This window comes from Nonomuraea harbinensis (assembly GCF_019396385.1).
Classification (GTDB): Bacteria; Actinomycetota; Actinomycetes; order Streptosporangiales; family Streptosporangiaceae; genus Nonomuraea; species Nonomuraea ferruginea.
This window is the reverse complement of sequence record NZ_JAHKRN010000036.1, coordinates 55,992-96,910: the sequence shown is the minus strand read 5'-3', so window position 1 is coordinate 96,910 and position 40,919 is coordinate 55,992. Positions and strand designations below refer to the sequence as shown.

The 40,919-nt window shown below is 72.4% G+C and carries 40 protein-coding genes, 2 tRNA genes and 2 pseudogenes (1 of these 44 only partly in view); 22 read left to right on the top strand and 22 right to left on the bottom strand.

Annotation, left to right across the window (positions count from 1 at the left end):
- Positions 1-289: 289 nt before the first annotated feature.
- Positions 290-2,302 (bottom strand): FtsX-like permease family protein, encoded by a 2,013-nt coding sequence (locus KME79_RS30725; RefSeq protein WP_219548036.1) that lies wholly within the window; start codon positions 2,300-2,302, stop codon positions 290-292.
- Entirely contained in the window at positions 2,299-2,976 is a 678-nt protein-coding gene (locus KME79_RS30720) for an ABC transporter ATP-binding protein (protein ID WP_219548034.1), read from the bottom strand. Before KME79_RS30720 ends, KME79_RS30725 begins: the two co-directional genes overlap by 4 nt.
- Before the next feature lie 89 nt (positions 2,977-3,065).
- On the opposite strand from KME79_RS30720, the gene KME79_RS30715 reads away from it, so the two are divergent.
- Entirely contained in the window at positions 3,066-3,713 is a 648-nt protein-coding gene (locus tag KME79_RS30715) for a response regulator (RefSeq protein ID WP_148029865.1), read from the top strand.
- A gap of 65 nt (positions 3,714-3,778) precedes the next feature.
- Entirely contained in the window at positions 3,779-4,585 is an 807-nt protein-coding gene (locus KME79_RS30710; RefSeq protein WP_219548032.1) for a DUF4328 domain-containing protein, read from the top strand.
- Here the strand turns inward: KME79_RS30710 and KME79_RS30705 are convergent.
- From KME79_RS30705 to KME79_RS30695, 3 genes are all read right to left on the bottom strand, one after another.
- A complete protein-coding gene (locus KME79_RS30705; protein ID WP_219548047.1) occupies positions 4,498-8,142 on the bottom strand; it encodes a DNA polymerase III subunit alpha in 3,645 nt (1,214 codons plus the stop codon). The genes KME79_RS30710 and KME79_RS30705 overlap by 88 nt on opposite strands.
- The gene (locus KME79_RS30700; RefSeq protein ID WP_148029863.1) at positions 8,142-8,408 is read right to left on the bottom strand and encodes a DUF6504 family protein; all 267 of its coding nucleotides are present in this window, start codon (positions 8,406-8,408) and stop codon (positions 8,142-8,144) included. Before KME79_RS30700 ends, KME79_RS30705 begins: the two co-directional genes overlap by 1 nt.
- A 78-nt stretch (positions 8,409-8,486) precedes the next feature.
- Positions 8,487-9,233 carry a GntR family transcriptional regulator gene (locus tag KME79_RS30695; protein WP_219548030.1) on the bottom strand — a complete coding sequence of 249 codons (747 nt, stop codon included), beginning with the start codon at positions 9,231-9,233 and terminating at the stop codon, positions 8,487-8,489.
- A 109-nt stretch (positions 9,234-9,342) separates the two neighbouring features.
- Here KME79_RS30695 and KME79_RS30690 point away from each other — a divergent pair, with 109 nt between their 5' ends.
- Genes KME79_RS30690 through KME79_RS30670 form a run of 5 tightly spaced genes read left to right on the top strand, consistent with a single transcriptional unit; the run spans position 9,343 to position 13,834 of the window.
- Positions 9,343-10,494 (top strand): ABC transporter substrate-binding protein, encoded by a 1,152-nt coding sequence (locus KME79_RS30690; protein ID WP_219548028.1) that lies wholly within the window; start codon positions 9,343-9,345, stop codon positions 10,492-10,494.
- On the top strand, positions 10,491-11,312 hold the full coding sequence (locus tag KME79_RS30685; protein ID WP_219548026.1) for an ABC transporter permease: 822 nt from the start codon (positions 10,491-10,493) through the stop codon (positions 11,310-11,312). The genes KME79_RS30690 and KME79_RS30685 overlap by 4 nt, the downstream gene beginning before the upstream one ends.
- The gene (locus KME79_RS30680; protein WP_219548024.1) at positions 11,300-12,151 is read left to right on the top strand and encodes an ABC transporter permease; all 852 of its coding nucleotides are present in this window, start codon (positions 11,300-11,302) and stop codon (positions 12,149-12,151) included. Before KME79_RS30685 ends, KME79_RS30680 begins: the two co-directional genes overlap by 13 nt.
- Complete coding sequence (locus tag KME79_RS30675) at positions 12,148-13,230, top strand: ABC transporter ATP-binding protein (RefSeq protein WP_219548022.1); 1,083 nt, start codon at positions 12,148-12,150, stop codon at positions 13,228-13,230. Before KME79_RS30680 ends, KME79_RS30675 begins: the two co-directional genes overlap by 4 nt.
- Positions 13,220-13,834 (top strand): HAD family hydrolase, encoded by a 615-nt coding sequence (locus KME79_RS30670; RefSeq protein ID WP_219548020.1) that lies wholly within the window; start codon positions 13,220-13,222, stop codon positions 13,832-13,834. Before KME79_RS30675 ends, KME79_RS30670 begins: the two co-directional genes overlap by 11 nt.
- Positions 13,835-13,837: 3 nt before the next feature.
- On the opposite strand, the gene KME79_RS30665 is transcribed toward KME79_RS30670, so the two are convergent.
- The 3 genes from KME79_RS30665 to KME79_RS47690 are packed head-to-tail and all read right to left on the bottom strand — an operon-like array spanning position 13,838 to position 15,646.
- Positions 13,838-14,455: a LysE family translocator gene (locus KME79_RS30665; RefSeq protein WP_148029857.1), complete on the bottom strand. Its 618-nt coding sequence runs from the start codon at positions 14,453-14,455 to the stop codon at positions 13,838-13,840.
- A gap of 17 nt (positions 14,456-14,472) precedes the next feature.
- Positions 14,473-15,420: a quinone oxidoreductase family protein gene (locus KME79_RS30660; protein ID WP_148029856.1), complete on the bottom strand. Its 948-nt coding sequence runs from the start codon at positions 15,418-15,420 to the stop codon at positions 14,473-14,475.
- Positions 15,421-15,424: 4 nt separating this feature from the next.
- Complete coding sequence (locus KME79_RS47690) at positions 15,425-15,646, bottom strand: virginiamycin B lyase family protein (protein WP_443684586.1); 222 nt, start codon at positions 15,644-15,646, stop codon at positions 15,425-15,427.
- Between the two features lie 3 nt (positions 15,647-15,649).
- On the opposite strand from KME79_RS47690, the gene KME79_RS45500 reads away from it, so the two are divergent.
- Positions 15,650-16,027, top strand: a complete 378-nt coding sequence (locus KME79_RS45500; RefSeq protein WP_308249111.1) for a TetR-like C-terminal domain-containing protein — start codon at positions 15,650-15,652, stop codon at positions 16,025-16,027.
- Between the two features lie 11 nt (positions 16,028-16,038).
- Here the strand turns inward: KME79_RS45500 and KME79_RS30650 are convergent, their stop codons facing one another.
- A complete protein-coding gene (locus KME79_RS30650) occupies positions 16,039-16,725 on the bottom strand; it encodes an NAD(P)H-binding protein (protein WP_308249110.1) in 687 nt (228 codons plus the stop codon).
- A 71-nt stretch (positions 16,726-16,796) separates the two neighbouring features.
- On the opposite strand from KME79_RS30650, the gene KME79_RS30645 reads away from it, so the two are divergent.
- Both KME79_RS30645 and KME79_RS47155 read left to right on the top strand, forming a co-directional pair.
- Positions 16,797-17,012 carry a hypothetical protein gene (locus KME79_RS30645; protein WP_219548016.1) on the top strand — a complete coding sequence of 72 codons (216 nt, stop codon included), beginning with the start codon at positions 16,797-16,799 and terminating at the stop codon, positions 17,010-17,012.
- Positions 17,013-17,088: 76 nt separating this feature from the next.
- Positions 17,089-19,179 carry a tetratricopeptide repeat protein gene (locus tag KME79_RS47155; RefSeq protein ID WP_219548015.1) on the top strand — a complete coding sequence of 697 codons (2,091 nt, stop codon included), beginning with the start codon at positions 17,089-17,091 and terminating at the stop codon, positions 19,177-19,179.
- Between the two features lie 4 nt (positions 19,180-19,183).
- On the opposite strand, the gene KME79_RS30635 is transcribed toward KME79_RS47155, so the two are convergent.
- Positions 19,184-20,575 carry an MFS transporter gene (locus KME79_RS30635; RefSeq protein ID WP_219548013.1) on the bottom strand — a complete coding sequence of 464 codons (1,392 nt, stop codon included), beginning with the start codon at positions 20,573-20,575 and terminating at the stop codon, positions 19,184-19,186.
- Positions 20,576-20,655: 80 nt separating this feature from the next.
- On the opposite strand from KME79_RS30635, the gene KME79_RS30630 reads away from it, so the two are divergent.
- Entirely contained in the window at positions 20,656-21,537 is an 882-nt protein-coding gene (locus KME79_RS30630; RefSeq protein WP_219548011.1) for a helix-turn-helix domain-containing protein, read from the top strand.
- Positions 21,538-21,554: 17 nt separating this feature from the next.
- Here KME79_RS30630 and KME79_RS30625 read toward each other — a convergent pair whose 3' ends face one another.
- The 4 genes from KME79_RS30625 to KME79_RS30610 are packed head-to-tail and all read right to left on the bottom strand — an operon-like array spanning position 21,555 to position 25,946.
- Complete coding sequence (locus KME79_RS30625) at positions 21,555-23,180, bottom strand: serine/threonine-protein kinase (protein WP_308249109.1); 1,626 nt, start codon at positions 23,178-23,180, stop codon at positions 21,555-21,557.
- A 39-nt stretch (positions 23,181-23,219) separates the two neighbouring features.
- Positions 23,220-24,266 carry a PucR family transcriptional regulator gene (locus KME79_RS30620; RefSeq protein ID WP_219548009.1) on the bottom strand — a complete coding sequence of 349 codons (1,047 nt, stop codon included), beginning with the start codon at positions 24,264-24,266 and terminating at the stop codon, positions 23,220-23,222.
- Positions 24,266-25,057 carry an efflux permease Rv1217c-related protein gene (locus tag KME79_RS30615; protein ID WP_219548007.1) on the bottom strand — a complete coding sequence of 264 codons (792 nt, stop codon included), beginning with the start codon at positions 25,055-25,057 and terminating at the stop codon, positions 24,266-24,268. The genes KME79_RS30620 and KME79_RS30615 overlap by 1 nt, the downstream gene beginning before the upstream one ends.
- Entirely contained in the window at positions 25,035-25,946 is a 912-nt protein-coding gene (locus KME79_RS30610; RefSeq protein ID WP_219548005.1) for an ABC transporter ATP-binding protein, read from the bottom strand. The genes KME79_RS30615 and KME79_RS30610 overlap by 23 nt, the downstream gene beginning before the upstream one ends.
- A 129-nt stretch (positions 25,947-26,075) precedes the next feature.
- Here KME79_RS30610 and KME79_RS47150 point away from each other — a divergent pair, with 129 nt between their 5' ends.
- Positions 26,076-26,537, top strand: a complete 462-nt coding sequence (locus tag KME79_RS47150) for an ArsR/SmtB family transcription factor (protein ID WP_219548003.1) — start codon at positions 26,076-26,078, stop codon at positions 26,535-26,537.
- 2 nt (positions 26,538-26,539) lie between these two features.
- On the opposite strand, the gene KME79_RS30600 is transcribed toward KME79_RS47150, so the two are convergent.
- The gene (locus KME79_RS30600; RefSeq protein ID WP_219548001.1) at positions 26,540-28,057 is read right to left on the bottom strand and encodes a cobyric acid synthase; all 1,518 of its coding nucleotides are present in this window, start codon (positions 28,055-28,057) and stop codon (positions 26,540-26,542) included.
- Positions 28,058-28,127: 70 nt separating this feature from the next.
- On the opposite strand from KME79_RS30600, the gene KME79_RS30595 reads away from it, so the two are divergent.
- The 5 genes and pseudogenes from KME79_RS30595 to KME79_RS30580 all read left to right on the top strand — a co-directional run bounded on the left by KME79_RS30595 (position 28,128) and on the right by KME79_RS30580 (position 30,582).
- Positions 28,128-29,522: an MFS transporter gene (locus KME79_RS30595; protein ID WP_219547999.1), complete on the top strand. Its 1,395-nt coding sequence runs from the start codon at positions 28,128-28,130 to the stop codon at positions 29,520-29,522.
- A pseudogene (locus KME79_RS47535) lies at positions 29,519-29,683 on the top strand (winged helix-turn-helix domain-containing protein); the annotation flags it as partial. The gene KME79_RS30595 and the pseudogene KME79_RS47535, both read left to right, overlap by 4 nt.
- On the top strand, positions 29,684-30,085 hold the full coding sequence (locus tag KME79_RS30590; RefSeq protein WP_246640687.1) for a hypothetical protein: 402 nt from the start codon (positions 29,684-29,686) through the stop codon (positions 30,083-30,085).
- A 17-nt stretch (positions 30,086-30,102) separates the two neighbouring features.
- Positions 30,103-30,285 carry a hypothetical protein gene (locus KME79_RS30585; RefSeq protein WP_148029842.1) on the top strand — a complete coding sequence of 61 codons (183 nt, stop codon included), beginning with the start codon at positions 30,103-30,105 and terminating at the stop codon, positions 30,283-30,285.
- A 63-nt stretch (positions 30,286-30,348) separates the two neighbouring features.
- Entirely contained in the window at positions 30,349-30,582 is a 234-nt protein-coding gene (locus tag KME79_RS30580; RefSeq protein WP_219547997.1) for a hypothetical protein, read from the top strand.
- Here the strand turns inward: KME79_RS30580 and KME79_RS30575 are convergent.
- Together KME79_RS30575 and KME79_RS30570 are read right to left on the bottom strand one after the other, a co-directional pair.
- The gene (locus KME79_RS30575) at positions 30,566-31,504 is read right to left on the bottom strand and encodes a cobalamin biosynthesis protein (protein ID WP_372452496.1); all 939 of its coding nucleotides are present in this window, start codon (positions 31,502-31,504) and stop codon (positions 30,566-30,568) included. The genes KME79_RS30580 and KME79_RS30575 overlap by 17 nt on opposite strands.
- Before the next feature lie 106 nt (positions 31,505-31,610).
- Positions 31,611-32,393: a phosphotransferase gene (locus tag KME79_RS30570; RefSeq protein WP_219547993.1), complete on the bottom strand. Its 783-nt coding sequence runs from the start codon at positions 32,391-32,393 to the stop codon at positions 31,611-31,613.
- A 186-nt stretch (positions 32,394-32,579) separates the two neighbouring features.
- Here KME79_RS30570 and KME79_RS30565 point away from each other — a divergent pair.
- Positions 32,580-32,653 (top strand) — tRNA-Arg (locus KME79_RS30565).
- Positions 32,654-32,725: 72 nt separating this feature from the next.
- On the opposite strand, the gene KME79_RS30560 is transcribed toward KME79_RS30565, so the two are convergent.
- Together KME79_RS30560 and KME79_RS30555 are read right to left on the bottom strand one after the other, a co-directional pair.
- Positions 32,726-33,145: a tyrosine-type recombinase/integrase gene (locus tag KME79_RS30560; protein WP_219547991.1), complete on the bottom strand. Its 420-nt coding sequence runs from the start codon at positions 33,143-33,145 to the stop codon at positions 32,726-32,728.
- 94 nt (positions 33,146-33,239) lie between these two features.
- Positions 33,240-33,803: a hypothetical protein gene (locus tag KME79_RS30555; RefSeq protein ID WP_219547989.1), complete on the bottom strand. Its 564-nt coding sequence runs from the start codon at positions 33,801-33,803 to the stop codon at positions 33,240-33,242.
- A gap of 174 nt (positions 33,804-33,977) precedes the next feature.
- Between KME79_RS30555 and KME79_RS45485 the strand changes: the two are divergent.
- From KME79_RS45485 to KME79_RS30545, 3 genes and pseudogenes are all read left to right on the top strand, one after another.
- Positions 33,978-34,348 (top strand): annotated as a pseudogene (locus KME79_RS45485) (IS256 family transposase); the annotation flags it as partial.
- A 23-nt stretch (positions 34,349-34,371) separates the two neighbouring features.
- Complete coding sequence (locus tag KME79_RS30550) at positions 34,372-35,847, top strand: hypothetical protein (RefSeq protein WP_219547987.1); 1,476 nt, start codon at positions 34,372-34,374, stop codon at positions 35,845-35,847.
- 60 nt (positions 35,848-35,907) lie between these two features.
- Positions 35,908-35,997 (top strand) — tRNA-OTHER (locus tag KME79_RS30545).
- Between the two features lie 208 nt (positions 35,998-36,205).
- Here the strand turns inward: KME79_RS30545 and KME79_RS30540 are convergent.
- A complete protein-coding gene (locus KME79_RS30540) occupies positions 36,206-36,688 on the bottom strand; it encodes a protein-tyrosine phosphatase family protein (RefSeq protein ID WP_219547985.1) in 483 nt (160 codons plus the stop codon).
- Between the two features lie 19 nt (positions 36,689-36,707).
- The gene (locus tag KME79_RS30535) at positions 36,708-37,298 is read right to left on the bottom strand and encodes a CGNR zinc finger domain-containing protein (protein ID WP_219547983.1); all 591 of its coding nucleotides are present in this window, start codon (positions 37,296-37,298) and stop codon (positions 36,708-36,710) included.
- A gap of 137 nt (positions 37,299-37,435) precedes the next feature.
- Here KME79_RS30535 and KME79_RS30530 point away from each other — a divergent pair, with 137 nt between their 5' ends.
- Positions 37,436-39,763 (top strand): M28 family peptidase, encoded by a 2,328-nt coding sequence (locus tag KME79_RS30530; RefSeq protein WP_246640685.1) that lies wholly within the window; start codon positions 37,436-37,438, stop codon positions 39,761-39,763.
- 112 nt (positions 39,764-39,875) lie between these two features.
- Here the strand turns inward: KME79_RS30530 and KME79_RS30525 are convergent, their stop codons facing one another.
- A protein-coding gene (locus KME79_RS30525) for an alpha/beta hydrolase family protein (RefSeq protein WP_219547979.1) crosses the window boundary here: on the bottom strand, positions 39,876-40,919 show its 3' portion. Its footprint extends 132 nt past the window's final position; only the last 1,044 of its 1,176 coding nucleotides appear in the window; the start codon falls outside the window, past its right edge; its stop codon occupies positions 39,876-39,878.

Below are 40,919 nucleotides of genomic sequence, written 5' to 3'. Positions count from 1 at the left end.
ATCTGGACCGGCTCAGCCTCACCACCGGCGTCCTGGTGATCTTCGACCGGCGCCCCGAGGCCCCGCCGTGGAAGGACCGAGGCGCCTTCGAGGAGGCGACCACCCCGTCCGGCCGCCAGGTCACCGTGCTGCGGGCCTAGCGACGTGCTCCGCGATCACATCGCCGAGCCGGAGCGGCGCGTCGCCCGCGCACAGGCGGCCGAGGACCTGATCGAGCAGGCGCTCGACTGCCCGCTCCCGATCGACGAGTGCCCGCGAGCGCATCGAGGCCTGGGTCCCTCCTGCCCGGTCAGTCGGGGCGGGGTGACGGGTCGGTGGTGACCGCCACCAGCAGCGGCCTGCTCAGCGCCCCGGCCCCGAGCACGCCCGCGAAGCCCAGCGCCACGCAGATCCCCAGCATGACCGCCCCGCTCAGGTTCGGGGCGCCCAGCATGAACGGCGTCGCGCAGAACACCCCGGCCGCGATCGTGCCGCCGCCCATCACGGTGAGCGGGATCAGCGTCTCGGCCCGCCGTGCCCGGTCCAGCACGGTCAGCGGGGTGCCGGCCAGCCGCAGCAGTCCGTACGTCTGACGCCGGTCGAGGACCGACGAGGCCGCGGTGATCCCCGCGCTGGCGATCGCCACCAGGAACGACACCGACAGCACCACCACCGTGCCCACCCGGACGTCGTCCAGCAACTGGAAGCCGAACCGCTGGTCGTCGGCCTCACTGGTCGGCGTCCGCCCGGGAACGAGCCCCGCCAGAGCGGTCCGCGCCCGATCGACGGCCGCCACCCCGACACCGCCCCCGTCACCGGCGACCGCGTCGCCCTTGCCCGCGTCACCGGCAGCCGCGTCACCTGCGGCCGGGGCGGCGTCGCCGGTCACCGTCACCGTGACGAGCTTCTCCGAGTGCTCGACCCGGGCGGCGAGCCCGGCGTCCCGCATCCGCTCGCGCGCCTGCTCGGCGACCACCGCCGGCCGCCCCTCCACCACGGCGAGCCGGAACTCCGCGTGGGACGCCCCGCTGGAGAACGCCCCCGGGCTGAGCATCCCGAGGAACCCGGCGACGAACCCGGTGAGCGCGACCCCGCTGACCGTCCGCCAGGCCGAGCGCGGATCGTCCACGAGCCTGCGCCCCGCCAGCAGCAGAGCGGGCGTCCGGGCGAAGGCGGCGGCGACGCGGCCGATGAGGCCGACCACCCACGGCCCGGCCAGGTTGAGCGAGAGCAGGGCCAGCGCGATCGCGACCGCGATGACCGTCACACTGGCCTCCAGGCCCAGCAGGGGGAAGGCGGCCAGCACCACCAGCAGCGCGAGCACCCGCAGCGCCCGCATGCCGGGCGGCGTCTGGCGCCTGGCCACGCCCAGCGGGCTGACCACCACCCGCCGCAGCCCGGCCACCGCCGACAGCCCGACCAGCAGCGGCACCGCGACGAGCGCGCCGGCCAGCACCAGCGGGTGCGGCCACAGGTCGGCGGCGAACCACGGCCCGCCGCCGATCTCGATCCGCGTCAGCAGCGGCACGGCCGCCGCGTACGCCGCGGTCCCGGCGACCGCGCCGGCGAACGCCACGATGACCGCCTCGGCCACCGTCATCCCGACGACCTGCCCGGGCGTCGCCCCGACCAGCCGCAGCGCGGCCAGCCGCTGGTCGCGCCTGGCGACCGTGAGCCGGGCCGCGGCCCCGCCGAACACCAGCAGCGGCACCACCATGAGCACGCTCGCGATCAGCGCCAGCACCTGGTACGCCTCCGCGTCCTCCGACACCCTGCCGGTGAAGTCCGCGACGGGGGTGGGCGGCCGGCCGGCGATCCAGTCGTCGCTGCGCTCGGCGGTCATGACGGGCGCGTCCGGCCGGTGCCCGACGACGGCCACCAGCTCACCGGGGTAGGCCAGCGCCTCCTCGCCGAGCACGCCGGTCACGGCGGGGAAGCGGGCCGCGAGCTGGTCGGCGGGCAGTTCGCGAGCCAGCTCGGCCAGCGCGGGCGACAGCCACGCCTCGCCCGGCGCGGGGAAGCGGTCCAGCCCCGGCGGCGGCGCGGGCGCCTTCCCGGGCAGCGCCGCCACGTCCACGACCGTCACCCGCTCGTCCCGTACGTAGTCGAACCGGGCGGCCTCCACGGCCGTCGCGCCGCTCCCCGCCGCCACCGGGTTGCGCCACGCGTCCCGGTCGCCCCTGGCCTGGAAGGCGAAGTTGGCCGTCACCGCGAACAGCAGCAGCGCCGTGGCCACCGCGACCGCCCCCAGCGTCAGCCAGGTGCCGAGCAGGCCGCGGCGGCCGCCGCCCTTGAGCAGCCGCCACGTCAGATCGAGGTTCACGCCGGCACCCCGCCCGCCAGCAGCCTGCCGTCGCGGACCTCGACCATGCGGTCGCACCAGGCCGCCACGTTCGGGTCGTGGGTGACCACGATCAGGGAGGCGTCGTTGTGCTTGGTGGCCTCCACCAGCAGCCGCATCGTCTCGTGGCCCGTGGCCTGGTCGAGCGCCCCCGTGGGCTCGTCCGCGAACACCACGGCCGGCCTGGTCACCAGCGCCCTGGCGATGGCCACCCGCTGCGCCTGACCGCCGGACAGCTCGCCCGGCCGCCTGCCCTCCATGCCGCCCAGCCCGAGCGGGCCGAACCACTGCCGCGCGGTCCGCACCGCGTCCTGGCGGGCGACGCCGCCGAGCATGAGCGGGAGCGCCACGTTCTCCTCGGCGGGCAGCTCCGGCAGGAGCTGGCCGAACTGGAACACGAACCCGAACCGGGTGCGGCGCAGCGCGCTGCGCTTCCGTTCGCCCAGGTCGTCGATGCGCTGACCGAGCAGGCAGACCTCGCCCGCGTCCGGTTTCATGATCCCGGCCAGGCAGTGCAGCAGCGTCGACTTGCCGGAGCCGCTCGGCCCCATGATCGCCACCGCCTCCGCGGCGCGCACCGCGATGTCCACCCCGCCCAGCGCCACCGTCTGTCCGAACCGTTTGGCGAGAGCCCGCCCCACAAGCACGTCGTTCATGGCTCCGAGCCTGCCGGGACGGACCGGGGCGGCGGATCGGCCATGCGTACGGTCCGCATCGGCCGTTCGGTTGACTCTAGAGTTTGGGCGTGACTATTCGGGTTCTCATCGCCGATGATCAGGAATTGGTACGCACCGGATTTCAGATGATTCTGGATGCGCAACCGGACATGGAGGTGGTGGCGGCCGTCGCCGACGGCGCCGACGCGGTTTCCGAGGCCAGGCGGCTGCGCCCGGACGTGTGCCTGCTCGACATCCGGATGCCCAGGCTCGACGGCCTGGAGGCGACCCGGGCGCTGGCGGGACCCGGCGTCGAGAACCCGATGCGGGTGGTCATCGTCACCACCTTCGACCTGGACGAGTACGTGTACGGGGCGCTGCGGGCGGGCGCCACCGGGTTCCTGCTCAAGGACAGCGGGCCGACGCTGCTGGTGGAGGCGGTCAAGGCGGCGGCCGGCGGCGAGTCGCTGGTGTCGCCGTCGGTGACGGTGCGGCTGCTGCGGCACCTGTCCGGGCCCCGCCGCTCCCCCGCGCCCCTGCCGGAACCGCTGACGGACCGCGAGCTGGACGTGGTGCGGCTGGTCGCCAGGGGACGCACCAACCAGGAGGTGGCGGCCGAGCTGTTCGTGTCGCTGTCGACGGTGAAGACGCACCTCGGGAGCATCTTCACCAAGCTGGGCACCAGGAACCGGGTGGAGATCGCCGCGTGGGCCTGGGAATCGGGTGTCGTGAGCTGATTAGCGGGTCAGCCTCCGGGATACAAGTGAATCAGAACCCACCGTATGGCCCGGGGGAGAACATCGTGCGCTTTGCCCAGGCACCGCCCACCAAAGCCGCTACCACGTCCGCGAGCAAGGTCGTCGGCAAGGCCGCCACCACCGTCTACGTGACACTCGCCGCGCAGGTACTCTCCCTGGGCGCTCTGGTGGTCTTCGAGCAGGTGCGCGGCAGACAGCTGGCCGCCGAGCTGGCCGAGTTCGGCGGGCGGCCGTCGGGCCCCGACGCCGACGCGCTGGCCGGCGCGGCGACGGTGTTCGCGGTGCTGCTGCTGATCGCCCTGGCCACCACGATCGCCGCCGCGGCCGCCCACACCACGTGGCTGGTGCGCGTCCGCCAGGCCGGCGCCCTGCCCGCGGCCCGGAGCACGGTGGCCGCCGCCTGGCTCATCCCGGGCGTCAACCTGGTGGCGCCGGCGGTGCTGGTGTACGAGACGTGGCGGGCGACCGGCCCGGCGGAGGAGAGCCGGCGCGGCCGGGTGGCCCTGGTGACGGGCTGGTGGCTGAGCTGGCTGGCGACGCTGGCGGTGTTCACCATCGTCCTCCCGCTCGACGCGCTCGACAGCCTCACCGGGCTGGGCTTCCTGGAGCTCGCGTGCCTGGCCCTGTCGGCCGCCCTCTGCGCCGCCACGGTCCGCCGCGTCACCCCCCAGCGCTCCCCCGCCGTCCGCCCCAGTGCCGGGTCCCCGGCCGACCTGCCCCCGTCACCGCGGCCACCCACCTGGGCCGGGCCTCCTGACGAGGATCAGGCCGCGGTGGGGCCGGAGCTGCCCGGGCTGGCGTGCCAGAGGCGGCGGGGCGGGTCGGTGACGGCCGGGCCCAGGTCGGCGTAGGGCGACAGGCGGAAGCCGTTGCCGTACTCGATGGCGCGCCCGCCCACCGGGCCCTGGTCGGCCGGGGGCCGGGCGAGCTCGGCGCGGACGGCGTCGAGGCCGCGGGCCCGCCACAGCGCGTCCAGGTCGGCCAGGTTCCAGCAGTCGAGCGCCCGGATCGAGACCGCGCGGGCGCCGGTGCGGCGGACCGCGCCGCGCACCAGCAGCAGCCACGACCCGAACACGGTGGCCGCGCACCGCCCCTGCACCGACTCGAAGAAGGTCAGGTCGACCGGCCCCGTCGAGTCGTCCAGAGTGGCGAAGATGATGCGCTGGCCGGAGCGGATCGCGGGCGTCTGGGTGGCCACCTTGACGCCGGCCACCAGCACCTCGGCCCCGTTGCGCGGCCCGAGCAGGTCCTTGGCCCGGGTCACGCCGAGCGCGTCCAGCAGCTCGTCGTGGAAGCTGACGACGTGCCGGCTGATGTCCATGCCGAGGATCTCCAGCTCGGCCTCGACCATCTCCGCGTCGGTCATCTCCGGCAGCTCGCCGGGGGTGACGTGCTCGGTGAAGCCGAGGGGCAGCTGCACGGCCGCCAGGTGGCGGCTCTCGGCGGGCGGCGCGGGCGCGTACCGCCTGCCGCGGCGCGGCCCCGCCCGCACGCCGATCGACGAGGCCCGCTCCAGCGCGCCGACCTGGGCGATCAGGTCGCGCCTGGTCAGCTCGCCGGGCCGCCACCGCTCGCCGTCGCCGGGCCGCAGCCCGTGCACCGCGTCCAGCCCGCCGACCTGCACGATCCGCTCCATCGTCGGCCGGGACGGGCGGGCCCGGTCCCAGAAGTCGGCGAGCGAGGTGTAGGGCCGGCCCGCCACCATGCGCTCCACCTCGGCCTCGCTGACCCCCTTGACGGCCGAGAACGGCACCCGCAGCGCGTACCCCTCGCCGATCTCCCCCGCCTCGAACGCGCGCCGGGGCCGGCCGGAGCCCTCCAGCCGGGCCGGGTCGACGCGGACCCGCACCCGCGGCCCGAGCCGTTCCACCCGCCAGTCCTTGGCCGACTTGTTGATGTCGAGCGGCAGGATCCGCACCCCGCACTGCCGCGCCTCGTCGATGATCACCCGGGCCGGGTACATGCCGGGGTCGTGGGTGAGCACCCCGGCGAAGAACGCGGCCGCGTGGTGCCGCTTGAGCCACGCCGACTGGTAGGTGGGCAGCGCGAACGCCGCCGCGTGCGCCTTGCAGAACCCGAACCCGCCGAACGCGTCCAGCACCTTCCAGGCCCGCTCCACCTCCTCGTCGCCGAACCCGTTGGCCCTGGCCAGCGGCACGAAGTGGTTGCGCACCCGGTCACGGCCCTCGGGCGTGCCGAGGGTGCGGCGGAGCATCTCGGCGAACGACAGGTCGCGGCCGGTCATCACCTGGATGATCTTCAGCACCTGCTCGTGGAAGACGACCACGCCGTGCGTCTCCTTCAGCGCCTCGCGCAGCCGCTCGTGCGGGTAGTACGGCTGCCGCCAGCCGTGCCTGGCCTCCAGGTACGGGGTCACCATGTCGGAGTTGACCGGCCCCGGCCGGAACAGGGAGATGTCGACGATCAGGTCGTGCATGGTGCGCGGCTCCAGCTTGGAGACCAGCTCGCGCTGGCCGGGCGACTCGATCTGGAAGCAGCCGAGTGTCCGGCCGGCCCGGATCATGTCGTACGTCTCCTGGTCGTCGTGCGGGACGTACCGTACGTCCGGATCGTCGCCGCTCTGGGCGTCGAGCTCGACCGTGACGCCGTCGACCCGCTTGATCTCGCCGAGCGCGTACGCGAGCGCGGACTGCATCCGCACCCCGAGCACGTCCAGCTTGAGCAGCCCGGCCTCCTCCACGTCGTCCTTGTCGAACTGCGACATGGGGAACTCCAGCAGGCTGCGCTCGACCGGGGTGAGGTCGCGCATCCCGGAGTTGCCGACCAGCACCCCGCACGGGTGCAGCGCGATGTGCCTGGGCAGCCCGTCGAGCTTCTCCGCCAGCCGGAACACCCGCTCCAGACCGGCGTCGCCGAGCCGGCTCTCGCGCAGCTCGGGCAGGTCGCGCAGGGACGCGGTGATCTGCATGGCCCGGATGTGCGGGAACGCCTTGGCGATGGCGTCGATCTCGTGCGGCGGCAGCCCCATCGCGCCCGCCACGTCGCGGATGGCGCTGCGCGCCCGGTAGGTCTCCATCATGGACACGCACGCCACCCGCGACTCTCCGTACCGGTCGAAGATCGCCCTGTAGCAGTCGAGGCGGCGCGCGGACTCCACGTCCACGTCGATGTCGGGCAGCCCGATCCGGCCCTCCGACAGGAACCGCTCCATGAGCAGGCCGTGGTCGATCGGGTTCACCTCGCCGATGCCGATGAGGTAGTTGACCAGGCTGCCCGCGCCGGACCCGCGGATGGCGCAGCGCACCCCCATCCCGCGGATCATGTCGGTGATGCCGGACACCGCGACGAAGTAGCCCGACAGCCGCTTGCGCTCGATGACGTCGAGCTCGGCGGCCGCCCGTTCCCTGGCCTCGCGGGAACGGCGCAGGCCGCGCTCGGCCAGGCCGTCCGCGACGCGGTGGCGCAGCAGCGGCACCGGGTCGCCGCCGATCTCCGGCAGGTGGAGGCGGGGCGGGCTCTGGCGGAGCGCGAGCAGCTCCACCGGGTCGGCGGCGCACGCCTCGGCGATCTGCCGGGTGGTGCGCAGCAGCCTGCCGATCCGGTCCCCGTCGTGGCCGCAGATCTTGGCGGCGACCTGGGCCATCTCCTTGCCGCTCTTGAGGTAGGCGTGGGAAGTGGTGCGTTCCAGGTGGCGCGGGTGCAGCGGGACGAGCTGGCGGGCCGCGTCGAGCACGTCGCCGACCTGGTGGTCGGCCGGGTCGAGGTAGCGGACGGCGTTGGTGAGCACGGCGGGCACGTCCATCGACTCGGCCAGGGCGAGCATCCGCAGCGCCGTGGCGGCGTCGTGGAACGCGTACTGGTCGACCAGCTCGATCACCACGCCCGGCAGCGCCTCGCGCCACCGGCCGAGCAGTGTCCGGGCGTGGTCGTCGCGCCGCTCGGCCACCGCGCGGCCGACGTCGGAACGCGGGCCGAGCAGCACCGCCAGCCCGCCGTCGCCGGCGGCGTCCCACTCGGCGGCCAGCCCGCGGGTGATGCGGGGGTCTCCGCGCTCGCCCGCGTAGTGTGCGGCCGTGACCAGCCGCGCCAGCCGCGACCAGCCGCGCGAGCGCGCCAGCACGGTCACCCGGTCCTGCGCCCCCGGCCCGGTCCGCGGCCGGGCGTCACGCCCGCTCGTCCGGCTCGGCGGGGCGATCGGCCACATGTCCGGTTCCGGATCGCCGAGGGCCAGGTTGACGCCGAACACCGGCGCGATCCCGGCGGCCGCGCACGCCTGCGCGTGCTTGACCGCGCCGTACAGCCCGTCGCGGTCGGTCAGCGCCAGGATGTCCATCCCGTGTTCGAAGGCCCGCTCCGCCAGCGCCTTCGGGAACGCGGTGCCGTAGCGCATCGAGTAGGCGGAGCTCACGTTGAGGTGCGGGAACGGCCCCGCCGCCCGGCCGCCCATCAGTCCCACGCCCGCAGGAGCAGCCAGCCGCCGCTGGCGGTGTCGAACCTCAGCTCGTACGTGCCGGCCTCGCGCCCGGGGCTGGCCTCGACCCGCCAGAACCGGCGCTCACCGGGGTCGCTCTCGCTGATCTTCCACCATTCGCGGGCCACCACCCAGTGATCGAGCACCTGGCGGACGAGATAGAGCCGGTCACGCCAGACGAACTGGGTCGGCTCCCCGTCTCTGGTCCACACCTCTATCGGATCGCCATAGAGTCTGCTCAAGTCGCTTCTCCCCGCGGCTCTGGTGCCTATGCTGAGCCACCCGGGGGAAGGCGGGCGCTATGACTCGAACATATGTTCTTACGCGCCGAAACGCAAGTCGCCCGCGTGCCGCACGAGCGGGTTCGCCCCGATCGAGTTGCGGATGCTGAAGGCCACGCTCCCCGCCCGGTAGCGGTCGTCCGAGCACTCCACCGCCCTGCCCTCGTGCGTGGTCGTCACCCGGCGCTGGCGCAGCAGCGGGCTGCCCCGCCTGACCCCGAGCAGGCGCGCGTCCCGCGTGCTCGCGGGCACCGCGTCGATGAGGTGCTCGCCGTAGGCGAACACCAGCCCCGCCGACTCGTACAGCGCCTCGGTCACGGAGCCGCAGCCGGGCGGCAGCTTCTCGACGGCGCCGGCGATCCACTCCGCGTACGCGGTCCGCTCCAGCAGCACCGGCTCGTCCTCCAGGGTGCGCAGCCGCAGCACGTCGAGCACCTCGCCGGAGCCGAGCCTGGCCGCCTCGGCCGGGGTGGGCGGGCGGCGGCGCTGGGCGATCACCTGGCCGCCGTACCGGTAGCCGTTGGCCCGCGCCCACTCGGCGAAACTGTGCAGCTCGGCGAAGCTCTGGCTGCGCGCGGTGCCGAGCACGATGCGCCTGGCCCCCTGCCGCGACCCGACCAGGCCCTCGGCGGCCAGCACGGCGACCGCCTGCCGGACCGTCCCCCTGGCGGCGCCGTGGCGCGCGGCCAGCTCCGACTCGGACGGGAGCTGCGAGCCCACCGGGTGCACGCCCGAGAGGATCTCGCCCCGCAGCTCGTCGGCGATCAGTTCATAGCGCGCAACCATTACCGACCACCCCAGTTCACGAAAGAGCAACGTATATGCGACTTACTGGTGCTCGCTTGTTTGTACAAGTTCCCCTACATTCCTCCCACACCCCCGGAGTGGAGGCCACGTGTTCACACCTCGCGCTCGTGCGGCAGGCGTCATCGCCGCCCTTACGGTAGTCACCGCGGCGTGCGGCGCCGCGCCAGGAACCCAGACGTCGACGGCCGCCGAAGGCGGGGTGGACGCGCGCACCGCAACCTCGGCGGCCGACTTCGGCGGCTTCGACAAGCTCGTCGAGGCCGCCAAGAAGGAAGGCGACCTGCACGTCATCGCCCTGCCGCCGGACTGGGCCAACTACGGCGAGATCATCAAGACCTTCGAGGCCAAGTACGGCATCAAGATCGAAAGTGAGGACCCGGACGCCGCCAGCGCGGACGAGATCAACGCGGTCAAGACCCGCAAGGGCCAGGACCGCGCCCCCGACGTGCTCGACCTGGGCCAGTCCTTCGCGATCAGCGGCGCCGCCGAGGGCCTGTTCGCCCCGTACAAGGTGCAGACCTTCGACAAGATCCCCGAGGGCCAGAAGGAGCCCACCGGCCTCTGGGTGAACGACTACGGCGGCTACATCTCCATCGGCTGCGACGCCAAGAAGATCACCACCTGCCCCAAGAGCTTCGCCGACCTGCTCAAGCCCGAGTACAAGGGCAAGGTGGCGCTCAACGGCAACCCCACCAAGTCCGGCTCGGCCTTCGCCGGCGTGTACGCCGCCTCGATCGCCAACGGCGGCTCGTTCGACGACATCCAGCCCGGCATCGACTTCTTCAAGAAGCTGAAGGACGCGGGCAACTTCAACCCGGTCGAGACCACCCCCGCCACGATCGAGAAGGGCGAGACCCAGATCAGCATCGACTGGGACTACAACAACGCCGCCTACGCCCCTCAGATGGCGGCCAAGGGCCTCGACTGGCAGGTCAACGTGCCCTCCGACGGCCAGTACTTCCAGATGTACGCCCAGGCGATCAACAAGGACGCCCCGCACCCGGCGGCGGCCCGCCTGTGGCAGGAGTTCCTCTACAGCCCCGAAGGCCAGAACCTCTACCTGAAGGGCTTCGCCCGCCCGGTCCTCATGCCCGCCATGCAGGCCGACGGCAGCATCGACAAGGCGGCGGCCGAGGCGCTGCCGGCCGTCGAGGGCGAGCCGGCGTTCCCGACCTCGGAGCAGGTCGACGCGGCCAAGAACAAGCTGGCGAGCGGCTGGGACGCCGCGATCTCCGGATGAGACGGTCCCCGGGGTGGCTCGGCACGCTGCCCCTGCTCGCCTTCTACGCGTTCGTGTTCGGCATCCCGCTGGCCGCGCTGCTGGCGGGGGCCTTCACCTCGCGCGGCGAACCGACGCTGGCCAACGTGCGGCAGAGCCTGGAAGGCGGCAACCTGACCGCCATGGCCGGGAGCGTGCAGGTCTCGGCCGTGGTGGCGCTGTCGGGGGCCGTGCTCGGCACGTTCCTCGCCTACGCGGTGGTCACCTCCCGGTCCACCGCGCTACGCAACGCGGTGCTGACCGCCTCCGGCGTGCTGGCCAACTTCGGCGGCGTCCCGCTGGCCTTCTTCTGGGTGGCCACGCTGGGCAACTCCGGCGTGGTGAGCGGGCTGCTGGGGCTGCCGTCGGGGTCGCTGTACTCGTTCTGGGGCCTGGTGATCGTCTACCTGTACTTCAGCGTGCCGCTGATGGTGCTGGTGATGGCGCCTGCCCTGGACGGGCTGCGGCCGCAGTGGCGGGAGGCGGCGGCCAACAACGGCGCCACCGCCTGGCACTACTGGCGCTACGTCGCCCTGCCCGTGCTGACGCCCGCCCTGCTCGGCGGGGTGGTGCTGCTGTTCGGCTCGGCCTTCGCCGCCTACGCCACGGCGGCGGCCATGGGCGCGGGCACGGTCGTGCCGCTGGTCACCCTCAAGATCGCCAACGCGCTCACCAGCGACGTGCTGATCGGCCAGGAGAACGTGGCGCTCGCCCTGAGCCTGGACATGATCGTGATCGCGGGCCTGGTCATGCTGATCTACCTGCCGCTGCAGAGGAGGACCACCCGATGGCTGCAGTGACGGGCCTGGAGCAGCCCCTCGTCACCGCCCCCGCCCGGCCGGCCCGCCCGCGCGCCTGGCGGGCCGCCGTGTTCGTGATCGCCGGGCTGTACTTCCTGGTGCCGCTCGGGGCGTCGCTCTGGTACACGGTCTACACGCCCACCACCGGACTGTCCTTCGAGCCCTACGCCGAGCTGCTGACGGCGGAGGGCTTCGCGTCCAGCCTGTCGCTGTCGCTGGCGCTCGCGCTGGCCACGATCGCGCTGGTGCTGCTGCTGACGTTGCCCGCGATGCTGGCCGTCCGGCTGTTCGCGCCGGGGCTTCGGCCCCTGATGGAAGTGCTCTGCACGCTCCCGCTCGTGGTGCCGCCGATCACGTACGTGGCCGGGCTGAGCACCTCGCTGCGGGTCGGCGCCGACGTGCTCGCGCCCACCCCGTTCTGGGCCACGCTCATCGCCGTCCAGGACCCGGGCTTCCCCGTCGTGCTCGTGCTCGCGTACGTGGTCCTGGTCCTGCCGTTCGTCTACCGCTCGCTGGACGCGGGGCTGCGCACCATGGACGTGCGGACGCTGGTGGAGGCCGCGCGCAGCCTCGGCGCGTCGTGGCCGCACGTGATGTTCCGCGTGATCATCCCCAACCTGCGCTCGGCCCTGGCCAGCGCCTCGTTCCTCACGCTCGCCCTGGTGTTCGGCGAGTTCACCGTGTCCAGGCTGCTCGGCTACCAGCCGTTCGCGGTGTGGATCGTGACGATCTCCGGCTCGCGCGGTCAGGTGTCGGTCGCGGTCTCGATCCTCAGCCTGCTGCTCATCTGGCTGCTGCTGCTGGCGGTCTCCACCGCTTTCGGGAGGGAGAAGAAGTGACGTCCAAGGTGGAGTTCCGCGGCCTGCGCCGGGTCTTCGGCAAGACGGTGGCGCTGGACGGCCTCGACCTGACCATCGAGCCCGGCCAGTTCGTCGCCCTGCTCGGCCCGTCGGGCTGCGGCAAGACGACGGCGCTGCGCTGCGTGGCCGGGTTCGAGCGTCCCGACTCCGGGGCCGTGCTGGTCGACGGCAAGGACATCACCGACGTGCCCGCCAACAAGCGCGACGCCGGCATGGTGTTCCAGTCATACTCGCTGTTCCCCAACCTGAACGCGCGCGACAACGTCGCCTTCGGCCTGCGCGTGCGCGGGGTGCCGACCGCGACCCGGCGGGCCAAGGCGGACGAGCTGCTGGAGCTGGTCGGCCTGCCCGGGCACGCCGACCGCTACCCGCACCAGCTCTCCGGCGGCCAGCAGCAGCGCGTCGCGCTGGCCCGCGCGCTCGCCCTGGAGCCGCGCGTGCTGCTCCTCGACGAGCCGCTGTCCGCGCTCGACGCCAAGGTACGGGTCGCGCTGCGCGAGGAGATCCGCCGGCTCCAGCTCGGCCTGGGCATCACCACGATCTTCGTCACGCACGACCAGGAGGAGGCGCTGTCGATCGCGGACCGGGTCGCGGTGCTCCGCGACGGCCGCCTGGAGCAGGCCGGCCCGCCCGCCGAGGTCTACGACCGGCCCGCCACCCCGTTCGTCGCCGAGTTCGTCGGCACCATGAACCACCTGCCGGGCCGGCTCGCCGGCGACGGCAAGGTGACGGTCCTCGGCCAGACGCTGCCCGTCGACGGCACCGCCCCCACCGGCCCCGACGTCACCGTCCTCATCCGCCCGGAAGCCATCCAGGTGACCCTCGCCGACACCACTCACCCTCCCGCCGTCGGCACCGGTCTCGGCGAGGTGGTGACGGCGTCGTTCCGCGGCGCGTCCGTCCGTCTCCGCCTGCTGATGGACGGTCACGAGGTGCTCGCCGACGTGCCCGGCCACGAGGCGGCGCGGCTCGCCCCCGGCACCCGCGTCGCGATCCGCCTCGTGGAGCGTCCCGTCCTGGTGGCCGCGCGCGCCGCCCCCGTGCCCGATGCCGTCTGAGGTGCCCGCGGCCGTCCTGTTCGACCTGGACGGCACCCTCGTGGACACCGAGCCCCACTGGTGGCGGGCCACCGCGACGGTGGCCCGCGGCCTGGGCGTCGACCTGGGCCCGGACGACGAGCCGGACGTGCTCGGCCGCACGGTCGAGCACACGGCCGCCCACCTGCTCTCCCGCGCCCCCCGCGACCACGACGCCGGGGACGCCGGGGACACCGGCGACGCCCTCACCCGCGCGTTCGCCGGCGAGCTGGCCCACAGCTTCGACGTCATGCCCGGAGCCACTCCCCTGCTGCGGGAGCTGACCGCCGCCCGCATCCCCACCGCCCTGGTGACCGCCTCGCCCCGCAGCATCGCCGCCCTGGTGCTCCCCCGCCTCGGTCACCGCTTCGACGAGGTGGTGGCCGCGGAGGACACCCGCCGCGGCAAGCCCCACCCGGACCCGTACCTCGAAGCCGCCCGCCGCCTCGGCGCCCATCCCTCCCGCTGCGTCGCCCTGGAGGACAGCCCGGCCGGCGTCACGGCCGCCAGCACCGCCGGCTGCCACGTCGTGGTCGTCACCCGTACAGGTCTCCCGACGCTCCGCGAGATCCGGTCGATCGCGTGAAGATCAGTCGACCGCCAGCCGTACCCCGAAGCCGACGATCACCACGCCCGTGACCCGGTCGAGCAGACGGCGCACGGACGGCGAGCGCAGCACGCCGCTCATCACCCCGGCGAAGACGATCAGGCCCGCGCTCCACACCAGCCCCTCGGCCACGTGCACGCCCGCCAGCAGCAGCCCCACCGCCGCGTGCGGCGCGTCCGGCGGGATGAACTGCGGCAGCATCGCCACGTAGAAGGCGCCGACCTTCGGGTTGAGCAGGTTCGTCACCAGCCCGCGCCGGAAGCCGGTGCGGAAGCGGACCTCTCGCGCGTCCGGCTCGTCCACGTGCGCGTCCTTCTTGACCAGCAGCATGCGCAGCCCCATCCACACCAGGTAGGCGGCCCCGGCGTAGCGGAGGACGTCGTAGGCGAGCTGCGAGGCGGCCAGCAGCGTGGCCAGGCCGGCCGCCGTCAGCAGGCCCCAGACGAGCGTGCCGAGCTGGATGCCCAGCGTCACCCCCCACGCGGGGCGCTTCCCGGACAACAGGGACGTACGGAGGATGAGCGCGGTGTCCAGTCCCGGCGTGATCGTCAATAACGCGACGACGGCGGCGAACGAGACGACCGAAGTGGTCAGGTCCATGCCGTCGAGCGTAGCCGTCACGGGATCAGCAGCAGCTTGCCCGTCGTCCGCCGCGAGGCCAGGTCCTCCTGCGCCTTGGCCACGTCCGCCAGCGGGTAGCGGTGCGACACGTTGACGCGCACCCGGCCCGAGCCGATCCACTCGAACAGGTCGGCCGCCCGCCACAGCAGCTCGTCACGCTCGGCCGTGTAGTCGGCCAGCGTCGGCCTGGTGAGGAAGAGCGACCCGGCCCGGTTGAGCCGCTGCGGGTCCACCGGCGGCACCGGACCGCTCGCGGCCCCGTACAGGACCATGAGCCCGCGCCGGCGCAGCGCCTCCAGCCCGCCGTCGAACGTGGTCGCGCCCACGCCGTCGTAGACCACGTCCACCTTGCCGCGCAGCCTCTCGGCGAAGTCCTGGTAGGTGAGCACGTCGTCGGCGCCCGCCTCCCTGGCCAGCTTCTCCTTCGCCGGGGTGGAGGCGGTCCCGTAGACGGTCGCCCCGAGCATCTTGCACACCTGGACGAGCAGTTGCCCCATGCCGCCCGCGGCGGCGTGCACGAGCACCGTGTCGCCTTCCTGCACCCGGTAGGTGGAGTGGGTGAGGTAGTGGGCGGTCATGCCCTGCAGCATCACGGCGGCGGCCACGTCCGGCGCGACGCTCTCAGGCACCGGCACCACCAGGCGGGCGGGCACCACGGCCTTCTCGGCGTAGCTGCCGAGCGCCATCGCCCACGCGACCGTCTCGCCGACGACCACGCCCTCGACGCCGGGCCCGACCGCGGACACCACGCCCGCGCCCTCGGACCCGATCGTGCAGGGCAGTTGCAGCGGGTAGGCGCCGGAGCGATGGTAGATGTCGATGAAGTTGACGCCGCTCGCGGCGACGTCGACCACCACCTCGCCGTCACCCGGCTCCGGGTCGGGCCGCTCGACGTACTCCAGGACTTCGGGGCCGCCCTGGGCGGCCAGCACGATTGCACGCATGCCCCTAGTCAACTACGAACCGTCCGGCGAGCCGGTCCGGCATGACCCTGGCGAGTCCGCCGGACTCCATCGCCACCCAGATCGCGCCGTCGGGTCCGGTGGCCAGGCCGTGCGGCTCCGACCCGGGCAGCTCGAACTCACTGATCGCGCCGTCGACCGTGATGCGGCCGAGCCGGTTCGCCGCCCACTCGGTGAACCAGAGCGCGCCGTCCGGCCCGGTGACGATCGCGTGCGGCCGGCAGGCGCGGTCGGGCAGCGGGTGCTGAGCGACCTGCGCGGGGTGGCCAGGCTCGTGCAGAGCGGGTTCGCCGATCCGGAGCTGGGCCCGGTGTCGTCGGCGTTCGTGGCGGCGGCCATGCAGAGCCCGGAGGCGGCCCTGGCGCTGCACGACTTCTTCCAGGCCCGCCACGAGCAGTCGGCCCAGGTGGTGCGCCGCGCCGTCGACCGCGGCGAGCTGCCCGCAGCGGTCGACGCCCACGAGGTGATCAGGGCCGCGGTGACGCCGATCTACTACCGTCTCTTCGTCACCCACGAGCCGGCCACGGCGGCGGACGCGGACCGGGCGGCTGACGCCGCCCTGGCCGCCGCCCGGGCCGGCATCCTCTGACCCGTCGCCCGCTACCGGAAGGCGGCGGCGTTGCGCCTGGCCCACTCGGCGAACGTGCGCGGCGCCCGGCCGAGGAGCCGCTCGACGTCGGGGCTGACGCGCCGCTCGGCCGGGGTGGGTTCGCCGATGATGGACAGGGTGGTCTCGACCACGGGCTCGGGCATGAACCGCAGCATCTGCGCGCGGGCCTCCGCGCGGGTCTGCTCGGTGAACCGGATCGGCTCGCCGAGCGCCTCCCCGATCGCCTCGGCCCGTTGCCGCGGCGTGGTGAGGGCGGGTCCGGTCAGCTCGTAGACCTGGCCCGCGTGACCGTCCTCGCGCAGGGCCACGGCCGCGACCTCGGCGATGTCGTCCGGATCGATGAACGGCAGGCCGACGTCCCCGAACGGCGCGGCGACGGCACGCCGGGCGCGGACCGACTCGGCCCAGGCGTAGGCGTTGGAGTCGAAGCCGCCGGGCCGCAGGATCGTCCAGTCCATGCCCGATCTCCGGACGGCGTCCTCGATGGACCGCGCCGTGCTCCCGTGGGAGGACGAGCCAGGGCGGGTCGCGACTCCCTGGGAGGACAGCAGCACGACCCGCCCGGCTCCAGCGGATCCGGCGTCGTCGAGGACGCGTCCGATGACGCCGCCCGGACTGTCGGCGGCCGCCACGAAGTCGCCGGAGATCAGCAGGAACAACGCGCCGGCGCCGACCACCTCGCCCGGCTCACCGGTGAGCTCGACCGGCTGCCCGACCCCCTCGAACGTCTCAAGGCCCTGGTCGCCGGGTGGATCAGCCAGCGCGACATCGCGGCCCGGTACGGCTGCCCCACCCGGACGACCTCGCGCTCACGTTCGTCGGCGCCTACCAGGGCATGTCCCTGCTGGCCAACGCCCTGCGCGACCCGGAGATCATGACCGGGGAGGGAAACCGCCTCATCCGCTGGCTCGATGCCCTGCCCGAGCGCGGACAGCGTGGCGGCTCGGACCCATGTTGCAGATGAGTATCTGTTCTCTTCCTTCCGGGCCGATTCCTGATCCGGTTGCCGAAAATGACGGCAGAGGTCATGGGGAGGGGCGGTGGCGGACCGCGGGGATGCTCGACGCTCGACAGCCACGAGACTGGCGGTATGGGCACGGCGGCACCTGACGATCTGGATCACCGTCGCGACCACCACCCAGGCCGCGCTTCTCGCCATCACCACCATGCTGATGCAGCTGCCCGGTCAGTCCGACTCGGTGATCACCGCTTGTATCGGGATCGTGCTCCTCCTCGCCGCCCTTTCCGTCGTTCTCCCCCTGATCGGGGCGCGCGCCGAGCGGAAGGCCCGGACGGCGGAGGAACTCGACGACAAGCGGCGGTACGTCACCACCCGGGTCCTGCGAGGAAGCGCCGGCGAGCTTCCCCGGCTCGGTCAGCTCTCGGCCACCGATTTCGGAGTCACTCCCACCCAGTACACCACCAGCGGGCGCGACCCCTATGTCCCCCGCGAGCCTGACGACGCGCAGATCCGTGACGCCCTCAGCGCGCCCGGCCCGCCCTATCCGTTCGTGCTGGTGTGGGGGAACACCAAGGCTGGCAAGTCCCGTATCACCGCCGAAGCCATCCGGGCGGTGTTCCCCGAAGACACCGTCGTCTTGCTGCCTGCCAGCGGAGCCGCTCTCGCGGAACTCGCTCTCTCCGAAGACGCTCTCCCCTCCGGTGAGGGACCGGCCGTGGTCCACCTCGACGACATCACCGTCGCCGACCTCGAAGTCCTGACACCTGCCGTGCTGGACGCGGTCGCCCGCCAGGCCGTACTGGTCGCGACCATGACCGCCGGAAGGCGCGGTCAGATCCTCAAGTCGGGTACCGACAGCACGCGCGTCGCCCGAACGGCGTTGAGCCGCGCGCACCGCGACGGCCAAGGCCACGAACTGGTCTTCCGCCCGCCCACCGACGCCGAGCGTGAGCAAGCCGAAGCCCTCTACCCTGGGGAGACCTTCCGAGGCAGCATCGCCGAGACTCTCGTCGGCGCGATCGAGCTCTTCGCCAAGTACAAGGCCGGGCCCGATGACGATCCGGCCGGCTGCGCCATCGTCCAAGCAGCGGTCGACTGCCGCCGTGCGGGACTCACCCGTCCTGTCACCGACGCTGAGCTCTCGCGGCTGTTCGCTCTCTATCTACCAGTGATACGGGCCGGCGTGCCCGCCACTCCGGACACCTTCCAGCAGGGCCTCCGCACCTGGGCGGCCGTCCCCGTCTCCTCCCAGGTCGCTCTGCTCACCGCGGACACCGGCGACGGTGAGGCAGGGTGGACGGCTCTTGACCACATCGTGTCCGCCGACGAAGGAGCCCGGCCCATCCACCCGGGCCTCTGGCCCGAGCTCATCTCGATCGTCGACCCGTCCGATGCGCGCGCGATCATGTACGGAGCCGAGAACCGCGGGGAGCGAGAGCACGCCATCGCGGCAGGGCGCAAGGCGGCCACCTCGCCTCACCTTGAAGAGGCGGCCGTCTCCGCGGGCTATCTGGGCATTCTGCTCGCTGAGCAGGGAGAGGTGGAAGCCTCCGCGGACGCCTTCCGGCAAGCGGCCCGCTCGCAGAACGCCGATCGTTCGTCCATGGCCACCCTTCAGCTGGGAATAGCGCTTTCCAAGCAGGGGAAGATCGAAGCCGCCACAGACGCCTTCCACCAAGTGATCCATTCGCGTAATCCCCACACCGCACCGCTCGCCGCACTCGTCTGCGGGAAGATGCTCGAAGAGCATGGAGATCTGGACGCCGCGCAGGACGCCTACTGGCAGGCGATCCGCTCCTACCACCCCGACCATGCGCCCAGGGCCGAACTGAACCTGGGGGCCCTGCTCGCCCATGCGGGGGAGCTGAGCGCCGCCGGCGAAGCCTTCCGGCGGGTGATCGCTTCGAACCATCCGGACAGCGCGCCTCATGCTGCCTTGAACCTGGGGATAGTGCTCGCCAGCCGGGGGGAGCTGGCAGCGGCCGAGCAAGCCTTCCGGCAGGCGATCGCCTCCGGTCACCCGCGGCACGCGCCACCCGCGGCGCTCGGTCTGGACCAGGTTCTCGCCTTGCGGAGGGGAGAAGGCTCCCTCGGGGCCACCCCTGATGGTGGTTCAGCGGGCGACGAGGTTCCCCCGCCAGAGGGCGGGGTCCCCTCGACTTCAGGGTGAGGGCTCAGGACCGGGAAACCGCGTCGGCCTGCCGGCGGGGGACTCTGCCCGCCGCCACCACACCGACCACGGCGATCGCCGCGGCGACGAAGAGCGCGGAACGCAGCCCGTCCACCGTGGCGGCACGCAGCGCCTCGCCGGTCAGGCCGGTGGTGTCACGCCAGGCCACGGCCACCAGCACGGCCAGGCCCGTGCTGCCGCCCGTCTGAAGGAAGGTGGAGGACAGCCCCGAGACCGCTCCCTGGTCATGCGGGGCCACGCCGGTCGTGGCGAGGATGAACATGGTGGTGAACGACAGCCCCGAGCCCAGCCCGAAGACGACGAGCCCGGCCAGCAGGCCGAGATAGGAGCCGTCGGCGGACAGGCTCCAGGCCAGCAGGGCCGTGCCGGCGGCGCCCACGAGCAGGCTGAGGGTCAGCGTGCCGCCCAGCCCGAGCCGGGGGATCAGGCGCTCGCCGATGATGTTGCCCGCCGTGATGCCCAGCGTCGGCCCGAGGAACGCCAGGCCCGACCGCATCGCGTCGTACCCGAGCACGTCCTGGAAGTGCAGGGTGAGGAAGTACGGGACGCACTGCAGGGCCATGCCGTAGACCAGGATGACCCCGGTGGCGGTGCGCGTGTGCGGGTTCGCCAGCAGGCGCGGCGGCAGCAGCGGATTAGGGCTGCGCGCCTCGATCGCGACGAACCCGGCGAGCAGCACGACGGCGGCGGCCAGGGACGCCATCACGCCGGGCGAGGTCCAGCCCCACTGGGCGCCGTGCGCGATGGCGAACACCAGCCCTGTGACACCGGCGGTGCCGGTGACCGCTCCGGGCAGGTCGAAGCCGCCCGGCCGTCGCGTACCGTCCGGGGTCAGCACGGCGAAGGCGGCCACGATCCCGGCGGCGGCCATCGGCACGTTCACGAAGAAGACCGCCTGCCAGCCGAACGTCGCCGTGAGCACGCCGCCGAGCAGCGCGCCGAGGCTCAGCCCGCTCGCGCCGCACACCGCCCACACCGTCATCGCCCGGTTGCGGGCCGGGCCCTCGTCGAACATGGTGACGACCAGCGAGAGCGTGGCCGGCAGCAGCACCGCCCCGCCCAGCCCCTGGAGCGCACGGGCGGCGATCAGCGGGCCGGGCCCCGTGGCCAGCCCGCCGAGCATGGACGCGACCCCGTACAGGAGCATGCCCAGCACGAACATCCGCCGTCTGCCCAGCAGGTCGGACAGCCGGCCGCCGAGCAACAGGAAGCCGCCGAACGGCACCGCGTACGCGCTCACCACCCATTGCAGTGCGTACGGGGAGAAACCGACATCCCGCGCGATGTGCGGGAGCGCGACGTAGACGACGGTGAAGTCCAGGGCGGTGATCATGCTGCCCAGGCCGAGGAGGACGAGGGGGAACGCGAATCTCATGCCGGTCAGCCTCGCCGCGGCCCCGGACGTCAGCCAGCCCCGTGTTCTGCGTACGCAAACTTTGCTTAGGCTGGCGACCTATGGAGCGTGATGTCGAGCTGAGCGAGTTCCTCAAGTCGCGGCGGGCGCGGCTGCGGCCGGACGAGGCGGGGCTGCCCTTCAAGACCAACGGCACCAGGCGGGTGACGGGGCTGCGCCGCGAGGAGCTGGCCCTGCTCGCCGGGGTGAGCGTCGCCCACTACACCCGGCTGGAGCAGGGCCGCAGCCAGAACGTCTCGGCCGAGGTCCTCGACTCGATCGCCGACGTGCTCCGGCTCACCGGTGACGAGCGGTCCTACCTGCACGCGCTCGCCCACCCGGCGCACCGGTGCCGCGACTTCCCGCAGCACCCGATCAGGCCGGGGCTGCAGCGGCTGCTCGACTCCCTGGTCCGCACCCCGGCCCTCGTCCTGGGCCGGCACGCCGACGTGATCGCCTGGAACACCCTCGCCGCCGCGGTCTTCGCCGACCTCGCCGCGATCCCCGAGGAGCGGCGGACGCTCGGGCACCTGATCTTCCTGGACGACGACGTCAGGCGCATGCACGGCGACGGCTGGCACCGGCTCGCCCGGGAGCATGTGGCCCGGCTCCGCGTCCTGGCCGCCCGCTACCCCGAGAACCCGCGGGTCATGGCGCACGTGGACGCGGTCTGCAAGCGGAGCCCCGAGTTCCGCGCCCTGTGGACCGAGCACCACGTCGCCGCCGCCACCCACCGCGACTACGTCCTCGACCACCCCGTGGTGGGCGAACTCCGCCTGTCGGCCGAGCTGGTGTCCCTGCCGGGCGACCCCGAGCTCCAGGGCCTTGACCTGTACGCCGCCGAACCCGGCTCCGCGTCGGAAGCCGGACTCCGCCACCTCGCCGCCACCACCACCCGGCTCCCCTCCGCCCCGCCCGCTGCCCTCCGGCCGTCGATCACGTGAAGGACAGGGCGGTCCGCCTACGACTGGGCGGGGGTGCCGCGGAGTTCGAAGTCGTCGTAGGCCATCTTCAGCACCGACTTCTCGTCCTTCGGCGTGCGGGCGAACATGCCGACCGAGCCGTTGCCGATGCCGTTCGGGTCGTCGACCGACACGACCTTCTTGCCGTTGACCCACAGGGTGAGCCGCACCGCCTTGCCGGTCTGCTCGCAGGCGGCCTCGATGCGGACCTTGCCCTTCAGCTCGCCGACCTGCGCCGGCTCCGCCATGGTGCCGCCGGAGCCGTTGTAGATGCGGCGGACGCGGGCGTTGCCTGCCGTGTCGAGGCCGAACTCGTAGTAGGTGTCGTCGTCCGCCGCGTGGCAGTAGACGCCGTACTCGCCCGAGCCGGTCACCTGCTTGACCTCGGCGGTCACCGCGACCAGGACTGTCTCGGGGAGCATCGGCGTGGGGGTCGCCGACGGGTCGGGGGTGGCGGTCGGCGTCTTGGTCAGGAACGGGATGGCCGCCTCCGCCCAGCGCTCCTCGTAGTTCGGCTCCACGTCCAGCCCGTACGTGCCGTCGGTGCGGTAGCCGTAGCTGGAGCCCGAGGAGGGGTCGTACCTGCCGTTCCAGCCGCCGGACGTCTGGGTGAAATCCTCCCGGTAGAGCACCGACATCTCGGGCGGCCCGCCCGGCATCAGCGCCCACGCGACGACGCCTGCCGTCACCAGCAGCGCCGCCGCCGCGCTGACGCCCGCGATGAGCTTGGCCCTGCCGGGGCCGCGTGGCGCGTACGAGGTCGCGGCGGTGACCGGCGTGGTCGCCTGCTGCCAGGCCACCTGGACGGTGTGCGCCACCTGCTCCGGCCCGGCGGCCCGGCCCACCAGGTGGTCGAGGAGCTGCTGCGCGGTCGGGCGCATGGCGGGGTTCTTGTGCAGCGCGGCCCGGACCAGCTCGCGCAGGCCCGGCTCGACCTCGTCCAGGCTCGGCTCGGTGTTGAGCACCTGGTAGACGATCGCGGGCAGGGTGTCGCCGGGGAACGGCGACCGCCCGCTCGCGGCGTAGGCCACCAGGCAGCCCCACGAGAACACGTCGCAGGCCGGCGAAACCGGCTCGCCGCGCAGCACCTCGGGCGCCATGTATCGGGGCGTGCCGATCAGCTCCCCGGTGCCGGTGACGCCGCCCAGGGTGTCGAGCGCCCGCGCGATGCCGAAGTCGATCACCCGGGGCCCGACGGGCGACAGCAGCACGTTGGACGGTTTCAGGTCGCGGTGCACGACCCCGGCCCCGTGGATGGCGGTCAGCGCGGTCGCCACGCTCACGGCCAGCGCGTCGAGGCTGGACCCGCGGAGCGGCCCGGACTGCCGCACCGCCTCCTCCAGGTTCGGCCCCGGAACGTACTCGGTGACCACGTAGAGCTGGTCGCCGTCGAGCGCGGCCTCCAGCACGGCCGCCGTGCAGAACCGCCGCACCCGCCGCGCGGCGTCCGCCTCCCTGCGGAAGCGCATGCGGAACTGCTCGTGCTGGCTCAGCTCGGGGTTGATCACCTTGATGGCGACCTGCTGCCCGGAAGGGTCCTCGGCGAGATGGACCGTGCCCATCCCACCCCGGCCCAGCACACGCACCAGCCTGTAGCGCCCGATGTGGGAGGTTTCACCGCTCACGGCGCGTAAGCTTACCGACTTCGGCCCCGCCGTCGAATGTCACTCGCCGCCCGGCTGTTCCCAGGGCCAGTCGAGCAGGCGCGCGCCGAGCACGGCCGTCTCCAGCGTGAACCGCTGGGTGGGGTCGTCAGGGGAGAAGCCGGTCAGGCGGTTGATGCGCTGCAGCCGGTACGTGACCGCGCGGGCGCTGACGCCCAGCCGGCGCGCGGCGGCGGTCTGGTTGCCGTGCGCGGCGAAGATCGCCTCCAGCGTCTCCAGCAGCGGCTCGTGCCCGCCGCGCGCATGCAGCAGCGGGCTGAGGACGCTCGTCACCAGGTCCTCCATCGCGCTCCTGTCGCGCAGCAGTACGGGGAAGACGAGCAGGTCGGCGGCCTTGACCACGTCGTGCTTCAGGCCGAGCCGGTCGGCCAGGTCGAGGGCGCCGGCCGCCTCCCGGTAGGAGGCGACGATGCCGCCGGGCCCGCGCTGCGGCCTGCCGACGCCGACCCGCCAGCCGGCGGTGAAGCGGGAGCGCACATGGTGGGTGAACTCGCCGACCGCCGCCGGGAGCGTGGCCGGGACCACGCACACCAGCAGCCCGTCCCGTACCGCGACCAGGATGTTGTGCGAGCCGAACCGTTCGGTCAGGTCGCGTTCGATGCCGTCGGCGCCGGTGCCGGCCAGCCCGCGGGCGACGGTCACCACGTACGACTCGGCCAGGCGCAGCCCGAAGTGCTCGGCCCGTTCCGCCAGCCGCTCGGCCCTGCCGTGGAGCAGGTCGTCGACGAACGCGCGGCGTTCCCGTTCGGCTTCGCGCAGCGCGGCGAGCTGTGCCTTCTCGTACCCCTCCATGAGGGCGGCGACGGCCTTGCGCAGCGCGGGCAGCACCGACGGCGCGGCCAGCCCGTCGGCGGCGGCCAGGGCGTCGGCGGCGGCCAGGGCGGCGTCGACCAGGTGCCGTAACGGCACGCCCAGCTCGGCGGCGCGGCGGCCGCCGGCGCGGTAGGCGTCCAGTTCGTCCCTGCCGGGCAGCCGGCCGGTGCCGGCGGCCTCCCGCAGCGTGCGGAGGTGCCCGCCGAGCAGCTCGGCGGGCACCCGCGGCGACATCACACCCCCACGTCGCGCCGGTCGAAGGCCAGCACCGCGGTGAGCGCCAGCACCGCGGCGGCCCCGGTCAGCACCAGGTACTCCCCCACCGGCAGCCCTTGCTGCAGCGGCTGGCCGGAGGCGTAGTAGTGGAACGGCGACAGCCACTTCAGCCAGGCGATGGCGTCCACGCTCCGCCCGACGGTGACGACGACGTAGCCGAGCACCGCCCACACCCCGGTGACCGCCATGGCGGGACCCTTGCGGCCGGTGGCGGCGCCCACGGCCAGGGTGACGGCGCCGAAGAACAGCCCGACCAGCAGGACGCCGGTGTGCGCGGCGAGTATCCGGTCGAACGGCACCCCCATCTCCATCGTCTCCGCCAGCCCCCAGGTGACCAGCAGCGTCATGGCCGCCACCGCCCCCAGCCCGATCACCAGGGCGGCGAACCGCTCCAGGACGAGCCGCTTGCGGTCGATCGGCAGCGTGACGACGAGCTCCAGCGTGCCGTCCTCCTCGGGCTGGGCGAGCGCCCGGTTGGCGATGAGCATGGCGCAGGCCAGGAAGAGGAACGGCACGAAGAGCTGGTAGACGACCGACTGCAGGTAGCCGGCGCCGCTGGTGAAGTCCTCCATGCCGCCCATGAGGTCCTTCAGCGCGCCGGGGAACTTCGCCATCGCCTGCGGGCCGTACACCTCGGGATTTTCCTTCACGCTTCCGTACACGGCCAGGTAGAGGCCCATGAAGGCGCTGATCCCGATAGTCCAGCCGATGAGGGCCCGCCGGTAGTCACGCAACGTCTTGGCGATCATCGTGTCTCCCCTCGTCGCTGTAGTAGGTGAGGAAGATCTCCTCCAGGTCCGGCTCCTCGCTGACCAGGTGCACCACGGTGAACCTGGCTGCGGTCTTGATCAGCGCGTCCGGCCGGCCGTCGATCGTGCAGCGCACGCTCGCGCCCGCCACCCGCAGGTCCCGCACGCCCGGCAGCCCGTCGAACGCCTCCGCCGGCACGGGCGCGTCGAAGTGCAGCTCCACCCGCCGCACCGCCTTCTCGCGCAGCGCGGACACGTTCTCCACCGCGACCAGCCGCCCGGCCCGTACGATGCCGACCCGGTCGGAGACGTGCTCCACCTCGGCCAGCACGTGCGAGGACATGAGCACGGTCCGCCCGGAGGCGCGCACCTCCCGCAGCATGGTGAGGAACTCCTGCTGCACCAGCGGGTCGAGGCCGCTGGTCGGCTCGTCGAGGATGAGGAACTCGGGCTCGTGCATGAACGCCTGGATGAGCCCGACCTTCTGCTTGTTGCCCTTGGAGAGCTTCCCCATGGGCACGCCCAGGTCGGCGTCGAGCCGCTCGGCCAGCGCGCCGATCCGGCCGGCGGGCACCCCGCCGCGCACCTTCCCGAGGAACTCCAGGTAGTCGCGGGCCTTCTCCCTGCCCTCCAGGGCGAGCTCGCCCGGCAGGTAGCCGATCCTGGCCCGTACGGCGGCCTCCCGCGAGCCGGTGCCGAGGACGCTCACCGTGCCGCGGGTGGGCCGGATGACGTCGAGCATGAGCCGGATCGTGGTGGTCTTGCCGGAACCGTTCGGCCCGAGGTAGCCGAAGATCTCGCCCGGCTGGATCTCCAGGTCGAGGTCCTCCAGCCCCCGGCGCTTACCGTAGTACTTGGTCAGCCCTTCGGCCCGCACCACTGCTGTCATGCCCGCCATGGTGCCCGCCGGGGGCCGCCGCCGTCACCGGCGGGCTCCGGAAGGTTCGGCGCCGGTTCGCTTCCGGCACCCGGCAACCGCTGACTCCGGAATTCCGGTTTTCCGGGGTATCTTTCGCTTGTGACGACGATCGAGGAGCGCGTGGCCGCGCTGGAGGCCCGGGTCGCCGCCCTGGAGGGCCGGGCGCCCGAGCCCGGCGGCGAGGTCGAGGAGTCCGGCAAGCTGGTGTACGGCGGGCATGCCAGGTTCGGCGGCTACCGGTGGAGCTGGGAGATGGCCCGGCCGCCCGGCTGGCTGGTCGAGCAGCCGGCCGGTCCGATGGCGGCCGTGCTGGCCGCGGCGGGCCACCCCGCCCGGCTGCGCATCCTGCAACTGCTCGTGCGGGGCCCGCGGCCCGCCGCCGAGCTGCAGACCGAGCTGTCACCGGCCTCGCAGGGCCAGCTCTACCACCATCTCAAGACCCTCAGCTCGGCCGGGCTGGTCGAGCAGCCGGAGCGCGGCGTCTACCGGGTGCCGCCCTCGGCGATCTTCCCGGTGCTGGCCATGATCGCCGCGGCGACGGACGTGGTCCACCCCCGCTGACGTCACCGGGCCCCGGGCGGCAGGCCGGGCACCTGCGGCGGGCCGTTCCCGATCAGGTCGAGCAGCGCCCCGGTGTCCAGGTTCCGCTCCACCAGGTCCCCGAGCGCGTCCAGGCGCCGCTCGCGCAACCGGCCGAAGTCGGTGGCCGGGTCGGGCTCGAACGCGCGGCCCGCCCGCCCGGCCACGTCCGCCAGGAAGGCCCGACGGAACGCGTCGTTCTCCAGCGCGCCGTGCCAGGTCGTGCCCCACACGTTCGCGGCCCGGCAGCCGTCCAGGAACGACTCGCCGCCCTCCACCGTGACCCGTCCGTGGTGGATCTCGTACGCGTCGACCGGATGCCCGTACGCCTGACCGGAGGGCCTGCCGAGCACCTTGTCCGGCCCGAACGTCACCCGCGCGGGCAGCAGCCCGAGCCCGTCCACCCGGCCGGCGCCCGACTCGACCTCGTCCACGATCTCCCTGGCCAGCATCTGGAAACCGCCGCAGATGCCGAGCACCGGCCCGGCGCGGGCGGCGAGCGCGTCCGCCAGCCCGCGCTCGCGCAGCCAGGCCAGGTCGGCGACGGTGGCGCGGGAGCCGGGCAGGACCACCAGGTCGGCGTCGTCCAGCTCGGCCGGGCCGGTCACGAACCGCACCACCACGCCCGGCTCGGCGGCCAGCGCGTCCACGTCGGTGAAGTTGGAGACGCGCGGCAGCCGCACCACCGCCACCCGCAGCGTCTGCCTGCCGTGCGGCTTCCCGGTCACCACCCGTCGGCCGTCGAGGGCGAGCGAGTCCTCGACGTCCATCCAGAGCCCGTCCAGCCAGGGCAGCACCCCGTACACGCGCCGCCCGGTCAGCTCCTCGATCATGTCCAGGCCCGGCCTGAGCAGCTCCCTCGCGCCCCTGAACTTGTTGACCACGAACCCGGAGACCAGCGCCTGGTCCGCGGCGTCCAGCAGCGCGACCGTGCCGTAGAAGGCGGCGAACACCCCGCCCCTGTCGATGTCGCCGACCACGATCACCGGCAGGTTCGCGGCCCTGGCCAGGCCCATGTTGGCGAGGTCGCCGGCCCGCAGGTTGATCTCGGCGGGGCTGCCCGCGCCCTCGCACACCACCACGTCGTAGGCGCTCCTGAGCCGGTCCAGCGACTCCAGCGCCGCCGTCCGCAGGCGGTCCCTGAGCGCTCCGTACTCCGTCGCGTCCACGTCGGTCAGCGGGCGGCCCATCAGCACGACCTGGCTGCGGCGGTCGCTGCCCGGTTTGAGCAGGATCGGGTTCATGTCGGCCACCGGCTCCAGCCCGGCGGCCCGCGCCTGGACCTCCTGGGCCCGGCCGATCTCGGCGCCGTCCACGGTCACGTACGAGTTGAGCGACATGTTCTGGGCCTTGAACGGGGCGACGCGCACGCCCCGCCGGGCCAGCCAGCGGCAGATCCCGGCGGTGACGACGCTCTTGCCGGCGTCTGACGTGGTGCCCGCGACGAGCAGCGCCCCTCTCACGCGCACCACCGTAACGGTGATTCGCCTGAAATCGCCCATTTACGAATCCTGTGACTTCTGCCACTCTGACTAGAACGCGATTCTAGAGTTATCTACTGGAAGGTGGGGCATGGTCGGAACGCTGGGCTCGCCTCGTACCGGCAGGGTCGACGCCACGTCACAGGCACCGTTCGGTTGGACGCCGCTCGTCGTGCTCTTCATCGTCGGCCTGGTCGACCGCATCGAGGCCAACCTCCTGTCAGGGGTCCTCCCGCACATCATCAAGGAGTGGGGAATCAGCGACGTCGCGGCGGGCGCGATCCCGACCGCCGCCGCGATCGCCGGGGCCATCGTCGCCATCCCCGCCGGATACCTGGCCGACCGCCGCAGCCGCACCCGCATCATCGCCATCGTCGTCTTCATCTGGGCGATCGCCACGGCGGGCTCCGGCCTGGCGACCGGCTTCGCGATGTTCTTCGGCATGCGGGTGCTGCTCGCCGCCGCCGAGAACATCGACAACCCGGCCTCGGGCAGCCTGCTCGCCGACTGGTACCCGCCCTCCAGCCGGGCCAAGGCGTACGGGCTGGTCCGCGTCACCACCTACCTGGGCGGCGTCGGCACCCTGATCGGCGGCGTGCTCGCGGCGCAGCTGGGCTGGCGGCAGGCGTTCCTCATCATGGTCATCCCCGGCGTGCTCACCGCCCTGCTGGTGTGGTTCCTGCGCGAGCCGCGCCGGGGCGAGCTGGACCGGCTCGTCGCCACCGGCTCCGCCCCCGAGGCCCGGGCCACCGTGCACACCGAGCCCGTGCACACCGAGCCCGTGCACGCCGAGCCCGTGCCCGAGCCGACGCCCGACAAGATGCCCGTGCACGACCCGGTGCCGTTCGGCACCCAGCTCCGCCAGGTGATCCGCATCCCCACGCTGATCTTCGTGTGCGTCGGGCTCGGCCTGCTCACCCTGGGCCTGGCCGGCGTCTTCTACTGGATGACCACGCTCATGGTGCGCTCGTTCGGTGTGGAGACCGACGTCGCCGGGTCGCTGAGCGGCCTCATCACGGTGGCCGGCACGCTGAGCGGCACCCTCATCGGCTCCTGGCTGGGCCGCAAGTGGCACGGCACCCGCAAGGGCGGCCGCCTGCTCGCGGGCGGCGGCGGCATCACGATCGGCGCGCTCATCCTGGCGCTCGCCCTGTCGATGGACTCGCTGGCCTGGCTGACCGTGCTGACCGTGCTCGCCAGCACCTCGATGTCGATCGCCATCCCCAACATGACCGCCTGCCTGGCGGACGTGGTGCCGGCGAGCGCCCGGGGACTCGGCTTCGCCGTGCTGCAACTGCTGATGGCCGGCTTCGGCGCGTTCGGCTCGCTGATCGTCGGCATCGTCTCCGAGCGGACCGGCTCGCTGCTGACCGGCATGTACGCGCTGATCCCCGTGATGGTGATCGGCGGCCTGCTCACGCTCGGCGCCCGCGCCTCCTTCGAGCGGGACGCGCGGAAGGTGCTGGACGCGGCCCGCGCCTCCTGACCGGTCAAGGGCGGGAGGGTGCCACACCCTCCCGCCTGCGCCTCAAGCTCTACCGGGCCCTCTTCCAGGCCCGCGTCGCCACCGCGTCCCAGCTCGCCGACCAGGTCGACGAGGCGGTCTCCCTGGTCAGCTACCACCTGCGCAAGCTCGCCGCCCACGGCGTGATCGAGGAGGCCGAGCCGCAGAGCAGCGACGGCCGCGAGCGCTGGTGGCAGCTCGTCATGCGCCACTACAGCGTCCAGGACAAGGACTTCCGCGACGCCCCCGAACGGGCCGCCGCCTACACCGCGTTCACCCGCACCGCCTTCCACGACCACGTCGAGCTGTACGAGCGCTACCTCGACGAGCAGTCGGCCTGGTCCCCCGAGTGGCGCGCGGCCGCCTTCAGCTCGCAGTCGCTGCCCCGCCTGACCGCCGCCGAGCTGAACGGGCTCAACCAGGAGCTCCTGGAAGTGGTCAGGAGGTGGCAGCGCCACAGCGAGGCCGCCATCGAGGCCGGCGACACCGAAGGCCGCGAGAACGTCAACCTCCACCTGTACGGATTCCCCGCCCGCCGCCCCTGACCGAGGAGGTCACGGCCATGCACCCCGACATCCACCTGCGGCTCATGGAGATCCGCGACGCCGAGTTACGGGAGCGCGCCGACCACTGGCGCGCCACCCGCGACAGCCGCCCCACGATGAGCTGGCGCGTCGGCTGGACCCTCGTCGAGCTGGGCCTGCGTCTCGTCCACCGCGCCCCCGCGAACATCCAGCGGATCTGATCGCCTCGCGGGTGTATCAAGCTGCGGAGCCCTCACTCCATGTGGATGTCGAAGGAGGCTCTCGTGGAAGCCGCAGACGGCCGCGTCATCTTGTTCCTCGTCATCGCGATCGCGCTGTTCATCGCCGGGCGCCGCTACCAGACGCTGGTCGCCACCCGCCAGGCGTGGCGTGACGCGATGAGACTGGTCATCGCGCGAAGGCAGGTGGCCGCCAGCGCCACCAGGTCCATGCTGTGGATGGCCGTCGTCAGCGGGTTCGTCCTCTGGCTGGTGGCCAACCTCAACCGGCTGATGTGACCCGCCGCCGCGCCATCCCCCACGCGGCGAGCACCGCCGCACCGGCCGCCACCAGGCTCACCGCCCGGGTCAGCCGCACCGCCCGCCGGATGTCGCCCACGCCCGGCGGCGGCCCGTCACCCATGGCCGGCCGGTGCTCCACCCTGCCGCCGTACACGTTGGCGCCGCCGAGCGTGACGTCGAGCGCGCCCGCGAAGGCGGCCTCGCACCGCCCGGCGTTCGGGCTCGGATGACGGTGCCCGTCGCGCGCCAGCACGGCCAGCGCCCGCCGCCGGTCCGGCGCGGCCAGCACGGTGATCAGCCCCGTGAGCCGGGCCGGCACGTAGTTGGCCACGTCGTCCAGCCGCGCCGCCGCCCACCCGAACCGCTCGTACCGCGGCGACCGGTGACCCACCATGGCGTCCAGCGTGTTGATCACCCGGTAGGCCAGCAGCCCCGGCACCCCCGCCACCACCCCCCAGAACAGCGGCGCCACCACCGCGTCGGAGGTGTTCTCGGCCAGCGACTCGACCGTCGCCCTCGCCAGCTCCGGCGCCTTCAGCCCCGACGGGTCGCGCCCGCACAGATGCGGCAGCCGCTCCCTCGCCGCCCCCAGATCTCCGGCCTCCAGAGCGGACGCCATGCAGGCCCCCTCCCGCGCCAGCGTCGTCGCGCCCAGCACCGCCCAGGTGGCCGCCGCGGTCGACACCGTGCGCGCCAGCGGGCTCCGGGCCCGCTCCGCCACCAACCCGGCCCCGGCCGCCACCCCGACACAGACCGCCACGTACCCCACGCCGTTCACCCGCGCGTCCCCGTACACCCTGCCCTCGAACCAGGACGCGGCCCGCCCGAACAACGCGACCGGATGCCCCCTCCTGGGATCGGCGAACACGGCGTCGAGCATCACCCCCAGCGCCAGCCCGGCGGCACGACCAGATCTCATGGAGGACATCCTGACGGACAGCCTTCGCGAAGGGTTCCGGGGGGTTCTGGCGGAGGTTCCTTGGCGGAGTCCCGGCGAACGGTCCTTTCGGAAGGTGCTTGCGGGGTCAGACCAGGTGCGCGCGCAGCCTGTCCTCGTGCGCGTCCATCCAGGCCGACGCCCGCCGGATCCGCTCACCCGCGCCACCGTCCCACAGCGTCGCCCAGCTCCCGCCGCCCGCCGCCCGCGCCTTCATCACCTCGTACGAGCGATGGAACCGCAACCGCGCCACCTCCAGCAGCCGCCGCCGCTCCCTCGGCCGCAACCCGTACGCGTCACAGAACAGCCGCACGCGCTCCCCCACGTCCACCCCGCGCAGCAACGGGTGCCGATCGACCGGATCCGCGATCGGCGCCCAGTGACGCAACGTCGTCACCACGTCGAACACCCGCGTCGTCGGCCGCGCCTGATCAAAATCGATCATGGCGTACGGGACCCCGTCCGCGAACACCACGTTGGCCGGCGTCAGATCGCAGTGACCGATCACCTCCGGCGGCGCGTCGTCGTTCGACCCGCCGTCCCACCCGCCACGCGCGAGCGGAAACCCCTCGGCCGCGTCGTGGAACCCGCGTAACAACCGCGCCAGATCAGCCAGCGCGCCGTCGGAGACCGACGCCGGACTCACCCCCGTCGCACCCGGCAGGTAGGTGAGCACCTCACGCCCCAGCGCGTCGAACCCGAGTACGCGCGGCGCTCCCCCGAAACCTGCGGCTTCCAGATGGCGGAGCAGGGCATGCACGGCAGGCGTCGACGACCTCGCCGGCCTGCGCACCGTGTCACCGACGCGCACCACGCCATCGGTCACATCCCCGCCCTGCAAGGGGATCTCATGCAGGAGCGTCGCGAACATGCCAAGACAGCTTAGACCCTCCCCCACCCCCTCGCGTGGGGTTTTTCATGCAGTTCAGGGTGATGGGAGGGGGGATCTGGGGATGAGGAGGTGACGGACAGGAACGCACGAGGGCGGTGAGGGCGGGCTGACACGGTGGAAAACGTGTGCATGACACGTCGCCGGATCATGCACAATAAGGCGAGAGCGCCCTTAGCTCAGCTGGACAGAGCATCGGACTTCTAATCCGACGGTCGCAGGTTCGAATCCTGCAGGGCGCGCTTATCGCGAGGCTATGACCTGCGAGTATTCGGCGCCTCAGGATCTGGCAGTCCAGCGGAGCCGCTTGGGGATCAAGGAGGACCGCCAGTTTCGGACGCCTCCCCCACGCGAACGCTCCGGGGGACCAGAGCCGCGCTCGCCTCCGCCGCCGCCCGAGCCATCTCCGGCAACACACTGGTGTAGGCATCCGACGTGATCGCTTGACTGGGGTGCCGCATCATCGCGCTCGGGGTCTTCATGTCGTCGCCCGCCGCCAGATACAGCGTCGCCGCGCCATGGCGAAGATCATGCAGCCGAATCGGAGGCAGTCCGGCGGCGAAGGCCAGCCGCTCGAAATGCTCCGACACCCAGTCCGGCTTCAGTTCGCTGCCGTCCTCCCGGGTGAAGATCCGTCCCGACTCACGCCATGCTCCCGCCGACGCCGGCCGTTCTTCATGCTGGCGCCGGTGGTGCGCCCGCAGGACGGCCAGGGTTCCCGAGTCGAGAGCCACCGGCGCGTCGCTGCCCTCGGTTTGGCCCGCCCTTCCTGTCCACGCACGTACGCATTCGCGGCGCGACGGGCCGTTTGCATGCGACCTCGACGCCTCAAGATCGCCAAGTGTCAACTGGAGTACTAGGCGGAAAGGTGACGCCGACGTGCATGGATTGCATCCATTCTTCATCGACAGAAGCTTCCACCAATGCTTCAGCCGTGACGAGTACGGCGCGGCCCCAGTGATCGTCCCATGATTCCTTGCCGCCAGGTGTGGTGGCGATCCACCGTTCGACACTGGCGAGATCGGGGTTCGGGTACCTGTCGCGACTTGCCGCGTCGAACTCGATCATGCGGCCGTCTTGATGGTGATAGGACACGATCGCCGGGACTTCGTCGCACCACGCAGCCCTCAGGCAAGGCCCTTGCCGCGCCAGGGCGGGAAGAGCACCGGGCGTAGGGCAATCGACGCTGTAGTCCAGGATGACAGTCCCTGTGCCGAGACGCCCGATGAGCATGTCGACATCGCCACCCAGGAATTTCATCGGCTCCGTGATCTCGGGCGGGATACGGCAGGACGCCAGGACGTCATCGGTCGTCGCGGCGGAGCACCATGTGAGCGCGAGGACGTTATTGGTGTACCCATTGAACCAGCGATAGTAGCTCTTATCGATCAAGGGGTTCCTTTTGGCCTATTGGCGGACCGCCCGCCGCCGAGATGATGAAGCCGGCGGCGAAACCTGTGGATCTGATGGGAAGGGGTGTACCTTCCCGAATCATCTGATCAGAGTTTCGGGATAAGGCCGACGCGCCACCATCGGTCGGGAAGCGCACCCGTGCCGCTTACCGTAGTGCCCGAGTTGCCCGCTGACGGCCACGGCGGCTCGGCCGCTCCTGCCTCGCCCTCGTTGATCGAGCAGATCGTTCGTGAGGGCGCCCGCAAGATGCTCGCGACCGCATTGCAGGCCGAGGTCGATGGCTACATCGCCGCCTTCGCCGGCGAGCGTGACGAGAAGGGCCTCCGGCTGGTCGTGCGCAACGGCCACCAACCGCAAAAGATACTCACCGCGGCCGACGCAATCGAGGTCACGGCCCTACGCCTCAACGACAAGCGCACCGACGAGGCCAGCGGCGGCGGTTCTTCTCGGCGATTCTGCCCGCTTGGGCCCGCAAGTCCTCCCCCATCGGCGAAGTGCTGCCGCTGCTGTACCGGCACGGCCTGTTGCGGCTCACTACTATTCCGCCATGCTTTTCGATCTTGCTGGGTACGCCTTCATGACCGCGTTCTTCGTCCTGTTCGCGGGCCTTCCCGCGGCCGGGGCCATCCCTGCCGCGATGCTCACCGCCCCGCCCGACCGCCACAAGGTCATGCGCTTGCGCTTCGTCGTCGTGGGACTGTTGGTGTCAATCGCCGGCGTCTTGTTGATGGGGCTCGGCGCCTGGCTGGGGCGGGAGGATTCGCGCTACGGCGCCATCGAATTCTTCGGGATGCTGCTGATCTCCCTCATAGGCGCGGGCCTGCTTGTCGCCGGTCTCGGCCCGCTGCCTTCGTGGCTGCTGCAGCTCTCAGGTCCGTACGTGGAACGGCTGCCGCTGCCCCTCCGCCTGGCTGCCCGGGACCTGGCCCACCGTCGTGGCCGCGCGGTGCTCGCGATCACGCTGACGATGATGGCGACGGCCTTCGGCATCGCACTGACGATCATCGCGGTCGGCGAAACAACGCAGAGCAGGGCCGAATACTCCCCCCAGGCCCGGCCGGGCAGCTTGTTGATCCGGCCAACCGCCTTGTTCGTGCAGCAACCCTTCTCGGCGGCCGATGCGAACACCGTACGAGCGGCGATCGAGCAGGAATTACCCGGGGTGCCGATCGCCCAGAGCGAGCGCCCCTCGGGCGAATCCTGGTACTTCGACGCGAGGGCGGAAAACGTCGAAATACCCGAGGAGTCCGTCTACTGGGACTATGCCATCGGTAACGAGAAACTGCTGCGGTACCTCACGGGCGATCAGTCGACACCGTACGACGAGAGCATGGCCGTGGTGATCACATCAGCCGAGGTGAAGCTCGACTCGGTCGAACTCTTCTACGAGATCAACGAGAACGATGAGACAGCGACGACCAGGACCGTCCCGGCGGTCATCACCAGGACCGCCGACCCGCACATGCAGACGATCTTCATCCCCTCGAAGATCGTTCGGGACCTCGGCTACCAGCTCCAACCGGACGAACTGATCGTCGACCCCACCCTCCGCCGGGTCACGGTGCAGGAGCAGGAGCGCCTCGACGACCGACTGGACGACGCGGTCGCGGAAACTTACGTCGAGCGGGGCTTCGAAGCTTCGACCTGGTGGATGCCCGTCGTCGCGGTGGCGCTTCTCATCGCCCTCGCGTGCACGCTGGCCACCGGATTCGGAAAGGCCGCCAACGCGCGCCAGGCCCGCGTCCTGAGGCGGGCGGGCAACGGATCAGCCATGGCCTTCCGGTGGTTCTGCGCTTTCCGCGCGGGTCTGAGCACCCTGTACGGAACGGTGCTTGGCGCGGTCGCCGGATGTCCCGCCGGGATGTTGCTGCTGTGGCCCCTGACGGTGCGTATCACGTGGGAAGAACCGGTACGGGTGCCGTTCGAGACTCCCTGGCCGGCGATCGCGGCCGTCGTCGTCGGCCTTCCCCTCCTCGCCGCCACCCTCGGTGCGATTCTCGCCCGCGAGCAGTCGTCGCGCTAGCGCCCTTCCCGCTCAGTATGGTGGCCGCGCTTGCCCTACTGGCCGGCTGTCGGTCTGGTGGCGCCCTTCGCCATGCTGGCAGTCTTCTTCGTCCAGCCGACGTATGGCTCTTGGGTGTCCCGGCCGCAGGTTCGAGTCCTGCAGGGCGCGCCGTCCAGACCAGCTCAAACACCGTCTGAGCTGGTCTTTTGTCCGGGTACGACTCGCGGCCCGCAGGATGGGGCCCGGCGGCGAACCGGGACCCTTGGTAGCGTGCGATCGAGGGCGTTGACGCGCATAGGTGGAGATGCCGTAGTTCCTCGCGCTCCGCCGGCCGCCCCCCTCCGACATCAGCAAGGCGTTCAGCGGCCTGGTCGCGTCATTCCGAGCGGAGCGACGACGGGAAGCGCAGCACCCAGCGGCGCTGCCAAGGGGTCTCGATGGCCCGACGGTGGTGGTGCTCGCGTGTCCAGGTGACGGCGTCGGCCGGGGCGAGGCCTGCCAGGATGGCCAGGCAGGCGACGACCGTGCCGGTGCGGCCGATGCCGCCTCCGCAGGCGACCTCCACCGCGGCGCCCGTCCGCGCTCGCTCGTACAGGGCACGGATCTGCTGGACGGCCGCGTCGCGGTCGCGGGGCAGCAGGAAGTCGGGCCACTGGATCCACGCGCGCGGCCACGGCAGCTCGCTCTCGTGGTGGCGGCGGAGCTTGTCGGAGCCCAGGTAGAGGCCGAAGTCGGGTCTGGGTCCCGGCGGCAGCGGATGGCGGAGGCCGCGGCCGCGGATCCAGGTGCCGTCGGGGAGCTGGAAGGCGCCTGCGAGGGGCGGTCCGCCCACCGCAGGGGTGTCCAAGGGGTCGCTCATGGGGTTCTCCCTGTGTTCTTCAGTGGGCGGCGCTGTCGGAGCGCCGCCGTTCGCGGTGTTTCGCGACATTGATCCGGTTACCGCACACGTCGGGCCTGCAGTAGATGCGACGCCCCCCGCGGCTGATGTCGACGAACACCCCGCGGCAGCCAGGGGCGGCGCAGGCGCGGAACCGGTCGTGCCCGAGCGCCCGGACCGCGCCGAGCAGCCCGATGCCGATGAGCGCGGCCAGTTCCTCGGCCAGCGGCGCGCCCGGCCTGGTGGGGACGTACCACTGCCACCGCCCGCCGGGATCGCGCTCCAGCACCGGCCGGAGTCCTGCCCGCCCGGCCAGCACGGCGCCGCCCGCGACGGCCTGGTCCTCCGTCTCGGTCTCCACGACGCCGCGGGCCTCCCGGCGCAGCAGGTGGACCTCACGGAGGTCGTCGTCGGTCGGCGGCCGGCCGTCCGCCACGGCGTCGAGCCGCAGCCCGTGCCCCGCGAGCAGTTCCATCACCGCGCCGGGAGTGGGCAGGGCGTCGCCCGCCGGGGCCTGCACGGTGGGCGAGGTGTTGGCCAGATCGCCGGCGAGAGTCGCCCCGACCGCGTAGTCGGTGATGGAGATCCGCATGTCGCACCTCGTTTCAGTAACCGAATAAACAAAACTATACCCCTTACATGGATCACGCGGGGTGCGGTGAACCGCAGGTTCAGACGGGCGGGTGCCTCATTCCGCCAGGTGAGCGGCTCGGCCTACCGTTCTTGGCCATGATCGGAAAGTTGTTCGATGTGCCACGCCGGCTGCTGGCCGGGCTGGCGGCCCTGCTCACCCTGGCCGCGGTGGTCACGTTCACGGCCATGGCGGACAGCACCATGCAGCCCCTGCCGGCCACCGCGCCTGACGACCAGTTCAGCGCCGGACGCGCGCTGGTGCACCTGAAGAAGTTCGCCGCCGGACCACGGCCCGTCGGCAGCCCGGCCGGCGACCGGGCCCGGGACTATCTGGCCGGTCAGCTGCGCGCGGCAGGGCTCGAGGTGGAGATCCAACGCTCGGTGGGTGCCCGTTCCGCGGCGGGGCTGGCGACGTTCGGCCAGGTCGACAACATCGTGGGCCGGCTGCGCGGAACGGACTCGACCGGCACCGTGCTCATCGCCGCGCACTACGACTCCGCGGCCATGGGACCGGGCGCCTCCGACGACGGCGCCGCGGTGGCCGCGATGCTGGAGACCGTCCGGGCGCTGCGCGGCGGCCCCGGCCCGCGCAACGACATCGTGCTGCTCATGTCGGACGGCGAGGAGGACGGCGTGCTCGGCGCCGAGGCCTTCGTCCGCGAGCACCCCCTGGGCAAGGCCGGCGGCGTGCTGCTGAACTGGGAGGCCCGCGGGGTCAGCGGCCCCTCGCTGATGTTCGAGACCTCCGCGGGCAACGCCCGCCTGGTCGAGACCTTCGCGGGAGCCGTCCCCGCGCCGCGCGGCCACTCCGCCATGGTGGAGGTGTATCGGCTGCTGCCCAACAACACGGACTTCACCCCGCTGACCAAGGCGGGCTTCACCGGCATGAACTTCGCCTACATCCAGCGTTCCTCGCTGTATCACACGGCGGGCGACACGATCGCCAACCTCAACCCGGGCAGCCTGCAACACCACGGCAGCAACATGCTGGCGCTGGCGCGCGCCCTCGGCGGCGCGGACCTGCGGACGCTGGACTCCGATCACGACGCCACCTACTTCCGCGCGCTCGGCACCATGATCACGTATCCCGGTCAGTTCGTCTGGCCGCTGGCGGTGCTGGCCGTCGTCGCGGTGGCGGGCCTGGCGCTGCTGGCCCGCGTCAGACGGCTGCTGAGCCTGCCACGGCTGATCGCGGCGACGGCCTCGGCCGTGGTGCCGCTGGCGGCGTCGGCCGTCTTGGCGCAAGGGCTGTGGGAACTGCTGGTGTCCTGGCGGCCCGCCTACGACCTGATGGGCGGGCTGCTGCACCGCCCGCAGCCGTACCGGGCGGCGATCGCGGTCCTGTGCGCGCTGACGGTCCTCGGCTGGTACCTGGTGCTGCGCCGCAGGCTCGGCCCGGCGGCGCTGGCGGTCGGGGCGCTGACCTGGTTCGCCGGGCTGGGCGTGCTGTGCGCCCAGGTCGCTCCCGGGGCGTCTTTCCTGTTCGCCCTGCCGGCGCTGACGGGCGCGCTCGGCTGGCTGGCCGCAGTCCTGCTCCGCACGCCTGCCTGGGCGCGGACGGTCGCGGCGATGCTGGGCCCGGTCACGGCCGCCATGCTGCTGCCGTCCCTGGCCGGGAACGTCTTCGACGGGATGGGGCTGGCGCTCGGCGGGGCGAGCGCGCTGGTGCTGGCCCTGTCCGGGCTGATCGTCGTGCCGATCGCGGAGCTGTTCCTGCCCGATCCCGCCATCCGGCCGAAGCGGGCCGCCGTCCTCGCGGCGCCCCTGACGGCTCTTCTCCTCGCGGCGGGGCTGGTCGTGGCCGGGTTCGTGGTGGACGACTTCGACGCCGACCGGCCGCGGCGCACGCATCTGGCGTACGTCATGGACGCCGAAACTCGTCGTGCCCACTGGGTCAGCGCCGACGTGGACCCGGCGCCGTGGACGAAGCGGTACGTGTCCGGCCATGACGCCTCCGCGCTGCCCCCGGGGTACGCACGCGGCACGCTGCGGACCGGACCGGCACCGGCGATCGCCGCCGAGGGCCCGCGAGCCGACGTCCTGGCGCACAGCGGGGACACGCTGAAACTGCGCGTGACCGCCGGGGAGGGCACGCGCTCGGTGACGCTACGGCTCGACCAGCCGATCAGCCACGCCACCGCGTCGGCCGGCCGGTTCGGGTCGGTGAGCGTGCCCGTCACCGGCACCCGAATCGGCACCTGGCCCTCGGAGATCCGCTTCCGCGGCCTCCCCGCCCGGGGAGTCCAGATCACCCTGCGCGTACCGGAGAAGGACCGGATCCGCCTCACGGTGATCGCCGAGACCGACGGGCTGACCGCGGTGCCGGGCTTCGTCCCCCGACCTCCTGACCTGGTCGCCGCCACCAGGGAGGACGGTGACCTCACCGCGGTCACGCGTGGTTACACCCTGACCAGGGGCTCCTAGATCCCACACCGCGGAGGCGGGGCGCCTGAGGCTGGTCTTGATGTCGACCAGCCTCGAACCCGTACAGGGCGGGCGGCGGAGCGTCCTGGACCGCGCGGCCGATAGCGGGACGTCAGCAGTTCTCGGCCGACGGTGCGCAGAATCGGACCTCGGGGTAGCGCGGGGAGGGCTTGTCCAGCAAGGGCTGCGCCTTGCCGCGCAGGTGCAGATCGAAGAAGGCGGCGACGTACTTGCGGGTGATGTCCATCGAGCGGGTTTCCTTCAGGCCGCCGCCGAGGTCCACGCCGAGCTGCTGGAGCAGCATGTCGTAGTCGGTGAAGGACGGATGCAGCGCGCCCTTCACCACCAGCCAGCGTTTCCACCCGGTCAGGTGCTCCCAGTCACGCTTCCAGGTGCTGTCGTCCGAGGGGGCGCCCATCAACATGAACGGTCGCGCCAGTCCGCTCTCGGGGATCGGGAGGAACATGCTGCCGTCCATGTTGATCCCGGCGCGCACCCGGGAGTCCTTCAGCATCGTCTCCGGGGCGGCGGCCCCGCCGATCGACTGGCCCGCCATCGCGATCCGGGCCGGATTGATCAGGGCGCTGCCTTTCCACGTGGGCCGCGGACCGGTCAACTGGTCGAGCACGAAGGGGATGTCGATCGCCCGGCTCCGGATCACCTTCTCGCCGAAGTCGTCGTCGTTGACGTTCTCGCAGGCGGCGCAGGTGGCGACCCTCCCGTCGGGGAAGGTGGTGGCGAAGTTCTCGTAGGTGTGGTCAATACTGGCCACCACGTACCCTCTGCTCGCCAGGTCCTCGGCCAGACCCGTGAGCGAGCTGCGAGGCCAGGTGAAGCCGGGCGACAGCACCACGAGCGGCAGACTGCGCCGGCGCCCCGACGGCTCGGCGCCGGTGAGGGCGTTCGTCCGCGTCCGGCTCAGCGCTTCTGGCGGTACGTTATCCAGTTCCTTGATCCCCGAGCCCTTCAGGAGCAGCTCCGATTCCTTGGGCGTGACGTACGGTGCGCGCCGCCCGGCACGCGCCACCGTCGGATACCAGAGGGAGACCATGAGCTCCCTCGCCTTGGCCGCGGGGACCCACGGGTCAGGGCGGGTGGTGTCGGTCAGGTGCAGGGAGGTCGTGCCGACGCGGTGAGGGCCGGTCGGCTTCGGGAG

Bases quoted from the DNA above. Each gene is read 5' to 3' on its own strand.
- KME79_RS30575 (WP_372452496.1), bottom strand. From the start codon at position 31,504: ATGAGATCTGGTCGTGCCGCCGGGCTGGCGCTGGGGGTGATGCTCGAC.
- KME79_RS30720 (WP_219548034.1), bottom strand. From the start codon at position 2,976: ATGAACGACGTGCTTGTGGGGCGGGCTCTCGCCAAACGGTTCGGACAG.
- KME79_RS30540 (WP_219547985.1), bottom strand. From the start codon at position 36,688: ATGAGCGACCCCTTGGACACCCCTGCGGTGGGCGGACCGCCCCTCGCA.
- KME79_RS30550 (WP_219547987.1), top strand. From the start codon at position 34,372: ATGCTTTTCGATCTTGCTGGGTACGCCTTCATGACCGCGTTCTTCGTC.
- KME79_RS30595 (WP_219547999.1), top strand. From the start codon at position 28,128: ATGGTCGGAACGCTGGGCTCGCCTCGTACCGGCAGGGTCGACGCCACG.
- KME79_RS30695 (WP_219548030.1), bottom strand. From the start codon at position 9,233: ATGGTTGCGCGCTATGAACTGATCGCCGACGAGCTGCGGGGCGAGATC.
- KME79_RS30630 (WP_219548011.1), top strand. From the start codon at position 20,656: ATGGAGCGTGATGTCGAGCTGAGCGAGTTCCTCAAGTCGCGGCGGGCG.
- KME79_RS30535 (WP_219547983.1), bottom strand. From the start codon at position 37,298: ATGCGGATCTCCATCACCGACTACGCGGTCGGGGCGACTCTCGCCGGC.
- KME79_RS30670 (WP_219548020.1), top strand. From the start codon at position 13,220: ATGCCGTCTGAGGTGCCCGCGGCCGTCCTGTTCGACCTGGACGGCACC.
- KME79_RS30615 (WP_219548007.1), bottom strand. From the start codon at position 25,057: ATGATCGCCAAGACGTTGCGTGACTACCGGCGGGCCCTCATCGGCTGG.
- KME79_RS30665 (WP_148029857.1), bottom strand. From the start codon at position 14,455: ATGGACCTGACCACTTCGGTCGTCTCGTTCGCCGCCGTCGTCGCGTTA.
- KME79_RS30600 (WP_219548001.1), bottom strand. From the start codon at position 28,057: ATGGGCGATTTCAGGCGAATCACCGTTACGGTGGTGCGCGTGAGAGGG.
- KME79_RS30570 (WP_219547993.1), bottom strand. From the start codon at position 32,393: ATGTTCGCGACGCTCCTGCATGAGATCCCCTTGCAGGGCGGGGATGTG.
- KME79_RS30680 (WP_219548024.1), top strand. From the start codon at position 11,300: ATGGCTGCAGTGACGGGCCTGGAGCAGCCCCTCGTCACCGCCCCCGCC.
- KME79_RS30530 (WP_246640685.1), top strand. From the start codon at position 37,436: ATGATCGGAAAGTTGTTCGATGTGCCACGCCGGCTGCTGGCCGGGCTG.
- KME79_RS30705 (WP_219548047.1), bottom strand. From the start codon at position 8,142: ATGGGCGGCCGGGCGGCGGGGCCGTTCCCGCACCTCAACGTGAGCTCC.
- KME79_RS30610 (WP_219548005.1), bottom strand. From the start codon at position 25,946: ATGACAGCAGTGGTGCGGGCCGAAGGGCTGACCAAGTACTACGGTAAG.
- KME79_RS30660 (WP_148029856.1), bottom strand. From the start codon at position 15,420: ATGCGTGCAATCGTGCTGGCCGCCCAGGGCGGCCCCGAAGTCCTGGAG.
- KME79_RS30585 (WP_148029842.1), top strand. From the start codon at position 30,103: ATGCACCCCGACATCCACCTGCGGCTCATGGAGATCCGCGACGCCGAG.
- KME79_RS30620 (WP_219548009.1), bottom strand. From the start codon at position 24,266: ATGTCGCCGCGGGTGCCCGCCGAGCTGCTCGGCGGGCACCTCCGCACG.
- KME79_RS30685 (WP_219548026.1), top strand. From the start codon at position 10,491: ATGAGACGGTCCCCGGGGTGGCTCGGCACGCTGCCCCTGCTCGCCTTC.
- KME79_RS30635 (WP_219548013.1), bottom strand. From the start codon at position 20,575: ATGAGATTCGCGTTCCCCCTCGTCCTCCTCGGCCTGGGCAGCATGATC.